Genomic DNA, 56563 nt, shown 5'->3' with positions numbered 1-56563 from the left:
TGACCATGAGCGCGAGCGTGGCCGCGAAACCGAGGCCGAGCACGATCGCCCGGATGCGCTCCGTCACGAGCACCATGGCAAAGGAGGCGAGGCCCGCCGCGGCGAGGGGCGCCATGGCCCCACGGATGGCCGCACTCGTCTCCTCCTCGGCCGGCACCTGCACGACGGCAAGGATCGCAAGGCCGGCCACGAGCCCGCCGATCACGAGCAGGAGCGACTTCGAAGTCCCGACCAGGAGGTGGATGACGAAGAGCACGATGAAGAGTGGAATGACCGCGATCAGCAGGTCAGGCTCGAGCACGCCGGGCACCATGAAGCAGGCGAAGGCCACGAGGGTTGAAGTAGCCCCGAGCATCCGAGCCGATCGCTGCAGCAGGCGATCGCGTTCTCGGGCAAGGGCGTCCACGAAAGCCATCGTCACACAGGACGACCCCCTTTAGGGGCGCAACACTCCCGGCGGGCGTGGCGGAACCGCCCTACTCGGGGCCGATCCAGCCCTCGCGCACGGCGTGCCGACGCAGGAGGGCCTTGGTGCCGAGGTCCACCCCGATGGCCCGATACTTGCGTCGCGCCCGCTTGAGGTACGACTTGACGGTCTCCTCGGTCGTCTCCATCGCCTCGGCGACCTCGCGCACGGGACGTCCCGTCGCAAAGAGCATGAGCGCCCGGAGCTCCTGCCGTCCGAGACCCGGCGTCGTGCGGTTCAGCGAATCGACGTCGAGGCTCGCCATGGAGTTCGCGCGGTAGGGCACGCCTGCGGCGGCGGCGCGAATCGCCTGCACGAGCCCTGTCGCGCCTTCCGCCTTGGGGACGAAGCCGTAGGCGCCCGCCTGGAGGGCCGACTGCACCGAGATCGCGTCGGCGTGCCGGCTCATGACGACCGTGCGGGTGCCGGCGGTCGCGAGGGTGCGGATCTTGGTCTCGACGGGGATGTCGTCGCCGAGCCCCAGGTCGAGCACGGCGACGTCGACCGGAAAGTCCGGATGCTGCAACAGGCCGACCCAGGTCGTCTCGGCCGCGACCACCTGCAGGTCAGGGTGGCTGAAGCGCAGGTGCGCACTCACGCCATCAAGCACGAGGCGGTGGTCATCCACGATGCCGACACGGATGCTCGCCACGGGAGTTACCCCCATGTCTCCGCCTCCGCGCGCTTGGCTCATGACGCGAGCAGCCTCCGCAGGTGCGGCCCGACGAGGTCGTCCTCGATCAGGAAGCCGTCGTGCCCGAAGCTCGACGAGATCACGATGGCGTCGTCGCCATCGATGTTGCCCGCAAGGCCGCGGGCGATCTCCTGCTGGTCGGGCACGGGGAAGAGGCGATCGGTGTCGATGCCCAGCACGAGGGCCTTCGCCGTCGCCTTCGCGAGCGCGGCCTCGACGCCGCCACGGTCGCGGCCGATGTCGTGCGAGTTCATGGCCTCGACGAGCGTGATGTAGGAGTTGGCGTCGAAGCGGCGCGTGAACTTGTTGCCGTGGAAGTCGAGGTAGCTCTCGACGGCGAAGCGGCCCTGGTCGCCGAGGGGGCTGATATTGCTCTGCCAACTGCGCTGGAAGCGGGCGTTGAGCTCGTCAGGCGAGCGGTAATTGAGGAGCGCCATCCGTCGGGCGAGCGCGAGGCCGCGATAGGGCCCGTCTCCGTCTGCGGCGTCGTAGTAGTCGCCACCGCAGAAGGCGGGGTCCATCCGGATCGCCTCGATCTGCACCGAGTTGAGCGCGATCTGGTCGGCGCTGCTGAGCGCCGGCGCGGCGAGCACGGCGACCCGCTCGAGCCGCTCGGGATGCCCGACGGCCCATTCGATCGCGTGCATTCCTCCCATGGAGCCGCCGACGACGGCAGCCCAGCGGTCGATGCCGAGCGAGTCGCTGAAGGCCACTTGGGCGGCGACCTGGTCGCGGATCGTCAGGTAGGGGAACCGCGGGCCCCACTCGATGCCCTCGGTCGTGTGCGAGGCAGGTCCGGTCGTTCCCTGGCAGCCGCCAAGCATGTTGGGCGCGACGATGAACCAGCGCTCAGTGTCGAGGTAGCGCCCTGGCCCGACGATGCCAGACCACCACCCGGTCGTCGGATGCCCGAGGGTGGGCGGGCCGACGACGTGGCTGTCTCCCGTCAGGGCGTGCAGCACGAGGATCGCGTTCGAGGCGTCGTCGTTGAGCTCGCCCCACGTCTCGAACGCCATCCGCACGTTCGGGATGTGGCCGCCGCGCTCGAGGCGAAGGGGCCCGAGATTCGCAAAACGACGGTGCCCGGCGGGGTCGCCCTCGCGCCATGCGCCGCTTGCGGGCGGCTTGCCGATCAGCGCCCGATTGTTGGCCTCGGTGATGAAGCTCGACGGAACGCTGTCTTCCGGTGTCTGCCAGTCCATGTCACGCCCAAGTATCCCCGAAACGCGAGGGGGCCCGCGTCCTGTTACGCGGGCCCCCTTGCGATGTCGACGGCTCAGCTGTTGCGGGCAGCCTCCGCGACCGTGCGGGCGGCGTCGAGGCCGGCCGTGAGGTCGGTCTTGATGTCCTCGATGCTCTCGAGTCCGACCGAGAGGCGCACGAGGCCGGGCGTGACGCCCGCCGTGAGCTGCTGCTCGGGCGTCAGTTGCGAGTGCGTCGTCGATGCGGGGTGGATGACGAGGCTGCGCACGTCACCGATGTTGGCGACGTGGCTGAAGAGCGAGAGCCCGTTGACGAAGGCGCGGCCGGCATCCACACCGCCCTTGAGCTCGAAGGAGAGCACGGCGCCGACGCCCTTCGGGGCGTACCTGTTGGCGGTCGCGTACCACGGGCTCGTCGGCAGGCCCGCGTAGTAGACCGTGTCGACATCCGGGTGGTTGTCGAGCCACTCGGCGACCTCCTGTGCGTTCTGCACGTGGCGCTCGATGCGCAGGCTGAGGGTCTCGATGCCCTGGATGAGGCCCCACGCGTTGTCGGGGGAGATGGCCGGGCCGAGGTCGCGCAGCAGCTGCACGCGCGCCTTGATGACGAAGGCGATCTCGTCGCCCACTGCGGTCGTGTAGCTCGCGCCGTGGTAGCTCGGGTCGGGCTCCGTGAGGCCCGGGAACTTCTCGACGTTCTGCGACCACTTGAAGCGTCCGCCGTCGACGATGACGCCACCGAGGGCCGTGCCGTGACCGCCGAGGAACTTGGTCGCGGAGTGCACGACGATGTCGGCACCGTGCTCGAGCGGACGGATGAGGTACGGCGTCGCGATCGTGTTGTCCACGATGAGCGGCAGGCCGTTGTCGTGCGCGACCTGGGCGACGGCGGCGATATCGAGGATGTTGATCTTGGGGTTGCCGATCGTCTCGCCGAAGAGGAGCTTGGTGTTGGGGCGGATGGCCGCGGCCCACTCGTTCGGGTCATCCTGGTTCTCGACGAAGGTCGTCTCGATGCCGAGCTTGCGCAGGGTGTATTCGAACAGGTTGTAGGTGCCGCCGTAGATCGACGACGACGAGACGATGTGGTCACCAGCCTGCGCGATGTTGAGGATCGCGAGCGAGGTCGCCGACTGGCCGGAGGCGAGCGCGAGCGCCGCGGTGCCGCCCTCGAGCGCGGCGACGCGCTGCTCGACGACGTCCTGCGTCGGGTTCTGGATGCGCGTGTAGATGTTGCCGAACTCCGCGAGCGCGAAGAGGTTCTTGGCGTGGTCGGCGTCGTTGAAGACGTAGGCCGTCGTGCGGTAGAGCGGGGTCGCCCTGGCGTTGGTGACAGGATCGGGCGCCGCACCGGCGTGGATCTGCTTGGTCTCGAACTTCCAGTCGTCGCTCACTGTCGTGCTCCTCGATTCGCGGCCCCGCACCTCGGCGCCCCGGGGTCGAGCATAGGAACTGCGGGGGATGGGGTCAAAGGGGGCGACACACTCGGTAACGCGCCGCGGCATCCGCTCGTCACCGCTTCGGGGTCGGAGGGTGCCGATTCTCACGGGGGATGACCCGCAGCGAACCCGTCGGGTCGACCTTGGACGGCCCGGGCGGGCGTTCCTCGCCCTTCGCGAAGAGCCAACGGGGCTTCGGCTCGATCAGCGGGCGGAAGATGCGGCGGACGGGGCGGGAGGCGAGGGCGATGCTGATGAGCACGCCCACGACGATCATGGCGAGGAGCCACGGCACGCTCGCATGCTCGCGGAGGAAGGTGGTCTGGCGGATCGGGTAGAGCACAAAGCTGTGGAGCAGGTAGATATACATGGTCGCCTGCCCGAACGAGGTGAACCACGTGTTGGAGCGGGGCACCAGCACGAAGAAGGCCGCCGAGAGGATGACGGCAACGATGATGATCGCGAGGCGCACGAGGCCGGCCCACCAGAAGGTGCCGCCGAGCTGCGCGTAGGCATCGTCGTAGAAGAACCAGTTCTTGAGGTTCATCTCGCGCCAGCCGTCGATGTTGGCCCACAGCACGCTCGCCGAGATCGCGAAGGTCACGATCGCGCCGCAGCGGAACCACCACAGTGCCGAACCGGCGACGCGCCAGCGCTCGATGATGTTCCACTCGTGCAGCTTCCAGCCCAGTACGAAGAAGGGCAGGATGCCGATCGCGCGCGAGAGCGAGAAGGTGCTGTCGACGTTCGTGAGATAGCCGACGCCGATCGAGAGCAGGAGCGCCCACGCGAGGGGCCAGCGCAGGAGCGCGAGGTAGGGGAGGATCAGCCGGAAGAAACCGAGGGCGAGCAGGAACCACAGCGTCCACGACGGCTGCGAGGGATTGGGGTCGAAGCCGTCTGGCCAGTTCGCGAGGCCCTTCACGACCGTCCAGATCGTCTCCATGATCAGGTACGGCAGAAGGATGTCGGTGATGACCTTCTGCATCTGCCGCGCATTCGGCGGCCCCGGCTTGGAGAAATAGCCGCTGATGATCGCGAATGCCGGCATGTGGAAGGCGTAGATGAAGAGGTAGACCGTCAGCGCGACGTCGTCCTCAAGCGCCAGCCTCTGGATCGCGTGCCCCACGACCACGAGCGTCACGGCGATGAAGCGCGCGTTGTCCCACAGCGGCACGCGCACGCGTACTCGCTGGCGTGACGGCGACGCAGATCCCTCCATAGTCCACAGCATATGAACGGGGCGATACCGTGGACCTGTGAATGCGAGACGAGCGGTTGTCACGGGAGCAAGTTCGGGTATAGGCGCGGCGACGGTACGCGCCCTGGTCGCTCGCGGCTGGGATGTCGTGGGCGTCGCTCGTCGCGCCGAGCGGCTCGAGGCGCTCGCCGCGGAGACGGGCGCGCGGATCTTCGTCGCCGACCTCACGGTGCAGTCCGAGGTCGATGCCCTGCGCGAATGGCTCGAGGCCGACGGCCCGCTGCACGCGCTCATCAACAACGCGGGCGGGGCCTTCGGTGTTGCGACGGTCGAGGAGAGCTCGGCCGATGACTGGGCGCGCATGTTTGACGTCAACGTGCTCGCGGTCAAGCGGGTCACCGAGGCGCTCCTGCCGCTCCTGCGACGGGGAGCGACGGATGCCACGGGCGAGGCCGACATCCCGCACGCCGACATCCTCACGCTCACCTCGACGGCCGGTCTCGTCGCCTACGAGGGCGGCGGGGGCTACAACGCCGCCAAGTTCGGCGCCCACGCGCTCGTCGGCGCGCTCAGGCTCGAACTCGCGGGCGAGCCGATCCGCGTGCTGGAGGTCGCGCCCGGCATGGTGCGCACGGAGGAGTTCACCCTCAAGCGGCTCGGGGGTGACAGGGAGGCGGCTGACCGCCTCTATGAGGGGGTGGAGCATCCGCTCACGGCGGAGGATGTCGCCCGGGTCATCACCGACATGCTGAGCCTGCCGGGGCACGTCAATATCGACCTCGCGGTCGTGCGTCCCGTCGCGCAGGCGGCCCAGCACAAGCTCGTGCGCGGGCCCCTGGAGCCGAAGGCCTGACGCTACTGCGCGGCCGTCACTGCCGCGACCGTCTCGGCGTCGGCATCCGTCTCGCCTGCATTTGCCTCGTCAGAGAACGCGAGCTTCGGCACCGCGAAGAGCAGCAGCGTGGCGATGAGCGCGCCGCCCCCGCACAGTGACCACACGACCATGTAGCCGAAGAGGCTGCTCGCGGTCGAGCCGGCGACCTGCACGGCACCGATCGTCAGCACGATCGCGAACACCGATGAGGCGAAGGATCCACCGATCGTCTTGGTGGTGTTCGTGAGGGCGGATGCCACACCCGTCTGCCCTCGAGGTGCTGCCGCGGCTGCGGCGGCCGGCATGGCGCCCATGAGCACGCCGGAGCCGATGCCCGCGATCGCCATGTTGGTGAACACCTGCCACACCTCCGAGTGGAAGGGCAGGAACAGCAGGTAGCCGATCGCCACGAGCATCGCCGCGCCGATGAGGGCGGTGCGCGGGGAGGTGAGGCGCGAGGCGACGGGGAACAGGAGCGCCCCCACGATCATCGACAGCAGGTAGACACCGATCAGGAGCGAGATGCTGCTGGAAGCGAGGCCGAGGCCGAAACCCACCTCGCCGGGGTCGGTGCCCGCGAAGGTCGAGAGGGGCGCCTGCGCGCCCAGGATCGAGATGCCGATGAGGAACGCCGTCAACTGCACGGGCCACATGTTGGGCTGCGCGAGCACCCGGAGGTCGATCGCGGGGTCGGGCTGCCTGAGCTCGAAGCGGGTGAAGGGCACGAAGGTGAGCACCCCGAGCGCGATGACGGCCCAGACCCACCAGGTCTCGGGCCCGTTGAACTTGAGGAAGGTGAGCCCCGAGGTGATCAGCAGGAGGCCCGCCGTGAGCATCGAGAAGCCGGCCCAGTCGAGGCTCCTCCCCGGCAGTGGCTCCGACTCGGGAACCCCGAAGAGGATCACGAAGAACACGAGCGTCACGGCGATCGCGGGCACCATGAGGGTCGGCACCATCGAGGTGAAGAGTTCCTCCTCGCCGCCGAACGCGCCGAACACGGCACTGCCGCCGAGTGCGCCCGCGATCGCGCCGGCCTCGAGGCCGACGATGAGCAAGGCGGCCGCCTTGCGCGTGGCCGAGGCGGCGTGGCCCGTGCGGCGCCCCTTGTCGAAGATGAGGGCGACCTCGAGCGGCAGCCATACGACGTAGAAGCCCTGCAGGGTCCACGCGATGAGAAAGCTCGTGAAATCGCCCGCGAAGGCGAGCCACCAGGTCGCCGCCGCCGTCAGCACGGTCGAGATGAGCAGGATGCGCTTGTGGCCGTACATGTCGCCGAGCTTCGCAAGTACGGGCACGACGAGGGCGGAGAGCAGCAACTGGGCGCCCTCGAAGACGTTGAAGTCGGCGTCGATGATGCCGAGGTAGTCGACGAGGTCGGGAATGAGGGGCACGTAGAAGCCCTGCAGGATGCCGCTGACGAACTCGACGAAGAAGAGATAGCCGATGAGGCCCGCGGTGACGGCGCCCGACCGTCCCGCCAAGAGTGTGCGCATGGGGGGAGCGTAGCGGCCAGAATGGCTGTGCCGTATTCCCCTCTTCGAGTGATGGGCCACATGACCGAGAACGTCGCCGCATGACCCCGCAGCGCCTGCACGAGCTGGTCGACGAGGGCTGGGCGCAGGCGCTCGAGCCCGTGGCATCCGATATCGCCACGCTGGGCGAGCGACTGCGACAGGAGGTGGCGGAGGGGGCCCACTACCTGCCGGCGGGCGAGAACGTGCTGCGCGCCTTCCGCACGCCGCTCGACGCCGTGCGCGTCGTGATCGTGGGGCAGGACCCCTACCCGACGCCGGGCCACTCCATCGGCCTCGCCTTCGCGGTCGAGCGCCACGTGCGGCCGCTGCCGCGCAGTCTCGTCAACATCTACCGTGAGCTGGACGATGACCTCGGCATTCCGCCCGCCTCCCACGGCGACCTCTCGGCATGGGCCGACCGCGGCGTGCTGTTGCTCAACCGGGTGCTCACGGTGCGGCCGGGCGAGTCCGGCTCGCACAAGGGCTGGGGCTGGGAGCGGGTCACGGATGCCGCGCTTCGGACGCTTGCGCAGCGAGGCGGGCCACTCGTGGCCATCCTGTGGGGGAAGCAGGCCGAAGCGGCCGCTCCGCTCCTGGCGGGCGTCCCCATGATCACCTCGGCGCATCCGAGCCCCCTTTCGGCATCGCGCGGCTTTTTTGGCTCGCGGCCGTTCAGCCGGACGAATATGCTCTTGGAGCAGCAGGGTTCCGAGGGGATCGACTGGCGCCTCGAATGAGACGAACCGAGCGAGCGAAGCCCTAGCGGCGTGATGGGAGACGAGGCCTGGTGGCGAACGACGCGCGTGAGGGGCACACGATCGAGTTCTCTGGACTCACCAAGCGGTTCGGCCCGGTCGAGGCCGTCTCAAACCTGAGCTTCACGGTGCCCTCCGGCGCCGTCACCGGGTTCCTCGGCCCCAATGGGGCGGGCAAGACGACGACGCTCCGCATGCTCCTCGGGCTCGTGCAGCCAAGCTCGGGCACCGCGACGATCGGCGGAAAGCGCTACCGCGACCTGCCGCGCGCCATGGCGACGGTCGGCACTGCGCTCGAAGCGGCCAGCTTCCACCCCGGTCGCACGGCACGCAACCACCTTCGAGTCCTCGCCGCCGCCGGTGGCATCGACCGCTCGCGCGTCGACACGGTGCTCGGACTCGTCGGCCTGGGTGACTACGGCGACCGACGCGTTGGCGGCTACTCGCTGGGAATGCGGCAGCGGCTCGGCCTTGCGGGGGCACTGCTTGGCGACCCGAGCGTGCTCGTGCTCGACGAACCTGTCAACGGGCTCGACCCGGAGGGCATTCGTTGGATCCGCACCTTCCTGCGCGACCTCGCAGCGGAGGGGCGCACGGTGCTCGTCTCGTCGCACCTCCTGAGCGAGGTGCAGCAGAGCGTCGACCGGGTCGTGATCATCTCGGGCGGCAAGCTCGTCTACGAGGGCTCACTCGAGGGGCTCGAAACGGGCGGCGCCGTCATGGCGGATGCGCCGGACCGCGCGGCGCTCGCCGCAGCCGTCCTGGCGGCGGGAGGCACCGCTGAGGTGGCCGACGGCGGCCTCGCGATCACGGGCATCGACGCCGCCGCGGTCGGAATCGCCGCGCTCTCGGCGGGCATCCCCCTCTCGTTGCTTGCACCGCGTCACGGCGGACTCGAGCAGTCATTCCTCGACATCGTGGGCGAAGGAGGCTCCAAGTGAGGTTCACGGGAGCGTTGCGCTCAGAGTTCACGAAGCTCACGACGACCCGCATGTGGTGGGTGCTCGCACTCATCCTCGCCGTCTACGTGGCGTTCACGGCGGGAGCGCTGGGGGCGGCCTTCGGCGGGCTCTTCCCTGGCGCCCAGGATGCGGGCGGACTGGACGGCCTGCACGAGCTCGTCTACAGCGTCGCCGTCACGGTCGGCTACGTGTTCCCGGTCATCCTGGGCACGCTCTCGGTCACGGGCGAGGTGCGGCACCAGACCCTCACGCCCACCTTCCTCGCGACGCCGCGCCGCGGAACCGTGCTCGCCGCCAAGCTCGTGACACTGTTCTGCTTCGGCATCTTCTATGGCGTCGTTGCCCTCGCGGCATCCGTCGCCGTCGGAGCGCCCCTCCTCGCCGCGGGCGACATGGTGACAGGGCTGGACGACTCGCAGACCTGGCTCATGTTCGGCCGCGCCGTGCTTGCGATGGGCATCTGGGCGATCATCGGGGTGGGGCTCGGCACACTGATCCCCAACCAGATCGCCGCGATCGTCGTCTTGCTCGCCTTCACCCAGTTCGTCGAACCGATCCTGCGCACGGTCGGGATGCTCGTGGAGGGCTTCGCCGAGATCGGTCGCTTCCTCCCGGGAGCCGCGGGCGATGCGCTCGTGGGGTCGAGCGTCTTCGCGGTCATGTCGGGTCCGTCGTCGGGCGCCTTGCTCGAATGGTGGCAGGGTGGTCTCGTTCTCCTCGCGTTCGCAGCCGTCGCCGCGACGATCGGCGCAGTCACGACCTGGCGGAGGGATGTCACCTGATGCTTGAAGAGGAATACCTCGAGCGACGCACGCTTCCCGCTCACCTTCGACCGCCGGCCCCCGAGCGGGAGGTCTTCTCCTACACGGTCCGGGAGGGGACCGTGGAAGACCTGCCCACCGTGCGGGAGATCTACAACCACTACGTCGCCAACACGACGGTGACGTTCGACGAGTCACCCATGACGCTGCGCTCGCTTCGCTCGAAGTTCGGGCACATGCAGAAGCTGGGCTTCCCATTCCTCGTCGCCGTGAGCCCAACGGGCGAGATCCTGGGCTTCGCCTACGTGTACCCGTGGAAGGAGAAGGCGGCCTACCGCTACACGGTCGAGAACTCCATCTACCTCGGCCCGGCCGCGACCGGCAAGGGCCTCGGGCGCGCCCTCATGGCCGAGCTGGTCGAGCGTTCCCGTGCGGCCGGTATCAAGGAGATCGTTGCCGTCATCGCCGACCGTGGTGCGGAGGGCTCGATCCGCCTCCACGAGCAGTTCGGCTTCAAGGAGATCGGGCGCATGGGCCGTGTCGGCTTCAAGTTCGACCGCTGGCTCGGCACCATCTTGATGCAGAAGTCGCTCAAGTAGGCGACAGCGCTCCATGACCGAGGCATCCCGCCGGCGGCCTGAGCCGCACCGTGTGCTTCTCACGCTGCACGGTCATCTTCGCGCGCGCCCGCACGAGGTCTTCGACGCGATCGCCCGGCGCAATGACCCTGGCGAGCGCGCTCGCAGCCGCTTCCTCGCCGACTCTCGCGCCCACCTCGTCGTCAGCGAGGGCGGTCGCTGGTATCGCGGCGAGTACCGCGTCGTCGCTGATGACGATGGTTCGCAGGTCACGCACGTGATCCTCGACGTCTCCAGAGGCCAGCGCCCGCTCGGACGGTTCTCGGGGAGAGCCGTCGTCGAGCGGGCGCCGGGGGAGTTCGATCGGATGCTGCGGCAGCTTCGTCTCGAACTGGAGGGCTAGCGCTTTAGTTCCTTGGCGTGGCCCTCCGCAGGAGCCGGAAGCCGGCCAGCGCGGAGAGCACCGTCGGCACGAGCAGCCAGAGCGCCACACCGAATGGGCCGTTCGACACGAACCATTCGCCGACCGCGCCCCAGCTCTCGGTGAGCGTGATGGCCGCGGCGGCGCCGATGAGGGCGAAGCTGAGCACGATGAAGAACACGATCATCCCGTAGCTCTTCCACCGCACGTACACCGAAGCGGTCGCGGCGCCGATGAAGAAGAAGAACAGGAATACGAGGAAGAACTGCAGGAACTGGGTGAGCAGGTTCTCGGTCGAGAAGTACACGACGTCGAACATGCGCCCACCCAGGCCCCAGCCGTTGGTTGACCTCTCGACCCAGTTCAGGAACGTCAGCCCGGCCGCGAAGTACGCGCTCAGGGCGACGAACACGAGACTGGACCCGAGGTAGAAGTCACGCCGCGTCACGCCGAAGCCGAGGGCGAACGGGAAGGTCGCGTTCACCGCCTGCACTGCCACGACCATCATGTAGACGAAGATGAAGGTCGAGGCGCCTGAGAACTGCATACCGTCGCCCGCCTCAGACATCGCCTCGTCGCCGGCGGCGGTGCGGATGAGCAGCCAGATCGCGAGGTTGGCGACGAAGATCATCGCCAGGATCAGCCACGGCAGCACCAGCAGGGCGAACCGGGCGGTGAGGTGCAGCTTCGCAACGTTGACGATGCGCTGCAGTTCGTCGCCACCGCTGCTGCGCTTGGGGAGTGAGATTGTCGTGGTCATGCGCTCTGCTCGAACTCTCGTGTCGTGGTGCCCGTCTTGCGGATGATGAGCTGCTGCAGGGAGACGGGCGTGAGCTCAAGCCCTGCGGCGTTTGCGGCGGCCCGCTCGCTGTTGTCGAGGCCGCCGATCGTGACGGATGCGAGGCCGCCGACGCCGTCGCGGTGCAGGATCTCGCGACCCGCGACGAATGCATCGACGGCGCTGCGCGTGCCGACCACGGTTGTTGCCGTGTTGCGGAGGGTTTCGGCGTCTTCGTCGATGACGATGTGGCCGTCGTCGATGAGCAGCACGTGCTCCAGCAGCATGCTGACCTCGTCGATGAGGTGCGTCGACAGCACGACGGTGCGCGGATGCTCGGAGTAGTCCTCGAGGAGGCGGTCGTAGAAGACCTGTCGCGCGACGGCGTCGAGGCCCAGGTACGGCTCATCGAAGAACGTGAGGGGAGCGCGCGAGGCGAGCCCGACGATGATGCCGACCGCGGAGAGCTGCCCGCGGGAGAGCTTCTTGATGCGCCGGTCGGTCGGCAGGCGGAACTCGTCCACGAGCTGCTCGGCGAACTCCGGGTCCCAGTTCTCGAAGAACCAGGGGGCGCTCTTGAAGACGTGCTTGACGTAGAAGTCCTCCGGGTAGCGCTGGCTCTCCTTGATGAAGCAGATGTTCCGCAGCACGCTCGCGTTCTCGACGGGTGAGGCGCCGAAGACCTTGATCTCGCCGCGAGTAGCGAACTCCTGCCCTGTGAGCAGATTCATGAGCGTGCTCTTGCCTGCACCGTTGCGGCCGAGCAGGCCGGTGATCTTGTTCTGCTCGAGGCTGAAGCTCACATCGTCGACAGCGCGGACGCTGCCGAAATGCTTGCTCAGGCCCGAGACCTGTACGACGGGGTTCATGACGTGCTCCCTTCCATGGTGGTTGTCTTGATGAGTGCGGCGACGTCGTCGTGCGTGAGGCCGAGCTTGGTCGCTTCGAGAAGAAGCGGCTGCACATAGTCGACCTCGAAGCGCTCTCGACGCTGGCGCACGATGCGGTCGCGGGATCCGGTGGCGACAAACATTCCGATGCCTCGCTTCTTGTAGAGGATGCCGGCGTCGACGAGCAGGTTGACCCCTTTGCCGGCGGTGGCGGGGTTGATCCGGTGGAACGCGGCGAACTCGTTGGTAGAAGGCACCTGGCTCTCTTCGGGCAGTGCGCCGCTCAGGATGTCGTTCTCGATCTGTTCGGCGAGTTGCACGAAGATCGGTCGTCCTTCTTCCATGGCTCCTCCGCTTCGTCGGTTGGTTACTCGACTAATGAACCATCTAACCTGGGGTCTTGTCAAGCCCTAGGCTTCAGCTATGTTCGAACTCCACCACCTCACCGCTCAGGAGCAGTGGGACTGGCTCCATCGGGGCGAGATCACGGCCCTCGAACTCGTCTCCCACTACCTCGACCGCATCGAGCGCCTCGACGGGCAACTCGGGGCATTCGTCACCGTCACGCCCGAGGCGGCGCGGGAGCGAGCGGCCTCGCTCGAGCAGGAGCATCCGCGGAGCGCCGCTCTTTGGGGGCTTCCCTTCGCGGACAAGGACCTGAATCGCAGGGCCGGCGTCCCCGCCAAGTTCGGGTCTCGGCTCATGGCGGACTTCGTCCCCGATGAGAGCGACGAGCTGCCGCGGGTGCTCGACGCCGCGGGAGCGATCAGCCTCGGCAAGACGAACACCCCGGAGTTCGGGCTCCCGGCCTACACGGAATCCCTCGTCGCGCCGCCCGCACGCACACCGTGGAACACCGAACTCGGCGCAGGCGGCTCCAGCGGGGGAGCGGCGGTCGCGGTCGCCGCCGGCCTGCTTCCCTTCGCGCCCGGCTCCGACGGCGGCGGCTCCGTGCGGATCCCCGCGGCGGCGACCGGGCTCGTGGGGCTCAAGCCCTCGCGCGGGCTCGTGCCCGCCGGGTCGGGCATCGGCTCGCTCGCCGGGCTCGGCGTCGCCGGCCCCATCGCCCGCACGGTCGCGGATGCCGCGATGCTGCTCGACGCCATGATCGGCGAGGACGGTTTTCCATTCACGCTTCGGGCGCCGCGTTCACAGGAGGGCGCGCTGCTCGGGAGCGCCGTACGAGGAGAGGGACGCTTCGAGCTCGGCGTCATGACGACGAGCCCCTGGGACGACGCCTACGACATCCGCGTCTCGCCAGAGGCACAGGCCGCCCTTGACCGCGGTGTCGCAGAACTCGCCGCCATCGGGCACGGCCTGCAGGACATCGCGCTTGAGCCCTCGCCTGACTACGCGCAGCACTTCCGCACCATCTGGCAGGTCGGCGCCGCCTCGATCCCGGCCGAGGGCGAGGCAATGCAACTGCTCGAACCGCTCACCCAGTGGCTCGTGCGTCGCGGACGGGAGATCAGCGCACGCCAGCTGGCGGAGGCGCTCGCGTGGCTCACGGCATTCGAGAGGTCTGTCATCGCGCAGTTCGCCCACGTCGATGCCGTCGTGACCCCAAGCCTCGCCATGACGCCCCGGCCCGTTGGCTGGTACGACAGCGAAGACGGCGAGCACAACTTCGAGCAACAGGTGCAGTACACGCCGTTCACCTCCTTCGTGAACGTGTGCGGCCTGCCGGCCATCACGCTTCCCGTGCATGAGACAGACGACGGGCTTCCCATGGGCATCCAGTTGATCGGCCGGCCCGGCGGCGAGGACACCCTTCTTGCGATCGGCGCCCAGCTGGAGCGTCGGCTGCAGTGGCAGAAACGCCACCCCGCGCAGTGGTGAGCGCGGGGACCCCCAGCTAACGGCGGGTGCCGATGACCGTGCGGATCTCCGAGACGCCCTCCGCGTGGTTCGAGTGGTACCAGGCGCCCGGTTCGAAGAGGTACGTGTCTTGGTGGCCGAGAAGGTTCGCCTCCGGATCGACCGTGTAGGTCACGTCGGTGCCGGATTCCGCGCGCACGTAGCCCTCCGCCGCCAGAAGTGCCTGGGCCTCGGTCGCCTGCGTCTCGGTGATCTCGGAGTACGCGGCCGTGAACCATCCGTCGCTGTTTGGCAGGTACCAGAAGCACGCGAGCCCGCCGTAGTCGAAGAAGAGCGCCTCGATGCGACTCTCCGACCGCAACTGCGACTCGAAGTCCACCTCGTGCACGTACCCCGCGGCCTCGAAGCCGTCGAGTGTTTGCTGCGTGATGATCGTGTTGCACGAGAGCGGCTCAGGCCCGGCCGGCTCGGTCGGTGGCGTGGGGGACGCGGACGGCCGCGGTGCCGCACTGGGGGACTTCGTGGTATCGACGGGCTCTGGTTCGCTCCCCGCGTCGGCGCAGCCCGCGAGAGCCAATGCCAGCAGGGAGACCCCAGCGAGGGCGACACGAAGCTTCATGATCCTCCAGTCAGCCCGCAGCAGCGGGCAAAGCCGAGAATACTGCAGGGTGGCGGGGCTCGCCCGCGAACAGGGCACCGTTATGAGAGCGTGACGCCCCTAGCGATAGCCGCCCTGCTGCAGTCCGGCCTCGATCTCGAAGCGGTTGCCGCGCGCGTTGAGTCCCGCCGCGAAGTACAGCGGGATGAAGGCGAGGCCGTAGCGCCGCCACTGTGCCCTGTGGACCGCCTCATGCGCGAGCACGCCCGCACCCAGCTGGTCATGGGTGAGGTACACGGCCCCGATCGTCGTGCCGCCGCGTCCGAACGCCCACCGCGGGCATCCGCTCGCGACGATGACGCCGCCCCGCCTGCGGATGCGGCCACGCGACAGCACGGCACCCCAGAGCAGGCCGGCCGCCGTCGCGAGCCAGTAGCCGGGTCGCGCGACGAGCGGGCTCAGGGCTGCTCGCCGCAGGGGCGGGATCCTGCGTCCGAAGCCGACGACCCGGCGGCACGCCCGCTCAAGGCGGGTGCCCGGCGTGCCGCGTGTCATGAGCCATTTGTAGCAGGGGCGTCGGATGTCTCGCCGGATACAGTGAGAACATGACGGGCACGGTGGGGAGGGTCGCACTCGTCGCGATGCACACGCCGCCCGCTCAGCAGGCGGGCACGGGTGACTCGGGCGGGCTCAACGTCTCGCTGCTCGCGACCGCCCACGAGCTCGCGAAACGCGGCGTCGAGGTTGAACTGCTGACCCGCGCATCCGGTCCACCCTCCGTCACCCTCCTGGAACCGGGAGTGAGCATCCACGCCCTGCCTGCCGGGCCGCCGGCACCCGTCGACAAGTCTCGACTCCGCGCGCTGACGGACGAGTTCGGCGAATCGGTCGCGCGCCTCGCGGGCCGTATCGCCCCTCGTTACGACGTCATCCACGCCCACTACTGGCTCAGCGGCATCGCGACCCTGCCGGTCTCGCTCGAACTTGGCGTTCCCTTCGTGCAGAGCTTTCACACGCTCGCTGCGATGAAGAACCGGCACCTCGCGACAGGCCAAGACCCGGAACCAGAACTGCGGCTGCGCTCAGAGGGATACCTTGCGAGCCAGGCGAGCGCCGTCGTGGCGGGTTCCGTCGCCGAGGTCGGATGCCTCATCGATGAGCTGCACGCACCGGCCGAGCGTGTCTGGGTCATCCCGCCCGGGGTCGACGTGTCGCTGTTCACGCCCGACCGTGCCGCTGCCGGGAAGGTGCGGCGGGAGTACTCGATCGAGGAGGGCCGACCCGTGCTCGCGGTCGTCGGCCGGGTGCAGCCGCTCAAGGACCAGGAGCTCGCCGTTCGCACGCTGGCAGCCCTCCGTCGCAGGCGCGGGTGGACGCCCGTGCTCGTCATCGCAGGGGAGTCTACTCCCGGCGATGAGCCGTACCTCGAATCCCTGCGCTCCCTCGCGACCCGTCTCGGGGTCGAGGACGACGTGCGTTTCGTGGGCGCACTCGAACGCCAGCCGCTCGCTGACCTCCTCGCTGTCGCGACCGTCACGCTCGTGCCCTCGCATTCGGAGACCTTCGGGCTCGTCGCACTCGAATCGGCGGCAAGCGGAACGCCCGTCGTCGGCTACCGCAGCACGGGCCTCATGGAGTCGATCGCAGAGGGGGAGTCGGGCGTGCTGCTCGACTCTCGTGACCCCGAAGACTGGGCCGCCGCCGTCGGGTCACTCCTCGACGACCAGGCTGCCCGCGAGCGGCTCTCGCGGCGCGCCCGTGAGCACGCGCTCGGATTCACGTGGGGCACCAACGCGACCGCGCTCCTGGCGCTCTACGCTGCCCTCGCCGGGCCAGGCGCCGCCTAGGGCAGCACTTCAGCGGGTCAACGCGCCGATCATCCGAAGGATCGTGCCGAGATCATCCCCGGCATCGGCGGGAGACGACGGCATGAAGCCGCTGATGCCCGCCCCTGCCAAGGGGAAGCGGGAGAGGACGGCTCGGATCGCCGACGTGACCTGCTCGACCTGCATCCCGAAGGGCACCGGGTTGCCCAGTCCGCGCACGGCCGCGGGGTCGAGCACATCCAGGTCGATGTGCACGTAGACCGACCTCGCTCCTGTCGCGGCCACCGCCTCGACGACCTCGTCGCTTGTGCTCTCGCTCCCCAGCACGGGGATGCCCGCCGCCTCGATGTACTGCGCCTCGCTCTCGTCGATGTCGCGGGCGCCCACCAGCACCAGCTGCGACGGTGAGAGCGGATGTGCCGGCACGAGCATGGGCTCGCCCTCGCCGAGCAGCGTGCGCAGCACCATGCCTGTGAAGGCACCCGACGGCGACGACTCAGGGGTATTGAGGTCTGGGTGGGCGTCGAACCACAGCACCGCGACATCCGCTCGCAGCGCATGTGGCACCGCCGCCAGCGCGACGCCGCAGTCGCCACCAATCGTGATGGCCGGTGCACTCGCCGTCGAGAGCGCCGTCGCGAGGCTGTTGCGCACCGCGATGACCGAGGAGGCGCGGTGCACGCGGGTGCCGAGGGCATCGCCGGCGCCCGCGGGCACGTCCACGACCGTCGTCGAGGAGCTGGGAAGGTCATGACTGATCGCGTGGGCCCCGTCGGCGAGCCGCATCGCGCGGGTCGATGGGGAGCCCTGCCACTGCGGGACGACGAAGAAGGAGGCTGCCACGGCGTCAGTCTTTCACGCCGTGGCAGCCTCCCGACATGCTCACTCTCCCGAGGTCACTGCCTTCGGGGTGCCGCCCGATTTGAGCGCGGCCAGGCGGGCCTCGAGCTCGATCGCCTCATCCGTCATCTCAAGCTGCTCGAACTGCGCGTCGAGGCTTGAGGATGCGAGTTCTTGCTGGCCGAGCACGCGTGCCTCCTCGCGACGCACCTTCTCCTCGAAGCGGCTGATCTCGCTCGTGGGATCGAGCAGGTCGATGCTCTTCATGGCATCCATGACCTGAGACTGCGCCTCTGCCGTCTTCGAGCGGGCGATCAGCTGGTCGCGCTTGGAGGAGAGCTCGCGCAGCTTGCCCTCCATCGCCTCGATGCCCGTCTTGAGCTGCGAGACGACGGCGGTCTGGCTCGCGATGATGGGCTCCGCGTCGCGTGCCTCCTTCTCGGCGGACATCTGCCGGCCGAGGGCCACCTTTGCGAGGTTGTCGAACTTGTCCGCGTCCACGGTGTTGCCCGCAGCACGCAGCTCGTCGCCCTTGCGGCTGGCCGCGATGGCCTTGCGGCCCCAGTCCTCGGCGTTCGCGACGTCCTCGGCGTGGTCCTGCTCGAGCATGCGCAGGTTCCCGATGGTGTCGGCGGTCGCGGCGCGAGCCTCCTCGATGCTGTTCTTGTAGTCGCGGACCATCTGGTCGAGCATCTTCGCGGGGTCCTCCGCCGCGTCGAGAAGCGCGTTGATGTTGGCCTTCGCCAGCTGCGCGATGCGACCGAAGATGGATTGCTTGGCCATAGAGGTGTCCTTTCGTCACGGGCAGCGGGCGCCCTCCCTGCGACTGTATCGGACGCGACTCAGCGTCGACAGGGAGCGCCGCGCGTCAGAACCGGCCGCCTCCCGTGCGACCTCGCGAGCCACCGAAGCTGCGTCCGCTGCTCCTGCCGAGACTGCGGCTGCGTGAGCGGCTCGAGCTGGAGCTGCCGCGTCGGCCCGATGATCCGCTCCACCCGCCGAGCGAGCCGCCCCACGTCGTGCCGCGACTCGCTGAGCCGCCGAAGATGAAGTCCCCGAGCAGGGCACCGAGCACGGCGCTGTCGTTGCTGTCGCTCGAGCCGTAAGCGCTGGCCGCGCGCACGTCAGACTGGGCGCGGGAGAGGGCAGCATCGGCCGCGTCGGCGGCGCGCAGGGCGGTGTTGACCGCGCCGACCGGGTCGTGCTGCGCGGCGACGGCGGTGGCGAGCAGTCGCTCGGCCTCGGCGAGTCGAGTGCGCGCGTGCTCCCTCACGGCTCCGCGGCGCGTCGTGATGAATGATGAGGCCTGCGCCACGGAGCTTTCGGCCCGCTTGATCGTGTCGGGCAGCTGGCGGATGGCGCGAGCGGTGCGCTCCTGTTCCTCGCGTGCGGCCGCGAGGAGGCGGTCGAGCTCTGCGTCGGCCGTCGTGAGGGCGGTCAGGCTCAGGAGCGGATCCCGCTGCCCCTCGGGCGACGACGCCCGTTCGACCGCCGCGGATGCCTTCCCCGTCGCGCGCGTGAGTTCCTGCGTCGAGGCGTGCATCCTCGGGTCATCAGCGAGCGCTCGTGCGGCTGCAAGGTCGTCCTGCGTGTCGCGCACGGCCTCGGCGAGGCGGGCGGATGCATCAGCAAGCTCGGTCGCGAGCGCGTCCACGGCATCGATGAGTTGGGTGATGCGCCCCGCGGTCCCCTGCGCCGCGCGCACCTGCACGGCGGCATCCCCCGACTGTCCCGCCGCGATCGACTTCTCGGCAGCATTCCGGGACTCGGCGGCGAACCTGAGGAGCTCCCGCGCCTGCGCGGGGTTGTCGGCCACGGCTGAGAGGGCCGACACATCGTAGTGCCCGGCCATGTCCGAGAGTGCCCGCTCGGATGCTGCGACCCTGCCCTCGAGTTCGCCCGCCGTGCGTTCAGCCTCGGCGAGTGCCTGCGGTGCGTTCTTCTCCAACTCCCGCAGCTCGGCGAAGGCGGCCGCCTGCGCGTCAAGGGTGGCGTCGCCCTCCGCCGTCAGCGCGATGATCTGCTCGGCCATCGCGGCCCGCTCCGCATCCGGCTCCTCCTCCGTGTCGTCGAGCCTCTGCTTGATCGCGAAGGCCTCCATCGACTTGGCGCGCGCCTCGGCGACCGCGTCGCGGAATGGCTTCGTCGCCTGCTCCCCGAATTGGGCCGCAGCGAAGCCGAGCTCCTCGCTGCTGGTCATGAGTTCGTCGTCGAGCGCGACGAGGGCGACGGATGCCCGCTGTTCCAGCTCCTCGAGGCGAGCAGCATTCGCTCGTGTCTGCGCGTTCGCGGCCCTGCGCCGACGGAACGCACTGAAGCCCCAGGCGCCCAGCCCGACTACGGCAGCGCCCGCGAGGATGGGCAGCCAGTTGATGCCCTGGCTGGCGCGCGCGTAGCCTTCGGCTGCGGCGATGGCCGCGCCCGACCAGTCGTCTGCTCGGAGCCGGGGCTCGATGTCGTCCTGCTCGACCGATCGCGTCTTGCCCTCGCTCAGTTCGAAGTCGTCGGGGTACCAGGTGACGTAGTTGCGATCCTCGATCGCCACCGCGAGGAGCATGTCGTTCGTGCCGAGCCCGTTGCGCTCCGCGGTGCGCTCCGCCCAGGCGGCGGGCGTCATCCCGTCGAAGGTGTCGACGTACGCGACGAGCAGCTGGATGCTTGCCTCGGCATAGAGCTCGTCGAGCGCGTCTTCCACGGCAGCCGTCTCGCCGCCGAGTACGCCAGCGGCGTCGACGACGTCTGATCCGCCGAAACGCACGGGTTCCTCTGCAGACGCCGCCGCGGGCACTGTGCACACGGCAGCGATGGCCAGGAGGAGGGCCGCGAACGCCCGCTCGGTGCCACGGCGGAGGAATGGTCGGATGCGTCGAGGTGCTGCGAGGGTCGTCACGCCTCGACTGTATCGGCGGGCGCCACGCCCTGCCATGGCGGCTATCGCAGGGTGACCTCCTGCGCCGGGCCCGTGACAAGTTCACCTGATCCGTCGTCCAGCGTCAGCGGGATGACGGCTCGCAGTTGGTAGGCGCCGGGTTCGAGGGGCGGCAGGTCGTCGCGCAGGCCCTCGCGCGTCTCGTCCTCCTGCTCGCAGCGCACGGGCAGGTAGCTCGCCTCAAGGCGCATCGATTCGCCCGGTTCGAGGTCCACGACGGTGCTGGGCAGCTCGCCCGTTTCGCTGCTGTGCCACACGGTCACGCCGTCCTCGGCGAGCGTGACGAGCGATTCCTGCGGCGCTGTGCCCCGCACTCTGTCGGTGCCCGTGTTACTCAGGGTCACCGTGCCGTGCTTGACCGTGCCATCCGCGGCGGCGAGCTCCGCAAACTCGGGCGTCGCTACAAGCCCGGTCATGCTCGGCGCGACCTCCGACACGGGAACAGCGCAGGGATGCACCTTGCTGGCGGGTGCCAGGTGCATGCTCGAATCGGATGCCCCGCCCTCTGCGCCGAAGAGCGTCGCCTCCTCACTGGATCCCGCGTCGGCCACTGAGGTGCGCGGAAGGATGTCGCCGAGCCCGCCGATCGCGGCGGCACCGATGCCCACGACGGCAAGCGCCGAGGCGGCCGTCGTCATGACGGCACCGGCCCGACGTCGTGAGCGGCTGCGCCGGATGACGGAGTCGGTGTCGAGCGTGCCGGGTGAGGCACCATCGGCGAGGAGCTGGCGCAGCCGTCGCTCCTCCTGTGTCTCGTGGCCTGGACGATCATCTGTCATGGGATGCTCCTGACTTGGATGCTCTCGTTCCTCTCTTGCACGCCGCCGTCTTGCAGTGCGGCGGAGAGCTTGGCCAGGCCATCGCTCAGGTACCGCTTGACGGCACCCGAGCTGATGCCGAGGCTCGCCGCGATGTCGTCGACCTTGAGGTCCTCGTAGTAGCGGAGCACGAGGCAGGCCCGTTCGCGCGGGGCGAGCCGCCGCAGTTGCTCAGCCAGGTCGAGTCGCACCTCGGTCGCCGGGGCGGGGGACTCCTGCTCATCGACCATTGCCGCGAGGTGCCGGATGCGGCGCCACCGGGTGACGCGACGACCGCGATCGACCGCCGCGTTGACGATGGCCCTGCGCACGTACGCCTCTGCGCTCTGCACGCTCAGGCCGTTCCTGAGCCGTCCGAAGGTCTTGACGAGGGCATCCTGCACGAGGTCGGCCGCGTCGTCCGGACTGCCGGAGACGAGTGAGGCATAGCGCACGAGTGCCTCACCGCGGTGCGTAACGAGGTCGCGCACGACCTGTTCCCACCCCGCCTCGCTCACGTGGCCCTTCCCCCTGCATCGAGTGTCATCTGCCCAGCGTGCACCGCTGGCGCGCCCTTCATCTCCCAAGACGCGCGCCGTTGCCGAAACGTTGGGGTGAGATGCAGGAAGGGGCGTCACTCCGTGTGGAGTGACGCCCCTTCAGGCTCCTGCGCTACTTCGTCTCGCTCAGGCGCTTGCGCAGTTCGCTGAGCTGCTCGCTGAGCTGTGCGGGCAGCTTCTCGCCGAACTGGGAGAAGAACTGCTCGGTGTCATCGATCTCAGCGAGCCATGACTCCGGGTCGATCGCGAAGAGCTCCTGCATCTGCTCGTCGCTCAGGTCGAGGCCGTCGATGTTGAGGGCGCCCTCGGAGGGTGCGTAGCCGAGTGCGGTCTCGCGAGCCGTTGCGCGGCCGTCGACACGGTCGAGGATCCACTCGAGCACGCGGGCGTTCTCGGCGAAGCCGGGCCAGATGAACTTGCCGTCGCTGTCTTTGCGGAACCAGTTGACCTGGAAGATGCGAGGCATGTTGCCTGCGGAGCGAAGGTTCTCGCCCACCGAGAGCCAGTGCGACCAGTGGTCGGCCATGTTGTAACCGCAGAACGGCATCATGGCGAAGGGGTCGCGGCGAAGCTCGCCGACGGCACCTTCCGCAGCGGCCGTGCGCTCGGAGGAGACGGTCGCGCCGATGTAGACGCCGTGCTCCCAGTCGCGGGCCTCGACGACGAGCGGCACGTTGGTGGCGCGGCGACCGCCGAAGATGATCGCGTCAATGACGACGCCCTGGGGATCGTCCCACGAGTCCGCGATCGACGGCGCCTGGTGTGCGGCGACCGTGAAGCGGGAGTTGGGGTGCGCTGCCGGCGTTCCCGATTCGGGCGACCAGGGATTGCCCTGCCAGTCGGTCAGGTTCGCAGGGGCCTTGTCGGTCAGGCCCTCCCACCACACGTCGCCGTCCTCGCGAAGCGCGACGTTCGTGAAGATGGTGTTGCCCCAGAGGGTCTCGATCGCGGTCGCGTTCGTCTTGGGGCTCGTGCCGGGGGCGACACCGAAGAAGCCGGCCTCGGGGTTGATCGCGCGGAGGCGACCGTCCGGTCCGGGGCGGAGCCATGCGATGTCGTCACCGATGGTCTCGACCTTCCAGCCCGGGATGCTCGGGCGGAGCATCGCGAGGTTGGTCTTGCCGCAGGCCGAGGGGAACGCTGCGGCGACGTGGAAGACGCGGCCGCGAGGGTTGGTGACCTTGAGGAGCAGCATGTGCTCGGCGAGCCAGCCCTCGTCACGCGCGAGCACGGAGGCGATGCGGAGGGCGAAGGACTTCTTCGCGAGGATTGCGTTGCCGCCGTAGGAGGAGCCGTACGACCAGATTTCCCGGGTCTCGGGGAAGTGGCTGATGTACTTCGTGTCGTTGCACGGCCACGCGACATCCTGCTGTCCAGGCCCGAGGGGCGCGCCGACGCTGTGCACCGCGGCGACCCACTCGGTGTCGTCAGTGATCAGTTCGAGGGCTGCCGTGCCCATGCGGGTCATGACGGCCATGCTCGCGACGACGTAGGGGGAGTCGGTGACCTGCACGCCGAGCTTCGCGAGCGGGCTGCCGATGGGGCCCATCGAGAAGGGCATGACGTACATCGTGCGGCCGCGCATCGAGCCGTCGAAGATCTCGTCGAAGGTCTTGCGCATCTCGGCCGGGGCGATCCAGTTGTTGGTGGGCCCCGCATCCTCTTCCTTCTCGGAGCAGATGTAGGTTCGCGACTCGACGCGGGCGACATCGCTCGGGTTGCTGCGGGCGAGGAAGCTGTAGGGGCGGTGCTCGGGGTTCAGCTTGATGAGCGTGCCCGCGGTGACCATCTCGCGCGTGAGACGGTCCCACTCCTGGGGCGATCCGTCGCACCAGACGACACGGTCGGGCTTCGTGAGCTCCGCAATGGAGTCGACCCATGCGACAACCTTGGGGTTGGCCCCCTTCGGCACGCCTGCATAGGCCTCGGACGTCGTCTCTGTCGAGCTGGGCCTCGGTGTCGTCAGTGTCATGGGGCTTTCCGTCCGTTCGTGCGCGGCAGCGCAAAAAATGCGTGGTGATTACAGTATGAGTCCACCTGTGAGCGTTATCTGGCGGTATATGCGTGTAAGAAACGCCATTCTTTCGCTAGGATAAAGTCGTGACCGATCTTGCAACACTGGGCCAGCGCATCCGCCATTTCCGCACCCGCGCCGGCCTCACGCTCGACCAACTGGGAGCCAGCGTCGGCATCGCGGGCAGCCAGCTCTCACTCATGGAGAACGGTCGGCGCGAACCACGGCTCTCGCTCCTGCAGTCGATTGCCGACAGTCTCAGCATCGAGGTCGCCGAACTCCTGAACTCCGAACCCCCCACCAGGCGGGCCGCGCTCGAGATCGAGCTCGAACGGATGCAACAGGGCGCCCTGTATAGAGGGCTCGGGCTCCCGGGCATCCGTGTCACCCGCTCGATGGCTGATGAGACGCTTGAGGCGCTCGTTGGGCTGCACAGGGAACTCGCGAGGCGTGCCAGGGAGGCCATCGCGACCCCCGAGGAGGCCCGCCGCGCCAACACGGAGCTGCGGCATCACATGCGGGAGAAGAACAACTACCTGCCCGAGCTCGAGACGCTCGCGGAGGACCTGCTGCGGGGCGTCGGCCACACGACGGGTGCGCTCACGCACCGCTCCGTCGCGCTCATGGCCAAGAAGCTCGGCTTCGACCTCATCCACGTCGACGACCTGCCGCACTCGACCCGTTCCGTGACCGACCTCGAGAACGGGCGCATCTACCTGCCGCCCGCCTCGATTCCGGGTGGTCACGGGCTGAGGTCGATGGCGCTGCAGGCGATGGCCCATCGCCTGCTCGACCACCGTGAGCCCGAGAGCTACGCGCAGTTCCTGCTGCAGCGGCTCGAGATCAACTACTTCGCGGCCGCGTGCCTCATGCCGCTCGGCCCCTCGGTCGACTTCCTCACGAAGGCCAAGAGCGACCGCAACCTCGCGATCGAGGACTTCCGCGATGCCTTCGGTGTCACGCACGAGGCGGCGGCGCTGCGATTCACGAATCTCGCGACATCCCACCTCGACATGACGGTGCACTTCCTGCGCGTCGGCGACGACGGTGCGCTCTACAAGGGCTACGAGAACGACGGGCTGCTGCTGCCGACGGATGTCACGGGGTCGACCGAGGGCCAGCTCGTGTGTCGCCACTGGAGCGCCCGGCTCGCCTTCACACGCACGAACCGCACGACCGAGTTCTACCAGTACGTCGACACCCCGACGGGCACCTTCTGGAACTCGACGCAGACCGGCACGGGCACGCAGGAGGAGTTCTCGATCACCTTCGGGGTGCCCTTCAACGACGCCAAGTGGTTCCGCGGCCGCGACACGCGCAACCGTGAGACGTCACGGTGCCCCGACGTGAACTGCTGCCGGCGGCCCTCCGGGGAGAAGGCGGAGCGCTGGTCGGGCAGGGCGTGGGCGAGTGCCAAGCTGCACGCGCACATCCTCTCGCCGCTGCCATCCGGCACTTTTCCCGGGGTCGACGACAGTGAGCTCTACGACTTCCTCGAGGCGCACTCGGGCAACACCGACTGAGTCATTCGTGGCGTTCGCGCTCAGGGTGGCGCGCGCTCTCGACCATCTCCGGCAGCTCATCGACGGGCACGATCAGGATGTCGTGCACGCGCCAGTCGAGCGCGATGCATCCCTGGCGTGCCTTATCGAGTCGGCGCAGCGATGGCGTGCGGCCGAACTTCGGCACGACGAAGGCATCGACCTGGAAGACGTGGCCTTCGTCGCGCACCCGCACTCCCGCATCCCGCACCCAGCGCAGGCCCCGCAGGTAGTCCTGGAGCTGACCGGCGACGGGATGCGGCCGGCGGTCATCGAAGGTCATCGCGCGCTCGTCCATGAGGTCGAGCACGGCGGCCTTCATGTTGCGCAGGCCGTCCCAGAGGATGCTCCCCGAGATGAAGAGCGCGGCCGCAGAGTCGAACCACCACAGGCCGATTCCGACCCCGGCGACGCCGACCGCAGAGCCGACCGCCGTCATCCAGTCGGCCTTGTTCATGTCGGCATCGGCGTAGAGGATCTTGTCGTGAAGGTCTTCCGCGAGCTTCATCTTCTTGCGGCCGATGATGACGGGTGGCACCGCGATGAGCAGCATGACGCCGATCATGAGCCAGCCGAGCCAGACGACGTTGCCGAAGAGCACGACCGTGCCGATCGAGGGATGATCGCCCGTGACGAGGCCTGACCCCGAGTCGATGATGAGGAAGGTGCCCATGGTCGTGAGGGCGACGGCCGAGACGAGGTGCCCGACACCAACCGCGCGATGGTAGCCGTAGGGATGCCGGATGGTCGCCTTGCGACGCGTGATGCGCAGGGCGATCAGGAACGCGATGGGCGGGATGAACGACAGCATGTCCTCGATCCACGCGGCCTTCATCGCCTGCGAGTTGCCGAGGACGAGGAAGACGAGCGTGACGGTCACGGCGAGGAACGCGATTGTGATCCACTCCAGGCGCACCGCCTGCTTGAGCGTCGCCTCCTTCTCCTCGCTCAGTTCGCGAAGCTCGTACTTGCCCATCACTGCTCGTCCCTGTTCTCGTGTTCCGTCAGGAAGGTCTCGAGTTCCGTGAGGAAGGCGTTCTCGCCTATGGGGGCCAGCATGACGAGCTTGAGCGTTGTGCCGTCAGGTTCCGTGACTTCGAGGTAGGGGCGGGTCACCGCGGCCTTGTTCGACCACGGTGTCGTGTCAGTGATGCCGCCGATTACGAGGTCGATCCGGCCGGTCTCGAGGTCGCGCACGAGCGATTCCTCCGAGCCGACCACCCACTCGATCTCGGCGCCAAGGCTGTCGGCGAAGTCCTCGACCAGCTCGACATCGTTGCCGGATGGCTCGCCGTCCTCGTCGATCGTGACGCGGTCGTCGTTCGGGGTTGCCCCGACTCGCAGCACCCCGTTGGTGATGCCCTTGAGGGTGCCGTCGGGATCCGTGGGTACCGTCATGTCACAGCCCGTGAGTCCTAGCAGGGCGGCAATGACGACAGCCCACGCGAGCCTCGGGGCGTTCAGCTTGCTCATGCGAGGAACGCTAGTCCGCGGCATCCGAACCACAAGGCAGCCAACCCTCAGCCCGCTGTGTCACTGGGGACACATCACCGGGAGGCATTACTCTGCGGGCGCGGCCTTCGGCAGGCGACGCACCTTCGCACGCCTCCTGCGGCTCGGGATCATGGAGCGCATCTCCTCGGTCTTGCCGAAGCACAGCAGGCGGTCCTCGGCCTGCAGCAGCTGGCGCGAACGTGGGTTCGGGATGACGGATGTGCCGCGGTTGAGCGTCAGCACGGTGATGTCCCGCTCCAGCAGGCCCGATTCGCCGAGCGTCTTGCCGACGAGGTCGGCGCCCGCGTGCACGACCAGCTCGGCGACGCCGTACCCGGTCGATACCGCGAGGCGCTGGCGCACGTCGATGTCGGGGAACGCGACCTCGTTGGAGATGTAGTCGATGATCGCGCCGGCGACGTCGAGTTTCGTCGCCGTTTCGATTCCCTGCAGGCCTGGCGAGGAGTTGACCTCCATGACCAGCGGGCCATCCGCACCCTCCAGCATGTCGACGCCGGCGACCTTGAGGCCCATGATCTGGGCGGAACGCACGGCGGTGCGCTCGAACTCAGGGCTGAGCTCTACCGGTTCGACGTTGCCGCCGCGGTGCACGTTGGAGCGGAACTCGTCGCCGACCGCGCTGCGGCGCATGGCAGCCACCACGCGGTCGCCCACGACGAGGGCACGGATGTCGCGGCCCCTGCTCTCCTTGATGAAGCGCTGGATCAGCACGTTCTGGTTGGTGGAGTGCAGTGTCTCGATGATGGCCTCGGCAACCTTGGCATCCGGGGCGAGGATGACGCCGATGCCCTGCGTGCCCTCGAGGAGCTTGATGACGACGGGGGCGCCGCCAACCTGCTCGATCGCGGGCCGCACGTCGGCGCGGTTGCGCACGAAGGCGGTCGCGGGCATGGCGATGTTGTGGCGGGAGAGGATCTGTGTCGCCCGCAGCTTGTCGCGCGCGTTCGTGATGCCGTTGGCCGTGTTGGGCGTGTAGACATCCATCTGCTCGAACTGCCGCACGACGGCCGTGCCGAAGTAGGTGATGGAGTTGCCGATGCGCGGCAGGATCGCGTCGTAGGTCGAGAGCGGGCGTCCGCGGAAGTGCAGGTCTGGCTCGTCGCCCGAAAGGTCGATTGCGAAGCGCAGGGTGTTGAGCACCTTGACCTCGTGGCCGCGCTGCAGGGCGGCTGATCGCAGCCGCTGGGTGGAGTACGACTGGCGGGCGCGGGAAAGAATTGCGAGTTTCATTGTGCTTGCCCTGACAAGATGGGGGGATGGGACAGGATCCTCATTCAATCACCACTGTCGGGTGGCGTGAATGGGTGAGCATTCCGAATTCCGGGGTCCCCTGGATCAAGGCCAAACTCGACACCGGCGCGCGCACCTCGAGCCTGCACGCCTTCGACATCGAGTTGATTCCCGGCGAGCGGGAGCGCGTGCGGTTCTCCGTGCATCCGTGGCAGCGCTCGGCTCGTGACGCTGTCGAGATCGAATGCGATGTGCACGACCACAGGTCGGTGCGCAGCTCCTCGGGGCACACGACGGAGCGCATCGTTGTGCTGATGGACATCTCGATCCATGGCCGGGTCGTGACGGCGGAGGTCACGCTCGCCAACCGCGACTCGATGGGGTTCAGGATGCTCATCGGCCGGGAGGCGCTGCGGCAGGGGTTCCTCGTGGATTCGGCGCGGTCGTTCCTCGGGGGCAAGGCGCCGCGTGAGGTGCGGCGCGCGAATCGCGGTCGGTGAACCGCTCGCCGGGTGACTGACGCCGGTCACTGCGCTGGTTACGCTGGGTGACAGGTTCTGACGAGAGTGGAGTCATGTCATGCGCAGCATCGTGGTCGATGAGCCAGGTGGTCCCGAGAAGCTGGTCCTGATGGAGCGGCCGATGCCGGATCCGGGGCCGGGCGAGGTGCTCGTGCGCACCCACGCGGCGGGCGTCAACTTCTACGACACCTATGTGCGCTCGGGCGTGTACAAGGCGAAGCTTCCGTTCACGCCCGGGGTCGAGGCATCCGGCACCGTCGAGTCGCTCGGCGAGGGCGTGACCTCACTCGAGGTCGGCGACAGGGTCGCGACCGTGGATGCCGCCGGCACGTACTGCGAGTACTTCACGGTGCGGGCCGACCTGGCCATGCGCGTGCCCGAGGGCGTCGACCTGGATGTCGCGGCGGCCGCGCCCCTGCAGGGACTCACGGCGCACTTCCTGTCGACATCGATCACCCCGCCGGTCGAGGGTGACACGGTCATCGTGCACGCGGGCGCCGGCGGTGTCGGGCTGCTGCTGACGCAGTGGCTTGTCTCGCGGGGCGTGCGGGTGTTCACGACCGTGTCGACCGCCGAGAAGGCCGAGCTGAGCAGGGCTGCTGGGGCCACGGATGTCTTCTCCTACGACGATTTCGCGGAGCGCAGTCGCGAGGTGACCGACGGCGAGGGTGTCGCGGTCGTCTACGACGGCGTCGGGCGTTCGACCTTCGACGGCTCCCTTGCGTCGCTGCGTACCCGCGGCACGCTCATCCTCTTCGGTGGGGCGAGTGGGCAGGTGGAACCCTTCGACCTGCAGCGGCTCAACTCGGGCGGATCGCTCCTGGTCACGCGCCCGAGCCTGTGGCATTTCCTTCGCGATGAGGCGGAGCGGCAGTGGCGCTGGGGCGACCTCTTCGCCGCGATCGCGGAGGGCACGCTCTCGGTGCGCATCGGCGAGGCGTTCGCGCTCGAGGATGCCCGCCGCGCGCATGAGGCGCTCGAGTCGCGGAACACGACGGGCAAGGTCATACTGCGAGCCTGATCACGCGCCCATCCGGCGTCGCTATCCTGTGGCCATGGCCATCCTCTTTCGTGCCCAGTTGCGTCCCAGCAAGCTCGAACTGATCGTCCCCTGGCTCGTCGAACAGCCATGGGCCTATCCCTCCGAGGAGGAGTGGCGCAGCGTCGCGACCTACCGATTCGATGACCCGGCAGGCGAGGTCGGCATCGAGACCTTCATCCTGAGCGCCGGGCAGGGCGAGGAACTCCACGTGCCGGTCAGCTACCGCGGCGCTCCGCTGGAGGGGGCGGATGCCGCGCTCATTGGCACCATGGACCACTCGGTGCTCGGCAAACGCTGGGCCTACGACGCGACTGGTGACCCCGTGTATGCGCAGGTACTCGCCTCCACGATCGTGAATGGCGGCACGGAAGCCGAGCTCTACGTCGAGAAGGACGGCCAGCGCGAACTCATGGCCGGCACGGCGCAGGTGCGGGGAAGCGGCTCGGAGTCGCGCGAGGTTCCCGTGCCATCCGAGTTGCACGTCGACACCTCCGGCACGGTCACGACCATCACGACCGAGGATGCCGTGCTCAGCGTCATCCGTCGCGTCGGTGACGCGCTGCCCGGCGACGTGGCAGCGAGTCTCACCGGCGTGTGGGAGAGCAGCCCCGGGCCGACGCCGCTCGCCGGCTACACGCCGCGCGACTAGTCGGTTCGGAACCGTTGTCAGCTCAGCCGATTCATCCTCGACGCCGTCGGGTGGTCCACACCAAGTAGCTGGCCAGCCCGGTGACGACGGTAACACCTGCGCCCATCAAACCGCCTTCCCAGGAGCGCCACCGTTTTTCGCTGACGACGATCTCGCCGACGCCGTTGATCAGGGCAGCGGTGATCAGGCCAGCGACCAGGCGGTTGCCGATGCGCTCCGTCCGAGTGACGAGTGGTTCGAGTTCCGCCGCACGGAGGTGTACCTCGATCCCGCCCCGATCAACAGTTTCGAGGATCCGCCGGAGGCGAGAGGGCAGTTCCAGCAGTAAGGCACCCGTGTCGGCGGATGCCTCTGCGACGCGTCGAGCAATCGCTGCGGCTGAGAGTCGTTGCTTGATCAGCCGGCGCACGAACGGGGTCAACACACCGATCAGGTCGAAGTCCGGGTCGAGCTGCGTGCCTATGCCTTCGACCGTGATGAGCACCTTGAATACAAGCGCGATCTCCCGCGGAAGCTGCAAGCGTTGTTGACGCACTATCGCGAGCAGTTCCTGGAGCAGGTGAGTGAACTTGATTTCGCTCAGTGGCAATCCTGCATACGTGGACACGAATGACGCCATCGCGTCTCGGAGTTCGTGCAGGTCTGCGTGGCCCTTGGTGACGGAGAGATCGAGGAGTGCCGCCGTGAGCGCCTCCGGATTCCGCCGAGTGAATGCGATCAGGAACTGGATGAGGTCATTGTGGAGTTCCTCACTCATCTCGCCGACCATGCCGAAGTCGATGAGCGCGACGCTCCCGTCCGCGTGCACGAAGAGATTTCCCGGGTGGAGATCGGCGTGGAAGAAGCTGTCCTCGAAGATCATCTGAAGAATGATGCCGGCACCGGCCTCCGCGAGAGCTTTTCGGTCGATACCGGCAGCGTCGAGGGCGGTGATGTCGCTGATCTTGATGCCCGTCATGCGTTCGAGGGTGAGAACACGGGTCGTTGTCGTCTCCCAGAAGACGCGCGGTATGTGCACGTTCGCCTGTTGTGCGAAGTTGGCAGCGAACCGTTCGGCGTTGCGTCCTTCTCGCAGGTAGTCCAGCTCTGCGCGGAGAGTCTGAGCGAACTCCTGGACGATGCCGCGGAGATTGTAGGTGCGCGCGGGCTCCCAGACGCGACTTGCCGTCTCCGCCAGGTTCTCCAGAATCTCCAGATCTTCGTGTACCTGTCTGAGCGCATCTGGCCGTCGCACCTTGACGACGACCGGGGTGCCGTCGCGCAGGGTGGCGGCATGGGCTTGACCGATAGAGGCGGAGGCCAGCGGCGTGCGGTCGAAGCGGGCGAAGACTTCCTCTGGTTCATCGCCAAGCTCGTGACGCAGGATATCCAGGATGGCCTCCTCGGGCACTACTTCACCGGCATCCTGCAGCTTTGACAGCTCGACGATGAAACTTTGCGGCAGCAGGTCGGGACGCGCAGACAGGAGTTGGCCGAGTTTCACGAACGTCGGTCCGAGGTCTTCCAGGGCGAGGCGGACCCGTTCCGGAACGGTGTGGGACTGCCAGCGAGCTGCGCCTGCCGAGCGCCTGACCGCAGGGGGCGCCCACCGCTTGAGGCCTACAGCATCCGCGAGAAACCCCAAACCGTGACGAGCGAGCGTATCTGCGATCTCCTGGTACCTGCTCAAGCGCATGGCCGCGGCGAACGCTTCCTTGATCGGGTCACGGGCATCCACCCAGCCCGGATTCGGCAGGTCAGTTCCATAGGGCCGAACCTAGAGGACACCAGCCGGCACTGATGGAGCACAACGTCCCATCCCCTTGACCCTCTCGTGACGCCGGCCGCCTGAGCAATGGAGCTGTGCGTATGAACCTAGCGGCGGGACCTTTAGCTCTGTTGGGGACGGTCCCTCGCTGGGATGCTCGTCGCATCCAGCATGAGAGGCGCGGAAATGAGCGTTCGGTCTAACACGCGTCGGTTCGTCACCGTGGTACTGGCAGCGGGCGTTCTGGTTCTCGCCACCGGCGCTGGCGCAGCGGTCGCCCTGAAGGAAACGAAGGCATCGTCCGCTTCGGCGGCTGCTCAGGGCGAGGGGCCGCAGTTCTACAGTGGCGTGACTGTCGACGTCGCGGGCGACATTCAAGGCGACGTGTATGCGTCGGGCCAGCACATTACGGTCAGCGGAGATGTGACGGGGGACATCATCGCCGCAGCGCAGACCATCGTCATCACCGGCACGGTCGATGGCAACGTGCGCATCGCGGCACAGGACGTCACCGTCGACGGCGATGTCACGCGCAGCGGAACGATCTTTGCGGCGACTCTCAATGTCACCGATGCTGGTTCGTTCGGCGGTGACCTCGTGGGCGGCGCAGGCGACATTGCAATCGCGGGGGAGGTCGGACGAGACGTGGTCGTGGGAGTCGGCACGCTCACGATCGACGGATCGGTCGGCGGAGACGTCACATATGACAGCGACGTCGAAGCGAACATCGCCGAAGGCGCTGTCGAGGGCAGCGTGGAGCAAATCGTCACGCCGCAACGAGAGGAAGTCGAAGCGTCGCCGTTGGCCCTGTTTGCAGGATGGCTCCTTGGGCTGCTCTACGCGCTGGTCGCGTTCAGTCTCATCACTGCGCTGACGGCACTGCTCCTTCCGCGTCTCTTGCGCCAGGTGACGGAACAGCTGGTTCCATCACCGTGGAAGGCACTGCTCGTAGGCTTCGTGGCATCCATCACCGTCCCGGTCGTTCTGCTGTTCCTCCTGGTGACGGTGATCGGCGCGCCTCTCGCCCTCGCTGTCCTCCTCGTGTGGATTGCGTTCACGCTTGCGACGTTTGTCTTCGGTGCCTACTACATCGGACGCCTCCTGTTTCGCGGCACCCAACATCCCGTCGTCCCGGCGCTGGTCGGCGGGGCCATTCTCATCGTCGGTCTGCAGATCCCCTGGCTGAACATCGCGGTGTGGCTTGCGATGGTGCTCTTCGGCCTCGGCGCAGAGCTCCTCGCGATCTACGCGCATCGGCCTTGGCGCCGCACCCCGCCCGACTCAGCGGCAGCACCGCGGCCCGCAGCGGCGACTCCAACAGTCGGCTAAGGCTCGCCATCGGTGCGTGGCTGCCGGGAATGCAGTTCGCACAGGCGCGCGGTGCTCGCTCAGCTCGCATCCGGGCTGTGGATGATCAGCACGGGGCAATGGGCGTGGGCGGCGCAGGCTGCGCTGACCGACCCCAACAGCAGCCCGGCGAACCCACCATGGCCGCGACTGCCCACGACGAGCATGGAGGCCTTTGCGCTCTGCTCGATCAGCCGACGGGCTGCCGAACCCTGCAACACGAGCTGCGTCAACCCGCGCGGGGGGCTTCCTTCGAACGCTTCGGCGACAGCCTCGCTGAGGATCGTCTCTGCGTCTGCTTCCGGCGACCAGTTCGCCGAGTAGGCCGGGTCGATCATGAGCGGGTAATCCCAGACCGCGATCGCCTCAAGCGGCGCGTCCAGCGCGTCTGCTAGCCGCGCTCCATGTCGCAAGGCCGCAATCGACTCTTCCGAACCATCGACGCCCACGACAATGCGCGCCGAATCCGTGTCTCTCGTCATGTATTGAGGATTGTCGCCGCAGCACACGCACGCTACGGCCATTGGTCCCATACGGGAGTGCTCTTGCCAGGTCGGTCTCTCGGCGCTGTTGCCATCGAGGCCGCCAGTGGCAGCATCAGTTCGAAGGGAGCCAGTTTCGAGTTCGAAGCCATCATGACCACACACGCCGCGTCCGCGGCCTAACAAGGAGAGTCACCAAGACCCTCAGCAGTCCCGACTTCACCCACGTCACCCTCACCACAGGGCAGGACATCGAGGTGATCGGCTGGCTCGATGACCACTCCCGCTACCTGCTCGGAATCGGACGCCCCCACGCCCGCACCGACATCATCGCCCTCATCCACAACAACAACGCCACCGTCATCACCCACGACGGCACAGTCCTCGCCGAATTCACCCTCAACCCCAACAAGGGATACCAAGCAAAAAACGGCTGAACCCCCGAAACCGGGGGTTCAGCCGTTCACGATGTCCTGGGACATCACAGAGTGCCCTCGGAGGGATTCGAACCCCCGACCTTCGGTACCGGAAACCGGCGCTCTATCCCCTGAGCTACGAGGGCGGATGCTCCCCGGGCGTGGAGGCCCGGAGTGCGTGACTAGGTTAGCAGTCCGCCAAGGGGCGGCCTGTCACTCCTAAGGGAGATGCGAGACGGCGGTCGTGGTCAGCTGGGCCGCGTCGGCGGGGGCCGTGAAGATGTCGGATGACACGGTCACGAGGTGCTCGCCCGCGATGACGGTCGCGGTGCCGCCCCCGAACCATCCCTCGCCACCGAGCCCGTCGGCAGGCGTCGCGCTTGCCGAGAGTTCGGCGCGCGCCTGGGTGAGCGCGGTCGGCCCCGGCGTGGACGCGGACACGACGATTGTCTCGTTGCTCGTGAGGTTGCGGTAGACGCAGGCCACGCCCTTCGCAGCAACGGCCCGTGCGCCGGGGGTGCCGGCCGCGGGCGCCTCGCCGTCGATGTGCGCCAGGTTGGGGTTGTAGGCGTAGAGGTCGTCGGGGGTGATGAGCTGCTGGCAGGTGACGCCGACGGGGGTCGCCTCGTCGGCGGGCGGGGCGGGCGCCTCGCCCGGCTCGGCGCTCGCGGAGGGACTCGTCGAGGGACTCGCCGAGGGGGAGGGTGAACCGGAGGCGCCCGGAGTGGGCGTGGGCTCGGTCGTTGCGCAGCCGCTGAGCGCGAGGAGCCCCGCAAGGGCGACACCGACGGCGGCGAGACGACGTCGACGCGCGATGCCAGCGGGGGCCTGGACGGGGGAGGGCTTCTCGAGGTTCACCCCACCATCATGCCCGGGACGGCCGCCGACCCCCGGATGACCCACCCGATAGAATTCGAATCGTGACCCCCGCTGAACTCTCCGCCGCCCTGCTCGATATCGTCAACGCCACGATCGCGGCCCGCGGGAGTGACGCATCCGTCACCATCGACGACGTGCGGCTCGACCGGCCTCGCAACCGGGACCACGGTGACTGGGCGTCGAGCGTCGCCATGAAGCTCGCGAAGAAGCTGGGCGCCAACCCGCGCGAGCTCGCCACGGAGATCGCCTCGGCCCTGAAGGACGTCGAGGGCGTCGCCGCGGTGGATGTCGCTGGCCCCGGCTTCATCAACGTGACCCTCGATGCCGCGGCCGCCGGGGCGCTGGCCAAGTCGATCGTGGAGCAGGGCGACGCCTACGGTCGCAGCGATGCGCTCGCGGGCCAGACGATCAACCTCGAGTTCGTGTCCGCCAACCCGACCGGCCCCCTCCACATCGGGCACACCCGCTGGGCGGCGCTGGGTGATGCGCTTAGCCGCGTGCTGCGCGCCGCCGGCGCGGAGGTCGCCAACGAGTTCTACATCAACGACGCCGGCAACCAGATGGACAACTTTGGCGCGAGCGTGCTTGCCGCGGCGAAGGGGGAGCCGACGCCCGAGAACGGCTACCCAGGGCAGTATGTCGCCGACCTCGCGAAGGCCGTGCTCGAGCGTGAGCCCGGGCTGCTCGAGCTGCCCGACGCGGAGGCGCTCGCGACGGCCCGCGAACTCGGCTACGAGTTGCAGTTGCAGGAGATCAAGGACTCCCTCGCCCGCTTCAACGTGCACTTCGACGTCTGGTTCTCGGAACGGCAGCTGCACGAGGGCGCGCCCAGCAAGATCGACACGGCCGTCGAACGCCTCCGCGAACAGGGACACGTCTATGACGAAGACGACGCGATCTGGGTGCGCACGACGACCTTCGGCGACGACAAGGATCGTGTCATCAAGCGCGGCAACGGCATCTACACCTACTTCGCCGCCGACGCCGCCTACTACCTGAGCAAGACCGACCGCGGCTTCGGCCACAAGATCTACCTGCTCGGCGCCGACCACCACGGCTACGTGCACCGCATCAAGGCGATCGCGGGGGCATCCGGCGACGACCCCGAGAAGGACGTCGAGGTGCTCATCGGCCAGCTCGTCTCGATCAACGGCGCCAAGCTGTCGAAGCGCGCCGGCAACATCATCGAACTCAACGACCTGCAGGCCTGGCTGGGAACGGATGCCCTGCGCTACTCCCTCGCGCGCTATCCGGCCGACTCGCCCCTCACCCTCGATCCCGAGATCCTGCAGCGCCGCACCAACGACAACCCCGTCTTCTACGTGCAGTACGCGCACGCCCGCACCAACCAGGTGACCCGCAACGCCGCCGCATCCGGGGTCACCCGCGAGGGCTTCGACGCGTCGACGCTCGAGCACGAGACCGAGAGCGTGCTGCTGGGGGCGCTCGCCGAGTTCCCGCGCGTCGTCGCGCACGCCGCCGAACTCCGTGAGCCACACCGCGTGGCCCGCTACGCGGAGCAGCTCGCGGGCTCCTACCACCGTTGGTACGACAACTGCCGGGTCACGCCGCTGGGCGATGAGCCCGTGACATCCGTGCATTCGTCGCGCCTCTGGCTCAACGACGCCACCGGCCAGGTGCTCCGCACCGCGCTCGGCCTGCTCGGCGTCTCAGCTCCCGAGAGGATGTAGCCATGGCTCGCCGGCCCGTCGATCCGCGCAACCCGAAGCCAAGCGTCGGCCGACGCATCCTGAAGGCGATCATCGGCCTCACGGTCGCCGCGGCAATGCTGGCTGGCGCCTTCGTGCTGATCGACATGGGCCTGCGCGACTTCGCCGAAACGAGGGCCGAGGCCGAGATCAAGCGGCGCGTGCCGGGCAAGTCGGTGGGGGCGGATGTCACCATCAACGGCTTCTCGATGCTGATGCAGGTCGCGCGGGGTGAACTCGATGACGTCGACGTGACCTTCACGCTCGGTTCGGAGGGCCTCGACCGGCTCGCTGAGAACGCGGGGTACACGGGCGACGTGACCATCGCCGACGGTGCGATTGCCGTGGGCAGCGAGATCGAGGTGCTCGGCACGGTCATCCCGTTCTCGGTCGCGCTCGAGCCGACGCTCGACGAGACGGGCCACCTCGTGCTGACGGCGGTCGGCGTTACAGCGGGTGACGCGGTCGACATCGACCTCAGCCAGTTCGTCGACCTCGCCACCGCTGGAGTGAAGGTCTGCTCGGCGTCACTCCTGCCCGAGTCGATCCGGCTCACGGGCGTCACGGTCAGCGACGGTGCGCTCGAGTTCACGGCCCACGGCAGCGGAGTGCCCACGGATCTCGACGCCCTCTCCACGCGTGGGGAGTGCGTCACGGAAGACGCCGCGGAGGGCGAAGCGCCCGCCGAGTAATAGGATTTGTGGAGGCGTGCCCGGCGCGCACCTCGACGACCGCCCGACCCCTCTCGACCGTAAGGCCCCTGTGACCTCCAACCCGCTCGCCCCCGACTGGCTTGCCGTGCCCGCTGACGCCAACGAGCTCGACCCGGCGATCTGGGCCCGCAGCGTCTCCCGCGGGGCAGAGGGCGTCATCGAGATCGGCGGGGTTCCCGCGACACAGCTGGCCGCCGAGTACGGCACGCCCCTCTACGTCATGGACGAAACCGACGTGCGCCACCGTGCTCGCGAGGCCCGCACCTCGTTCGACCGGGAGTTTGCCGCCGTCGGCAGCTCGGCCAAGGTCTACTACGCGGGCAAGGCCTTCCTCTCCGCCGAGGTCGCACGCTGGGTGACCGAAGAGGGCCTGTACATCGACGTCGCGAGCGAAGGCGAACTGGCGGTCGCGCTCGCGGCTGGCGTCGACCCGGCTCGGCTCGGCCACCACGGCAACAACAAGTCGCTCCGCGAGATCGACCGCTCCGTGGCATCCGGTGTCGGGGTCATCGTCATCGACAGCGCCGAAGAGGTCGAGCGCGTCGCTGACGCGGCCACCCGCCACGGAGTGCGCCAGAGGGTGCGCCTGCGCGTCAACAGCGGCGTGCACGCGAGCACGCACGAATACCTCGCCACCGCTCGCGAAGACCAGAAGTTCGGCATCGCCCTTGCGGATGCCGCGGCGCTCGTCGCCAGCATCCGATCGCACGACTCGCTCGAGTTCACCGGGCTGCACGCACACATCGGTTCCCAGATCTTCGAGTCGGTCGGCTTCGGTGAATCCGCCCGCCGGCTCATGAACCTGCAGGCAGAACTGCTCAAGGACGGCCCTGTTCCCGAGCTCAACCTCGGCGGGGGCTTCGGCATTGCCTACACGAGCGTCGACGAGGCCATCTCCCTCCCCGAGATCGCACGCTCCCTCGCCCAGATCGTCGCGGCGGAATCGGCGCGGCTCGGCATCCCCGTGCCCGTCGTGGCGGTCGAACCGGGTCGCGCCATCGTGGGCCCCTCGACGTTCACGCTCTATGAGGTCGGCACGGTCAAAGACGTGCTCGTGGCCATGGGCGGCACGACCGACGCCGAATCCGCCGTGCGCAAGTACGTGAGTGTCGATGGGGGAATGGGCGACAACATCCGGCCGGCCCTCTACGAAGCCGACTACACCGTGCGCATCGCGAGCCGCGCATCCGACGCCGACCCGGCGCTCGTGCGCATCGCGGGCAAGCACTGCGAGAGCGGCGATGTCGTCGTGCGAGCCGACTACCTGCCCTCCGACGTGCGCCCCGGCGACCTCGTCGCCGTGCCGGCGACGGGCGCCTACTGCTGGTCACTCTCCAGCAACTACAACTATCTCGCGCGGCCCGCGGTCGTCGCGGTTCGCGACGGGCAGGCCCGCGTGATCGTGCGCGGCGAGACTGAAGAAGACCTGCTGTCGCGGGATGCGGGACTCGTCCCGGCGAGAAGGAACGGATAGCCATGATCGAGTACCGAAACTTGCGCGTCGCCCTCCTGGGTGCGGGCTCCGTCGGCGCCCAGGTGGTGGCGCAGCTGCAGAAGCACGGAGACGAGCTCGCGCTTCGCGCCGGCGCCGGCTTCGAACTGATCGGTGTCGCGGTTCGCGATGTCGACGCCCCGCGCACCGCCGACATCCCGCGTGAGCTCCTCACGACGGATGCGGAATCGCTCATCGTGGGCGCCGACATCGTCATCGAGCTGATCGGCGGCATCGAGCCCGCGCGCAGCTACATCCTGCAGGCCCTCAACGCAGGCGCGGACGTCGTCACAGCCAACAAGGCGCTCATCGCGACCCACGGCCCCGAGCTCTTCGCCGCGGCCGAGCAGGTCGGCGCGCAGCTCTACTACGAGGCGGCCGTCGCCGGCGCGATCCCCATCATCCGTCCGCTGCGCGACAGCCTCGCGGGTGACCACGTCAACCGCATCCTGGGCATCGTCAACGGCACGACCAACTACATCCTCGACCGCATGGACACGGATGGCCAGAGCCTCGAGGAGGCCCTCGCCGCCGCGACCGAACTTGGCTACGCGGAGGCCGACCCCACGGCAGACATCGAGGGCTACGACGCCGCGCAGAAGGCGGCGATCCTCGCGAGCCTCGCCTTCCACACTGCCGTGCCCATCGAGGCCGTTTACCGCCAGGGCATCACCTCGGTCACGGGCGAGCAGGTCGAGGCCGCGCGTCGCGCCGGCTACGTCATCAAGCTCCTCGCGATCTGCGAGCGGCTCATCGACGCCGACGGTGACGCCGGGGTGAGCGCGCGGGTCTATCCGGCGCTCGTGCCCCGCACGCACCCGCTCGCCGCAGTGCATGGCGCCAAGAACGCGGTCTTCGTTGAGGCCGAGGCCGCCGGCGACCTCATGTTCTACGGTGCAGGCGCCGGCGGGCTCGAGACCGCCTCGGCCGTGCTGGGTGACGTCGTCTCGGCGGCAAGGCGCCACGTCATCGGCGGCCCGGGCCTCGCGGAGTCGACGCACGCCGACCTGCCCCTGCTGCCGATCGAGAGCGTCAGCACCCGTTACCAGATCAGCCTCCTCGTCAACGACCGGCCCGGTGTGCTCGCTTCCGTCGCCGCCGTGTTCAGCGAGCACGGCGTCTCGGTCGAGACCGTGCACCAGTCGGTCAGCTCGCCCGGCGACGACGGCGCCGCGGCCACCGCTACCCTTGTGATCGGCACGCACGAGGCATCCGAGGCGTCCCTCGCCGATACAGTCGAGGCCCTCGCGGCGCACAGCGACACCGTGAGGTCGGTCACCTCCGTGCTGCGCGTAGAGGGCACCGACTAGCCGCCCACCACGGCGATCCCGAAGCACCACCGATAGAAGGCTCCGAGTAGAAGGTTCATCATGGCCCACCAATGGCGCGGAGTTATCCGCGAGTACGCTGACCGGCTCGACGTGACGGATGCCACCCCCGTCGTGACCCTCGGCGAAGGCGGCACCCCGCTCCTCCCCGCCCCGGCACTCTCGGCGCGCACAGGCGCGAAGGTGTGGGTCAAGTACGAGGGCATGAACCCGACGGGCTCCTTCAAGGACCGCGGCATGACGATGGCCGTCACGAAGGCCGTCGAGCGCGGCGCCAAGGCCGTCATCTGCGCCTCGACCGGCAACACCTCGGCGTCGGCGGCCGCCTACGCGACACACGCGGGCATCACCGCGGCGGTGCTCGTGCCGGAGGGCAAGATCGCGATGGGCAAGCTCGCGCAGGCGATCGCGCACAATGCGCAGCTCCTCCAGGTGCAGGGCAACTTCGACGACTGCCTCGACATCGCGCGTGACCTCGCCGAGAACTACCCCGTGCACCTCGTGAACTCGGTCAACAACGACCGCATCGAGGGCCAGAAGACGGCCGCGTTCGAGGTCGTCGAGGTGCTCGAGGATGCCCCGGACTTCCACTTCATTCCGGTCGGCAACGCGGGCAACTACACGGCCTACTTCCGGGGCTACAGCGAGGAGCTGGAGCGGGGGGTGTCGACTCGACTGCCCCGGATGTTCGGTTTCCAGGCCGCAGGAAGCGCGCCCATCGTCGACGGCCACGTCGTCAAGAACCCCGACACGATCGCAAGCGCGATCCGCATCGGCAACCCGGCATCGTGGGAGCTCGCCCTCGCGGCGCGCGAGACGAGCGACGGCTACTTCGGCGCCATCAGCGATGACAAGATCCTCGAGGCGCACCGCATCCTCTCCGCCGAGGTCGGCATCTTCGTCGAGCCCGCATCCGCCATCAGCGTCGCCGGCCTGCTCGAGCGCGCGGAAGCTGGCATCGTTCCCGCCGGGTCGACCGTCGTGCTGACCGTCACCGGCCACGGCCTGAAGGACCCGCAGTGGGCACTGCGCGGTGCCGACGGCGCGGATGTGCAGCCGACGGTCGTTCCCGTCGACACGGCACAGGTCGCCGGCGTGCTCGGACTGGAGAAAGCGACGGCATGACCACACTGGAGGCCCCGCCGATCGGGAGGTCGGTGACGGTCAAGGTTCCCGCGACCTCCGCGAACCTGGGCCCGGGATTCGACACGCTCGGCCTTGCGCTCGCGCTGTATGACGACCTCGAGGTCACGGTGCGGGAGCAGCCCGGCGCGACCGTCGAGGTGCATGGCATCGGTGAGGGAGAGGTGCCCACGGACGAGTCGAACCTCGTCGTGCGGTCGATCCGCTTCACGCTCGAGCGCTACGGCGTGCCGGTGCCGGGCCTCGACCTCGTCGCGCACAACAGCATCCCGCACGGGCGAGGGCTTGGCTCCTCCGGTGCCGCGATCGTCTCCGGAATCATGGCGGCGAAGGGCCTCCTCGAGGGCATCGTCGACCTCGACTCCAACGCGCTCCTCTCTATTGCATCCGAACTCGAGGGCCACCCCGACAACGTCGCGCCGGCGCTCTTCGGCGGCCTGACGATCGCTTGGACGGGTGAGCACGGCCCCCAGCACAAGAAGCTCATCGTGCACCGCGGTGTCTCGCCGCTCGTGTGCGTGCCCGAGCACACGCTCTCGACCGAGCTGGCCCGCAGCCTCCGCCCTGCCTCTGTGCCGCACGAAGACGCCATCTTCAACGTCTCCCGCTCAGCGCTCCTCATCGCGGCGCTCATCCAGAGCCCCGAACTACTCCACGATGCGACGGAGGACCGCCTGCACCAGAGCTACCGGGCGAGCGCCATGCCCGACACCGTCGCGCTCGTTGAGGAGCTGCGTGCCCACGGCCATGCTGCCGTCGTCTCTGGGGCAGGGCCATCCGTGCTCGTCCTGTGCAGCGACCCCGCTGAACGCCTTGTCGCGGCCGAGCTCGTGGCCGCGCACCAGGGTGTCGCGTGGCAGTCGCTCATGCTCGCCGTTGACTTCAAAGGTGCTACAGTGAACCTGCACCCGGCAAGGCCTTCGGCTTAGCCAGGCACGGACACGATCTCGCGCCACGGGTTGCACCATCACCAGCATCGCTTCGTCGCTCTCCTTCTCCCCGCTTCGCCTTAGAGGCCAGTGGTCGAGGCCGAGGTCGACGCGCGACTAGCTCTCCGTCAGGTTCTGCCACATCCTCTTCAGATTCGGCGCCTGGCTGGGAAAGGAAACCTCTTAGTGACTGATCCCACAGTCCGCGCCGCACGGCCGGACTCGAACGCAGATCTGGCATCGATGCGCGTCCCCGAGCTTCAGGCTCTTGCGGCGTCCCTCGGCATCAGTGGCGCGACCAAACTTCGCAAAGGAGCCCTCGTGGACGCAATCAACGAGACCCAGAACACGCAGTCGTCGGCCGACGCGGAGCAGAGCTCCGCACCCCAGGCTGACGCTGCACCCCAGGCCGAGACGGCTTCGCAGCCCGCGCCGAGCCAGAATGAATCCTCTGAGCGCCAGCAGGCCGTAGCGGCCGCGACGACGTCGCCGCGCAAGCGTGCGCCGCGACGGGCGACGGCAGCCGACGGCGTCATCACGACGACGAGCGCGGCAGCTGAGACCGAGGCAGCACCGGCTGAGGCGCCCGCGGGCGAGCCCGTCGCCGAGAAGCCGGCGCGCAAGGCGCCCGCGCGCAAGCGCACCTCGCCCAAGTCGGCGACCGACCACGCCAACGGTGGCGAGTCCGGCGTCGACACGCCCGCTGCCGAAGCTGGCGCAGGCCAGCAGTCGGATGCCAGTGACGCGAGCGCCGACGCTGCGGCTCCGGCGCAGAAGACGCAGGGCCGCCGCGGCAAGGGTCGCGGCGAGTCCGAGAAGACCGGTGCTTCGAAGGCCGCCGAGAGCGGCGACCAGCGCGAGCAGCAGGAGGCCTCGCACCAGGAGCGCCAGGCCCAGGATGCCGCCGAGCGCAACGGGCGCGAGCAGAACGGTGACCAGAACGGTGCCGACAAGAACGGCGGCGCCGCCGACCGCGACGGCGACGACTCGGGCGACGACTCGGGCGACCGTCCCCAGCGCAGCCGCAACCGCAACCGCAACCGCAAGGGCAGCGACCGCGGCAACGACCAGCAGCAGAAAGACGAGCAGCAGGGCGACCAGAACGACCGTGGTCGTGGGCGCCAGCAGCAGGGAGACGACACCGAGCGCGGGGGACGAGGCCGTTACCGCGACCGCAAGCGTCGCGGCGGCGGCGACGACTTCGAGCCGGAAATCAGCGAGGATGACGTGCTCATCCCCGTCGCCGGCATCCTCGATGTGCTCGACAACTACGCCTTCGTGCGCACGACGGGCTACCTTCCCGGCAACAACGACGTCTACGTCTCCCTCGGCCAGGTCAAGAAGTACCACCTGCGCAAGGGCGACGCGATCGTCGGCGCCATCCGCCAGCCGCGCGACGGCGATAACCAGGGCGGCCGCCAGAAGTACAACGCGATCGTCAAGATCGACTCGATCAACGGGCTCCCCATCGAGCAGGCCGGCGAGCGGGTGCACTTCGGTGACCTGACGCCGCTCTACCCCTCGGAGCGCCTGCGCCTCGAGACCGAGCAGCAGAAGCTGACCACCCGCATCATCGACCTCGTGTCGCCGATCGGCAAGGGCCAGCGCGGCCTCATCGTCTCGCCGCCCAAGGCAGGCAAGACCCTCGTGCTGCAGGCCATCGCGAACTCGATCGCCAAGAACAACCCCGAGGTCCACCTCATGGTCGTCCTGGTCGACGAGCGGCCCGAAGAGGTCACCGACATGCAGCGCACCGTCAAGGGTGAGGTCATCGCCTCCACCTTCGACCGGCCGGCTGAGGACCACACCACGGTCGCCGAGCTCGCGATCGAGCGCGCCAAGCGTCTCGTCGAGCTCGGACACGACGTCGTCGTGCTCCTCGACTCGATCACCCGCCTTGGGCGCGCCTACAACCTGGCGGCTCCCGCCTCCGGTCGCATCCTCTCGGGTGGCGTCGACTCCTCGGCGCTCTACCCGCCGAAGCGCTTCTTCGGTGCCGCGCGCAACATCGAGGACGGCGGCTCGCTGACGATCCTCGCGACGGCGCTCGTCGAGACCGGGTCCAAGATGGACGAGGTCATCTTCGAAGAGTTCAAGGGCACCGGCAACATGGAGCTCCGCCTCTCGCGCCAGCTGGCCGACAAGCGCATCTTCCCTGCCGTCGACGTCAACGCATCCGGAACCCGCCGCGAGGAGATGCTCATGGGCGTCGACGAGGTCAAGGTCACCTGGAAGCTGCGTCGTGCCCTCGCGGGCCTCGACACGCAGCAGGCGCTCGAGATCGTGCTCGGCAAGCTGCGTGAGACGCAGTCGAACGTCGAGTTCCTCATGCAGATCCAGAAGTCCCTCCCGGGCGCCTCGGCGAACAAGGAGGACTGAGCGTGTTCGAGTCAGTAGCCGTGCTGCTGGCCGAGCACGAGGACCTGCAGACGCAGCTATCCGACCCGGCCCTGCACGCCGACGCGGCGCGAGCCAAGAAGGTCAACCGCCGCTACGCCGAGCTCAGCCAGATCAAGTCGGCACACGAGCACTGGGTGCAGGCCCAGCAGGATCTCGCCGCGGCGAAGGAACTCGCCAAGGAAGATTCCGCCTTCGCGGAGGAGATCCCGGCGCTCGAAGAGGCCGTGGCGACGACGCAGGAGAAGCTTCGGCGCCTGCTGATCCCGCGCGACCCCGACGACGGTCGTGACGTGATCATGGAGATCAAGGGCGGTGAGGGCGGCGCCGAGAGCGCACTCTTCGCGGCCGACCTCCTGCGCATGTACCTCCAGTACGCGGCGAGCATGGGGTGGAAGACCGAGATGCTCGAGAGCGACGAGAGCGACCTCGGCGGCTACAAGAACGTGCAGGTGGCCATCAAGTCCAACGCGAGCGACCCGTCGCAGGGCGTGTGGGCCCACCTCAAGTACGAGGGTGGCGTGCACCGCGTGCAGCGTGTCCCCGTGACGGAGACACAGGGTCGAATCCACACCTCCACGACGGGCGTGCTCGTCTTTCCCGAGGTGGATGCGCCTGAAGAGGTGCAGATCAACCAGAACGACCTCAAGATCGACGTCTACCGTTCGAGCGGCCCAGGCGGCCAGTCGGTCAACACGACCGACTCCGCCGTGCGCATCACGCACCTCCCGACCGGCATCGTCGTGTCGATGCAGAACGAGAAGAGCCAGCTGCAGAACCGCGAGGCCGGCATGCGCGTCCTCCGTGCCCGCATCCTCGCGCGCCAGCAGGAGGAGATCGCGGCGGCTGCCTCCGACGCCCGCAAGAGCCAGATCCGCACGATGGACCGCTCGGAGCGCATCCGCACCTACAACTTCCCCGAGAACCGCATCGCCGATCACCGCACGGGCTACAAGGCCTACAACCTTGACAGCGTCATGAACGGTGCGCTCGGACCGGTCATCGAGTCATGCATCCAGTTCGACGAGGAGGCCAGGCTCGCCGACCTCGGCGACCAGTCCTGACGTGTCGTCCGTCGCTGAGCTGCGGACTGCCGCGGTCGAGTCGCTTGCCGCGGCAGGAGTGCCGACGCCGCAGGTCGACGCCGAACTCCTGCTCGGGCACGTGCTCGGGCTCAGCCGGGGCGAGGTGCAGGCCCGTGCCGTGACGGGCACAGAGGTCTCGGAGACGGATGCCGCAGCCTTCACGGCCCTCGTGCGCCGCCGTGCGTCGCGCGAACCGCTACAGCACATCACCGGCAGGGCGCCCTTCCGTTCGCTCGAGCTCGCGGTTGGGCCCGGCGTCTTCGTGCCTCGCCCCGAGACGGAGCAGGTCGTGCAGCTCGCGATCGACGCCCTTCAGGCAGTCGCATCGCCGGAGCCGCTTGCGGTCGATCTCGGTTCAGGTTCGGGCGCGATCGCGCTCGCGATGGCGACCGAGGTTCCCCGCGCACGCGTGTACGCGGCTGAGAACTCTCCCGATGCCTTCCCCTGGACGAAGCGCAACTTCGACGAGAGCGGCGCGAGCAACGCCGTGCTCGAGTTCGTCGACCTCGGCGAGGCCTTCGCCGAACTCGAGGGCACGGTCGACGTCGTCATCTCGAACCCGCCCTACATCCCCGCCGACGCGATTCCTCGTGATCCCGAAGTGCAGCTCTTCGACCCGCCTCACGCCCTCTACGGCGGCGCCGACGGCCTCGATGTCGTGCGTGTCGTCTCCCAGCGCGGCCTCGCGCTGCTCCACTCCGGCGGACTGCTCGTCATGGAACATGGCGAGGAGCAGGCATCGACCATCAGCGAGTTGCTCCGCACGGACGGTTGGCTCGCGATCGCGTCCCACCGCGATCTGCTCGGCCGCGACCGCGCGACGACGGCGATCCGGCCATGAACACGGCCCATACAGCGGCCCGCCGATAGGATTACCCCCGACATGGCGACCATTCACGACTGCTCAGACCCGGGCGAACTCCTCAATGGCATGCGCCTCGCGAGGACTGCTATCGGCCGCGGGGAGCTCGTCGTCATGCCGACAGACACCGTCTACGGTGTCGCGGCCGACGCCTTCAAGCCGAAGGCCGTGCAGCGCCTCCTTGATGCCAAGGGCCGCGGTCGCCAGTCGCCTCCGCCCGTGCTGATCCCGAACCTCGCGACCCTCGACGCCCTCGCCGCCGAGGTGCCCGACGAGGTGCGCGCATTGGTCGACGAGTTCTGGCCGGGTGGCCTGACGGTGATCCTGCCCGCCCGCGAGTCGCTCGACTGGGACCTGGGCGAGACGGCGGGCACCGTCGCGCTCCGCATGCCCGCGAGTCCTATCGCGCTTGCGCTGCTCGCAGAGACCGGACCGCTTGCGGTGTCATCCGCGAACCTGACTGGCCAGCCCGCCGCGACGACGGTGCAGGAGGCTGAGCGGATGCTCGGCGACAGCGTCGCGGTCTACCTCGATGGCGGGGAGGGCGGCACCCAGGGCTCGACCATCATCGATGCCTCCCGCGTCGCTTCGCACGGCCTCACGATCGTGCGCCATGGAGCGGTGACGGATGCCGCGATCGCCGCCGTGCTCGAGCGGTCGACGGGTGGCGGCTCTCCCGCATGAGGATCATCTTCTATGTGCTCATCGGCGGACTCTCCGCCGTTGTGACGTTCGTGCTCTCCTTCGTGATCCTGAAGCTCAGCCTGCGGTTCCGTCTCTATCCCAAGATCCGGGAACGCGATGTGCACACGCGCCCCACGCCGCGCCTTGGCGGTGTCGCGATGTTCATTGGCGTGCTTGTTGCCTTTGGAGTGGCGTCGCAGCTCGACCGCTTCCATCTCGTCTTCGTCGACCCCGGCCCCGTGCTGGGTCTCCTGGCTGGCGCCCTCCTGATCGTGCTCATCGGCGTCGCCGACGACATCTGGGACCTCGACTGGCTCACGAAGCTGACGGGGCAGATGATCGCGGCCGGCATCCTCGTCTGGCAGGGCATCCAGCTCACGACACTCCCGATCGGGGGAGTCACGATCGTGCCGCCAGTGACGGGTCTCGTCCTCACCGTCATTGCGGTCGTGCTCGTCATGAATGCGGTCAATTTCATTGACGGACTGGACGGGCTTGTCGCTGGCGTCGCGATCATCGCGAATGGCGTCTTCTTCGTCTACACCTACATCCTCTCCAACGGCGTGGGGGAGTCTGAGTACTTCAACCTTGCCTCCCTCATCACGGTGGCCCTCGCGGGCGCGTGCCTCGGCTTCCTGCCCCTCAATTGGCACCCGGCGCGCCTGTTCATGGGGGATGCGGGTGCCCTCCTGGTGGGCCTGCTGATGGCTGCCTCCGCGATCTCCGTGACGGGGCAGGTCGATCCCGCCGCGCTGGAATCGGGTCGTCAGCTCCTGCCAGCCTTCATCCCGATCCTGCTGCCCTTCGCGATACTGATCGTTCCGCTCCTCGATTTTGCGCTCGCCGTGGTCCGTCGGCTCCGCGCCGGAAAGTCGCCGTTCTCGGCCGACCGGCAGCACCTGCACCACCGCCTGCTCGACATGGGCCATTCCCACTTCCATGCCGTGTTGATCTTCTACGCGTGGACGGCGGTCGTCGCGGTGGGCACACTCCTCTTCATGTTCGTGCCCTTCTGGTGGGCCCTCGCCTTCGTCGTCGCAGGCTTCACGCTGAGCGCCTGGTTCACACTCGCGCCCCTCACCAAACGCAAGGTGCTGGAGGCCGCCGTGCAAAATGCACGCCCCGGCTCAGACGTCCCTTTCGACCCGAGCTTCGACCCTCTTGATGCCGCTGCAGCCGAGGCAGAGCGCGCCCAGATTCCAACAGAAAGCGAACGTCCATGAGCAATACGAGCAACCCGGCGCCGGCCATCCTGCGCAAGACAATCATCTACACGTCCCTGGTGGCGGTCGTGATCGCGGTCGTGGGTGGGCTTGCAGGCTATGCCGTCGCGGGCATGGACGGCCTGCTCAGCGCTCTCGTCGGCACTGCGCTTGCCGTGATCTTCGCGATCATCACCGCCGTCAGCATCATGATTGCCATCAAGCAGCCGGTCACGACCTTCTTCGGCATCGTGCTCGGCTCCTGGCTGCTCAAGATCATCGTCTTTATCGCACTGCTGGCGCTCATCACCAGCCTCGACTTCGTGCAGCCGATGGTGTTGTTCCTCAGCATGGTCGCCGCAATCGTTGGCACCCTGGCCGTCGATGTGGTCGTTGTCATGACAGCGCGGCAGTCCTACGTCGACGATTCGGTCCTTCCCGACGCGGATGCCGGCAATTCCGACCGCCCCTCGATTTCCTGAGCGGGCCATCAGATTGATAGAGTTCTCAAGGCGTGATTCGCAGCCCATAGCGATCACTGCCTGGCAGCCGATGTCCGACTGCGTCGCCGCACTTGCGGGCGCCCCCATCACCACAGGAGACAGCGCGTGAACTTGCTGCACGCAGCGATGTTAATCCCCACGGCTTCCGAGGGTGACGGGTTCCACCCCCCGACGCTTGACGAGTTCTTCCCGCCCGCATTCCTCTTCGAGGGCACGCCGTTCGAGATGAACCGCATCATGCTCATCCGTCTCCTGATGACGGCGGTGCTGATCCTTCTCTTCTGGCTCGCACTCCGGCGTGCTCGCGTCGTCCCGGGCCGCGGGCAGAGCATCGTCGAGATGGCGATGGGGTTCGTCCGCACGAACATTGCGGAGGACATCCTCGGCCGCGACCTCGGCCGTCGTTTCTTCCCGCTCCTCGCAGCGATCTTCTTCGGCATCTTCTTCATCAACATCGCCGGAATCATCCCGGGATTGAACATCGCGGGAACCTCGGTGATCGGCCTGCCGCTCCTGATCGGCCTGGTCTCCTACGTTGCCTTCATCTATGCGGGCATCAAAGAGGTTGGAGCTGGCAAGTTCTTCAAGAACGCGCTCGTGCCGGCCGGGGTGCCGTGGCCGCTCTACATCCTGCTGACACCCATCGAGTTCATCAACATCTTCCTCGTGAGGCCGCTCTCGCTGGCCCTCCGACTGCTGTTGAACTTCATGGTCGGCCACATCCTCCTGGTGCTGTGTTTCTCAGCGACCCACTTCTTCTTCTTCACCGCTGACGGATGGTTCCCGCTCATCGGGGTCGGCACGCTTGCGGCAGGGTTCATCATGACCCTCATCGAGCTGGCTGTCTCGGTGCTGCAGGCCTATGTCTTCACTCTTCTGACGACCGTCTACATCCAGCAGGCGGTTGCGGAGGAGCACTAGCACCACTCTTGTCGAGCGGTCACCTACGGGCGCTCGTAAGGACCATAAGAACGAACATTGAGGCGAATCGTCCGATTCGCCCGACCGGAAGGAAAACACAGTGGACGTCAACGTTCTCGCGGAGATCAGCGGAAACATCAACACGGTCGGCTACGGCCTCGCTGCCATCGGCCCCGGTATCGGTGTCGGTATTGTCGCGGGCAAGACCGTCGAGGCCATGGCTCGCCAGCCCGAGCTCGCTGGCCGCCTCCAGGTCACGATGTTCCTCGGCATCGCATTCGCTGAGCTCCTGGCCTTCATCGGCCTCGCCGCCGGCTTCATCTTCAGCTAGGAATCGGGATGACTTTCGAATTGGCTGCGGCTGGGGGAGGGGCCCCCGAGGGGATCGAGCTCTTCATTCCCCCGGTCTACGACATCGTTTGGTCTGCGGTCGTATTCTTTGTCATCCTGTTCTTCTTCTGGAAGTTCGCGGTACCGAAGTTCTCCAAGGTCTTGGACGAGCGTTCGGCCGCGATCGAGGGGAACATCGAGAAGGCTGAGAGTGCACAGGCAGAAGCCGCCGCGCAGCTCGAGAAGTACAACGAGCTTCTCGCAGAGGCGCGGAGCGAGGCCGGCCGGATCCGTGAGCAGGCTCGTCTTGACGGCATCACGATCCTCAATGAGCTGAAGGAGCAGGCCGCGGCCGAGGCCGCCCGACTCACCGCGAACGCGGCAACGCAGATCGAGGCTGAGCGCCAGGCCGCTCTTGCATCGCTCCGCTCTGAGGTTGGCGTGCTCGCACTCGACCTCGCGTCAAGCGTGATCGGCTCGCAGCTCAGCGACGACAAGAAGGCAGCCGCCCTGGTGGACTCCTTCCTCGCCGACCTCGAGTCCTCAGAATCAAGCGCAGGGAAGTAGCAATGGCATCGGCCACGAGGAAGGCACAGGCGGCGGCTCGCGCCGCGTTGCAGACGTTGGAGGGCACCTCCGATATCTCACTCGCAGAGGAACTGTTCTCTGCCGGGCGGGCGATCGGCTCCTCCCTCCAGCTGAGGACGCTTCTCGCCGAGCCTGCTGGCGACGCGGAAGTGAAGGCGGCGGCTGTTCGCGCAGTCTTCGGCTCCTCGCTGAGCGCGAACGCGCTCTCGCTCCTCGTGAGCATTGTCAGCGAGCGGTGGTCGCGTGCCGACGACCTGCTCGCGAGCATCGAGGACGTCGCCATTCGCTGCGCGGCGGACTCCACCGACGCCGATGTGGCCAGCGAGCTCTTCGCGATCGAGCAGATGGTCACCAGCTCCCCGGAGCTCGAACTCTCACTCGGGTCGAAGCTCGCATCCGCATCCGGCAAGGCAGAGCTGGTGTCGGCGCTGCTTGGTGAGCGCGTCTCGGCCGCGACCCTCGCGATCGTGCGGCACCTGGTGCAGCAGCCGCGAGGGCGTCGGCTGTCGCGTCTGGTCACTGACGCCGCGAGGATCGTCGCGGAGCAGGAGAACAGCGTGCTGGCGACCGTGTCGACGGCATCGCCCCTCGATGACTCCTCGCGTGACCGTCTTCGCAGCGCACTCTCCGGCCGGTACGGCAATGTCAGATTCAATGAACTGGTGGATCCCTCGCTCGTCGGGGGAGTCCGCATCGTGATCGGTGACGAGGTAATCGACGGAAGCGTCGCTGCCCGCCTCGCCGAGCTACGGCAGCAACTCGCCGGCTGACCCGGCACCCCCCACGCCTCGGTGCCAGCTGGTACCGCTAAGACAAGGAAACCCACATGGCAGACGTAACGATCAGCCCGGACGAGATCCGCAATGCTCTCAAGGACTTCGTCCAGTCCTACGACCCGTCGAAGGCCACGACCACCGAGATCGGTCACGTCGTAGACGCTGCGGACGGCATCGCCCACGTCGAGGGACTCCCCGGCGTGATGGCGAACGAGCTCATCCGCTTCGCCGACGGCACGCTCGGCCTCGCCCTCAACCTCGACGAGAGCGAGGTGGGTGTCGTCGTGCTCGGTGAGTTCAGCGGCATCGAGGCCGGCCAGGAGGTGACCCGCACGGGCGAGGTCCTTTCCGTGCCCGTGGGCGACGCCTACCTGGGCCGCGTTGTCGACCCGCTCGGCACCCCCATCGACGGCCTGGGTGAGATCGCAGCCGAAGGCCGCCGCGCCCTTGAGCTCCAGGCTCCCGGCGTCATGGCGCGCAAGTCGGTGCACGAGCCGATGCAGACCGGAATCAAGGCCATCGACGCCATGATCCCGATCGGCCGCGGCCAGCGCCAGCTGATCATCGGTGACCGCCAGACCGGTAAGACCGCCATCGCGATCGACACGATCATCAACCAGAAGGCCAACTGGGAGTCGGGCGACGTCAACAAGCAGGTTCGCTGCATCTACGTCGCGATCGGCCAGAAGGGCTCGACGATCGCCGCGGTCAAGGGCGCTCTCGAAGAGGCCGGCGCGATGGAGTACACGACGATCGTCGCCTCTCCCGCATCCGACCCTGCCGGCTTCAAGTACCTCGCTCCTTACACCGGCTCGGCGATCGGCCAGCACTGGATGTACGGCGGCAAGCACGTGCTCATCGTCTTCGATGACCTGTCGAAGCAGGCTGAGGCATACCGCGCCGTATCGCTCCTCCTCCGTCGCCCGCCGGGACGTGAGGCGTACCCCGGTGACGTCTTCTACCTACACTCCCGCCTGCTGGAGCGTTGTGCCAAGCTCTCCGACGAGCTCGGCGCGGGTTCGATGACGGGGCTCCCGCTCATCGAGACCAAGGCCAACGACGTCTCGGCGTACATTCCGACCAACGTGATCTCGATCACCGACGGCCAGATCTTCCTCCAGTCCGACCTCTTCAACGCCAACCAGCGTCCCGCGGTCGACGTGGGCATCTCGGTGTCGCGAGTCGGTGGTGACGCTCAGGTCAAGTCGATCAAGAAGGTCTCCGGAACCCTGAAGCTCGAGCTCGCCCAGTACCGCTCGCTGCAGGCATTCGCGCTCTTCGCATCGGACCTCGATGCAGCGAGCCGCCGCCAGCTGGCCCGTGGCGAACGCCTCACCGAGCTGCTGCGCCAGCCGCAGTACTCGCCGTACCCCGTCGAGGACCAGGTCGTCTCGATCTGGGCTGGCACGAACGGCAAGCTCGACGAGGTCCCGGTGGAGGACATCCTCCGCTTCGAGCGCGAGCTGCTCGACTACCTGCGTCGCAACACCAAGGTGCTCGACACCCTGCGCGAGACCAACGTGCTCGACGACAACACGGTCGACGAGCTCTCCGCGGCAGTGGAGAAGTTCAAGCTCGAGTTCCAGACGGGCGAGGGCAAGCCGCTCATCTCGGCCGGCAACGAGCAGTTCGAAGAGCTCGAAGCCGACGAGGTCCACCAGGAGAAGATCGTCAAGCAGAAGCGCTGACGACGATCAGACGCCACCGCATCGAACCACTGACTGAGGACTGAGAGAAACATGGGAGCGCAACTTCGGGTCTACCGGCAGAAAATTCGTTCTGCCCAGACGACCAAGAAGATCACCCGTGCCATGGAGCTGATCGCGGCATCGCGCATCGCCAAGGCGCAGGCCCGCATGGCGGCATCGACTCCGTACTCGCGTGCCATCACCCGTGCGGTGTCGGCCGTGGCCACGTTCTCGAATGTCGACCACATCCTGACCACGGAGCCGGAGAGGGTCGACCGCGCAGCGGTCGTCATCTTCACCTCCGACCGCGGACTCGCGGGAGCGTTCAACTCGAACGTTCTCCGCGAGGCCGAAGAGCTTGCCACGCTGCTGCGCAGCGAGGGCAAGGAGGTTGTGTACTACCTCGTCGGGCGCAAGGCCGTTGGCTACTTCGCATTCCGCAAGCGTGACTTTGTCGAGAGCTGGGTGGGCGAGACCGACAACCCGGTGTTCGACACGGCGCAGGAGATCGGGCAAAACCTCGTCGACGCATTCGTGCGTCCGGCAGAGGAGGGCGGCGTTGACGAGATCCACATCGTCTACAACCGCTTCGTGAGCATGTTGACGCAGACTCCCGAGGTTGTTCGTCTCCTGCCCCTTGAGGTTGTCGAGGGTGTCGAGGCGCCGGACTCATCCGAGCTCTACCCGCTGTATGAGTTCGAGCCCGAGGTCGGCGATGTGCTCGACGGCCTGCTTCCTGTCTACATCGAGAGTCGCATCTTCAACGCGATGCTGCAGTCGGCCACGGCGAAGCACGCAGCGACCCAGAAGGCGATGAAGTCTGCGAGCGACAACGCTGACAACCTCATCCTTGACTACACGCGTCTGGCCAACAACGCCCGCCAGGCCGAGATCACCCAACAGATTTCCGAGATCGTGGGCGGCGCTGACGCCCTGTCGAGCTCGAAATAACGTGAAGCTAGAGAGAACAGGGAAGCAATGACCAACACAGCCCCCGCTTCGAAGAAGCCCGCGGCGCGCAAGCCAGCCGCGTCAAAGAAGGCCACCGCCACCGTGCCTCCCGTCGCTGAGACCGGCGTCGGCCGCGTCGCGCGCGTCACGGGGCCCGTCGTCGACATCGAGTTCCCGCACGACTCGATCCCCGGCATCTACAACGCGCTCAAGACCACCGTGACGATGGCGGGCAGCTCGCACGAGATCACGCTCGAGGTTGCGCAGCACCTCGGAGACGACCTCGTTCGCGCGATCGCGCTCAACCCGACTGACGGTCTTGTTCGCGGCCAGGAGGTGCGCGACACGGGGGCTGCGATCTCGGTGCCCGTCGGTGACATCACCAAGGGCAAGGTCTTCAACGTCATCGGTGAGGTGCTCAACGCCGGCCCCGACGAGAAGATCGAGATCACCGAGCGTTGGCCCATCCACCGCAAGCCCCCGGCATTCGACCAGCTCGAGTCGAAGACGGAGCTCTTTGAGACCGGCATCAAGGTCATCGACCTTCTCACCCCCTACGTGCAGGGTGGAAAGATCGGTCTCTTCGGTGGTGCCGGTGTCGGTAAGACCGTCCTGATCCAGGAGATGATCCAGCGCGTCGCGCAGGACCACGGTGGTGTGTCGGTGTTCGCCGGTGTCGGTGAGCGCACCCGTGAGGGCAACGACCTCATCCACGAGATGGAAGAGGCCGGCGTCTTCGACAAGACCGCTCTTGTCTTCGGCCAGATGGACGAGCCGCCGGGAACGCGTCTCCGCGTCGCCCTCTCCGCGCTCACGATGGCGGAGTACTTCCGCGACGTGCAGAAGCAGGACGTGCTGCTCTTCATCGACAACATCTTCCGCTTCACGCAGGCTGGCTCCGAGGTCTCGACCCTTCTCGGTCGTATGCCTTCCGCCGTGGGGTACCAGCCCAACCTTGCCGATGAGATGGGTATCCTCCAGGAGCGCATCACGTCGACCCGTGGCCACTCGATCACGTCGCTCCAGGCCATCTACGTGCCTGCTGACGACTACACCGACCCGGCCCCGGCGACGACCTTCGCGCACCTCGATGCCACGACCGAGCTCAGCCGTGAGATCGCATCGAAGGGTCTCTACCCGGCTGTCGACCCGCTGACCTCGACCTCGCGCATCCTCGACCCCCGGTACTTGGGCGAGGACCACTACCGCGTGGCCACGACGGTCAAGCAGATCCTCCAGAAGAACAAGGAACTGCAGGAGATCATCGCCATCCTCGGTGTCGACGAACTCTCTGAAGAGGACAAGATCACGGTGTCGCGTGCGCGCCGCATCCAGCAGTTCCTCTCGCAGAACACCTACATGGCCAAGAAGTTCACGGGTGTCGAGGGTTCGACCGTGCCGCTCAAGGACACGATCGAGTCGTTCGACGCGATCGCTCGCGGTGACTTCGACCACGTCGCCGAGCAGGCCTTCTTCAACGTGGGTGCGATCACCGACGTCGAGGAGAAGTGGGCACAGATCCAGAAGGAGAACGGCTAGTCATGGCCTCGCTCAAGGTGAGCATCGTCTCAGCCGACAGCGAAGTGTGGACCGGCACGGCTCGCATGGTTGTGGCACGCACGACGGAGGGTGAGATCGGTATCCTCCCCGGCCACGAGCCCATGCTTGCGATCCTTGGTGCAGGCGCTGTGCGGGTGACGCTCGAGGATGGTGGCAACATCGCCGCAGACGCGGCAGATGGCTTCCTCTCCGTCGAGAACGACAGCATCACGATCGTGGCGCGCCACGCGGCGCTCACGAACGCCTGATCCGACTCAGTCACACGCCCCAGCGTCGATGCTGCTGATCCTTCCCCCCTCGGAGTCCAAGTACCCCGGAGGAGACGAGAGATCAGCACTCGACCTGGGGCGTTTGTCGTTTCCCGAACTGCAGGTGCCGCGCGAGACCGTGCTCGATGCCCTCGGCGAGCTCGCGCG

Annotated in this window: 58 protein-coding genes and 1 tRNA gene (2 of these 59 cut by a window edge); 35 read left to right on the top strand and 24 right to left on the bottom strand. The window is 67.7% G+C overall.

Translation table 11 applies throughout. The features are described 5' to 3' along the window. The 5 genes from FVA74_RS09590 to FVA74_RS09570 all read right to left on the bottom strand — a co-directional run. Window positions 1-415: the beginning of a sensor histidine kinase gene (locus tag FVA74_RS09590; RefSeq protein ID WP_240792197.1), read on the bottom strand. 761 nt of this gene lie to the left of the window's left edge; 415 of the gene's 1176 nt are visible here — the first part of the coding sequence; it begins with the start codon at window positions 413-415; its stop codon lies off the left edge, out of view. 61 nt (window positions 416-476) lie between these two features. Continuing rightward, window positions 477-1133, bottom strand: a complete 657-nt coding sequence (locus FVA74_RS09585; RefSeq protein WP_147721927.1) for a response regulator — start codon at window positions 1131-1133, stop codon at window positions 477-479. Between the two features lie 23 nt (window positions 1134-1156). Beyond that, window positions 1157-2362: a homoserine O-acetyltransferase gene (locus FVA74_RS09580; protein ID WP_147721925.1), complete on the bottom strand. Its 1206-nt coding sequence runs from the start codon at window positions 2360-2362 to the stop codon at window positions 1157-1159. Between the two features lie 74 nt (window positions 2363-2436). After that, window positions 2437-3756, bottom strand: coding sequence for a bifunctional o-acetylhomoserine/o-acetylserine sulfhydrylase (locus FVA74_RS09575; RefSeq protein WP_240792196.1), 1320 nt, complete (start codon window positions 3754-3756; stop codon window positions 2437-2439). Between the two features lie 118 nt (window positions 3757-3874). Continuing rightward, complete coding sequence (locus tag FVA74_RS09570; protein WP_147721923.1) at window positions 3875-5023, bottom strand: acyltransferase family protein; 1149 nt, start codon at window positions 5021-5023, stop codon at window positions 3875-3877. A gap of 37 nt (window positions 5024-5060) precedes the next feature. On the opposite strand from FVA74_RS09570, the gene FVA74_RS09565 reads away from it, so the two are divergent. After that, the gene (locus FVA74_RS09565) at window positions 5061-5855 is read left to right on the top strand and encodes an SDR family oxidoreductase (RefSeq protein ID WP_147721921.1); all 795 of its coding nucleotides are present in this window, start codon (window positions 5061-5063) and stop codon (window positions 5853-5855) included. A 2-nt stretch (window positions 5856-5857) separates the two neighbouring features. Here FVA74_RS09565 and FVA74_RS09560 read toward each other — a convergent pair whose 3' ends face one another. Next, window positions 5858-7369 carry an MFS transporter gene (locus FVA74_RS09560; protein ID WP_147721919.1) on the bottom strand — a complete coding sequence of 504 codons (1512 nt, stop codon included), beginning with the start codon at window positions 7367-7369 and terminating at the stop codon, window positions 5858-5860. An 80-nt stretch (window positions 7370-7449) separates the two neighbouring features. Here FVA74_RS09560 and FVA74_RS09555 point away from each other — a divergent pair, with 80 nt between their 5' ends. From FVA74_RS09555 to FVA74_RS09535, 5 genes are read left to right on the top strand one after another with little or no spacing between them, the layout of a single operon-like run. Continuing rightward, on the top strand, window positions 7450-8127 hold the full coding sequence (locus FVA74_RS09555; RefSeq protein ID WP_147721917.1) for a uracil-DNA glycosylase: 678 nt from the start codon (window positions 7450-7452) through the stop codon (window positions 8125-8127). Between the two features lie 50 nt (window positions 8128-8177). Next, a complete protein-coding gene (locus tag FVA74_RS09550; protein ID WP_147721915.1) occupies window positions 8178-9086 on the top strand; it encodes an ABC transporter ATP-binding protein in 909 nt (302 codons plus the stop codon). Then, on the top strand, window positions 9083-9889 hold the full coding sequence (locus tag FVA74_RS09545) for an ABC transporter permease (RefSeq protein ID WP_147721913.1): 807 nt from the start codon (window positions 9083-9085) through the stop codon (window positions 9887-9889). The genes FVA74_RS09550 and FVA74_RS09545 overlap by 4 nt, the downstream gene beginning before the upstream one ends. Then, window positions 9889-10467: a GNAT family N-acetyltransferase gene (locus FVA74_RS09540; protein ID WP_147721912.1), complete on the top strand. Its 579-nt coding sequence runs from the start codon at window positions 9889-9891 to the stop codon at window positions 10465-10467. The genes FVA74_RS09545 and FVA74_RS09540 overlap by 1 nt, the downstream gene beginning before the upstream one ends. A gap of 13 nt (window positions 10468-10480) precedes the next feature. Next, window positions 10481-10849, top strand: coding sequence for a hypothetical protein (locus FVA74_RS09535; RefSeq protein ID WP_147721910.1), 369 nt, complete (start codon window positions 10481-10483; stop codon window positions 10847-10849). 4 nt (window positions 10850-10853) lie between these two features. Here FVA74_RS09535 and FVA74_RS09530 read toward each other — a convergent pair whose 3' ends face one another. Genes FVA74_RS09530 through FVA74_RS09520 form a run of 3 tightly spaced genes read right to left on the bottom strand, consistent with a single transcriptional unit; the run spans window position 10854 to window position 12879 of the window. After that, window positions 10854-11627, bottom strand: coding sequence for an ABC transporter permease (locus FVA74_RS09530; protein WP_147721908.1), 774 nt, complete (start codon window positions 11625-11627; stop codon window positions 10854-10856). Next, a complete protein-coding gene (locus tag FVA74_RS09525) occupies window positions 11624-12514 on the bottom strand; it encodes an ABC transporter ATP-binding protein (RefSeq protein ID WP_147721906.1) in 891 nt (296 codons plus the stop codon). The genes FVA74_RS09530 and FVA74_RS09525 overlap by 4 nt, the downstream gene beginning before the upstream one ends. Continuing rightward, entirely contained in the window at window positions 12511-12879 is a 369-nt protein-coding gene (locus FVA74_RS09520) for a GntR family transcriptional regulator (RefSeq protein ID WP_147721904.1), read from the bottom strand. The genes FVA74_RS09525 and FVA74_RS09520 overlap by 4 nt, the downstream gene beginning before the upstream one ends. 79 nt (window positions 12880-12958) lie before the next feature. Here FVA74_RS09520 and FVA74_RS09515 point away from each other — a divergent pair, with 79 nt between their 5' ends. Then, the gene (locus tag FVA74_RS09515) at window positions 12959-14374 is read left to right on the top strand and encodes an amidase (protein ID WP_147721902.1); all 1416 of its coding nucleotides are present in this window, start codon (window positions 12959-12961) and stop codon (window positions 14372-14374) included. A 16-nt stretch (window positions 14375-14390) separates the two neighbouring features. On the opposite strand, the gene FVA74_RS09510 is transcribed toward FVA74_RS09515, so the two are convergent. Together FVA74_RS09510 and FVA74_RS09505 are read right to left on the bottom strand one after the other, a co-directional pair. Further along, window positions 14391-14972, bottom strand: a complete 582-nt coding sequence (locus tag FVA74_RS09510) for a hypothetical protein (RefSeq protein ID WP_147721900.1) — start codon at window positions 14970-14972, stop codon at window positions 14391-14393. A gap of 99 nt (window positions 14973-15071) precedes the next feature. After that, window positions 15072-15506 carry a hypothetical protein gene (locus tag FVA74_RS09505; protein WP_240792195.1) on the bottom strand — a complete coding sequence of 145 codons (435 nt, stop codon included), beginning with the start codon at window positions 15504-15506 and terminating at the stop codon, window positions 15072-15074. Between the two features lie 50 nt (window positions 15507-15556). On the opposite strand from FVA74_RS09505, the gene FVA74_RS09500 reads away from it, so the two are divergent. Next, complete coding sequence (locus tag FVA74_RS09500; protein WP_147721898.1) at window positions 15557-16798, top strand: glycosyltransferase; 1242 nt, start codon at window positions 15557-15559, stop codon at window positions 16796-16798. Between the two features lie 9 nt (window positions 16799-16807). Here FVA74_RS09500 and FVA74_RS09495 read toward each other — a convergent pair whose 3' ends face one another. The 6 genes from FVA74_RS09495 to FVA74_RS09470 all read right to left on the bottom strand — a co-directional run bounded on the left by FVA74_RS09495 (window position 16808) and on the right by FVA74_RS09470 (window position 23875). Further along, window positions 16808-17620: an arginase family protein gene (locus FVA74_RS09495; RefSeq protein WP_240792194.1), complete on the bottom strand. Its 813-nt coding sequence runs from the start codon at window positions 17618-17620 to the stop codon at window positions 16808-16810. Window positions 17621-17659: 39 nt separating this feature from the next. Further along, a complete protein-coding gene (locus FVA74_RS09490) occupies window positions 17660-18400 on the bottom strand; it encodes a PspA/IM30 family protein (protein ID WP_147721896.1) in 741 nt (246 codons plus the stop codon). An 85-nt stretch (window positions 18401-18485) separates the two neighbouring features. Continuing rightward, window positions 18486-20507: a TPM domain-containing protein gene (locus tag FVA74_RS09485; RefSeq protein WP_168220102.1), complete on the bottom strand. Its 2022-nt coding sequence runs from the start codon at window positions 20505-20507 to the stop codon at window positions 18486-18488. A 41-nt stretch (window positions 20508-20548) separates the two neighbouring features. Next, on the bottom strand, window positions 20549-21325 hold the full coding sequence (locus tag FVA74_RS09480) for a hypothetical protein (RefSeq protein ID WP_147721893.1): 777 nt from the start codon (window positions 21323-21325) through the stop codon (window positions 20549-20551). Further along, window positions 21322-21861, bottom strand: coding sequence for a sigma-70 family RNA polymerase sigma factor (locus tag FVA74_RS09475; protein ID WP_147721891.1), 540 nt, complete (start codon window positions 21859-21861; stop codon window positions 21322-21324). Before FVA74_RS09475 ends, FVA74_RS09480 begins: the two co-directional genes overlap by 4 nt. 154 nt (window positions 21862-22015) lie before the next feature. Beyond that, window positions 22016-23875, bottom strand: a complete 1860-nt coding sequence (locus FVA74_RS09470) for a phosphoenolpyruvate carboxykinase (GTP) (RefSeq protein WP_147721889.1) — start codon at window positions 23873-23875, stop codon at window positions 22016-22018. Window positions 23876-24003: 128 nt separating this feature from the next. Here FVA74_RS09470 and FVA74_RS09465 point away from each other — a divergent pair, with 128 nt between their 5' ends. Continuing rightward, window positions 24004-25440, top strand: a complete 1437-nt coding sequence (locus FVA74_RS09465; RefSeq protein ID WP_147721887.1) for an XRE family transcriptional regulator — start codon at window positions 24004-24006, stop codon at window positions 25438-25440. A gap of 1 nt (window position 25441) precedes the next feature. Here the strand turns inward: FVA74_RS09465 and FVA74_RS09460 are convergent, their stop codons facing one another. From FVA74_RS09460 to FVA74_RS09450, 3 genes are all read right to left on the bottom strand, one after another. Further along, on the bottom strand, window positions 25442-26434 hold the full coding sequence (locus FVA74_RS09460; RefSeq protein ID WP_147721885.1) for a cation diffusion facilitator family transporter: 993 nt from the start codon (window positions 26432-26434) through the stop codon (window positions 25442-25444). Continuing rightward, the gene (locus FVA74_RS09455; protein ID WP_147721883.1) at window positions 26434-26931 is read right to left on the bottom strand and encodes a transporter substrate-binding domain-containing protein; all 498 of its coding nucleotides are present in this window, start codon (window positions 26929-26931) and stop codon (window positions 26434-26436) included. The genes FVA74_RS09460 and FVA74_RS09455 overlap by 1 nt, the downstream gene beginning before the upstream one ends. Window positions 26932-27018: 87 nt before the next feature. After that, window positions 27019-28203: a RimK family alpha-L-glutamate ligase gene (locus FVA74_RS09450; RefSeq protein WP_147721881.1), complete on the bottom strand. Its 1185-nt coding sequence runs from the start codon at window positions 28201-28203 to the stop codon at window positions 27019-27021. Window positions 28204-28229: 26 nt separating this feature from the next. Here FVA74_RS09450 and FVA74_RS09445 point away from each other — a divergent pair, with 26 nt between their 5' ends. From FVA74_RS09445 to FVA74_RS09435, 3 genes are all read left to right on the top strand, one after another. After that, the gene (locus FVA74_RS09445) at window positions 28230-28703 is read left to right on the top strand and encodes a RimK/LysX family protein (RefSeq protein ID WP_147721879.1); all 474 of its coding nucleotides are present in this window, start codon (window positions 28230-28232) and stop codon (window positions 28701-28703) included. Between the two features lie 79 nt (window positions 28704-28782). After that, window positions 28783-29745, top strand: a complete 963-nt coding sequence (locus tag FVA74_RS09440; RefSeq protein ID WP_147721877.1) for a quinone oxidoreductase — start codon at window positions 28783-28785, stop codon at window positions 29743-29745. 34 nt (window positions 29746-29779) lie between these two features. Then, entirely contained in the window at window positions 29780-30415 is a 636-nt protein-coding gene (locus tag FVA74_RS09435) for a hypothetical protein (protein WP_147721875.1), read from the top strand. 31 nt (window positions 30416-30446) lie between these two features. Here FVA74_RS09435 and FVA74_RS09430 read toward each other — a convergent pair whose 3' ends face one another. After that, on the bottom strand, window positions 30447-32132 hold the full coding sequence (locus FVA74_RS09430; protein WP_240792193.1) for an AarF/ABC1/UbiB kinase family protein: 1686 nt from the start codon (window positions 32130-32132) through the stop codon (window positions 30447-30449). A 216-nt stretch (window positions 32133-32348) separates the two neighbouring features. Between FVA74_RS09430 and FVA74_RS09425 the strand changes: the two genes are divergently transcribed. Then, a complete protein-coding gene (locus tag FVA74_RS09425; RefSeq protein WP_147721874.1) occupies window positions 32349-33491 on the top strand; it encodes a polymer-forming cytoskeletal protein in 1143 nt (380 codons plus the stop codon). A gap of 59 nt (window positions 33492-33550) precedes the next feature. Here the strand turns inward: FVA74_RS09425 and FVA74_RS09420 are convergent, their stop codons facing one another. Continuing rightward, a complete protein-coding gene (locus FVA74_RS09420) occupies window positions 33551-33991 on the bottom strand; it encodes a universal stress protein (RefSeq protein ID WP_147721871.1) in 441 nt (146 codons plus the stop codon). Window positions 33992-34248: 257 nt separating this feature from the next. Between FVA74_RS09420 and FVA74_RS09415 the strand changes: the two genes are divergently transcribed. Continuing rightward, on the top strand, window positions 34249-34428 hold the full coding sequence (locus FVA74_RS09415; protein ID WP_147721869.1) for a hypothetical protein: 180 nt from the start codon (window positions 34249-34251) through the stop codon (window positions 34426-34428). Window positions 34429-34480: 52 nt separating this feature from the next. Here the strand turns inward: FVA74_RS09415 and FVA74_RS09410 are convergent. Both FVA74_RS09410 and FVA74_RS09405 read right to left on the bottom strand, forming a co-directional pair. Beyond that, window positions 34481-34553: transfer RNA gene (locus FVA74_RS09410), tRNA-Arg, on the bottom strand. Between the two features lie 73 nt (window positions 34554-34626). Next, window positions 34627-35265 carry a hypothetical protein gene (locus FVA74_RS09405; protein WP_147721867.1) on the bottom strand — a complete coding sequence of 213 codons (639 nt, stop codon included), beginning with the start codon at window positions 35263-35265 and terminating at the stop codon, window positions 34627-34629. Between the two features lie 62 nt (window positions 35266-35327). Here FVA74_RS09405 and argS point away from each other — a divergent pair, with 62 nt between their 5' ends. The 21 genes from argS to FVA74_RS09300 form a co-directional block, all read left to right on the top strand. Next, window positions 35328-36977 (top strand): arginine--tRNA ligase, encoded by a 1650-nt coding sequence (gene argS, locus FVA74_RS09400; RefSeq protein WP_147721865.1) that lies wholly within the window; start codon window positions 35328-35330, stop codon window positions 36975-36977. Between the two features lie 2 nt (window positions 36978-36979). Continuing rightward, window positions 36980-37687: an LmeA family phospholipid-binding protein gene (locus FVA74_RS09395; RefSeq protein ID WP_147721863.1), complete on the top strand. Its 708-nt coding sequence runs from the start codon at window positions 36980-36982 to the stop codon at window positions 37685-37687. 70 nt (window positions 37688-37757) lie between these two features. Then, on the top strand, window positions 37758-39182 hold the full coding sequence (gene lysA / locus FVA74_RS09390; RefSeq protein WP_147723158.1) for a diaminopimelate decarboxylase: 1425 nt from the start codon (window positions 37758-37760) through the stop codon (window positions 39180-39182). 2 nt (window positions 39183-39184) lie between these two features. Then, a complete protein-coding gene (locus FVA74_RS09385; protein WP_147721861.1) occupies window positions 39185-40510 on the top strand; it encodes a homoserine dehydrogenase in 1326 nt (441 codons plus the stop codon). Window positions 40511-40570: 60 nt separating this feature from the next. Further along, entirely contained in the window at window positions 40571-41653 is a 1083-nt protein-coding gene (gene thrC / locus FVA74_RS09380) for a threonine synthase (RefSeq protein ID WP_147721859.1), read from the top strand. Further along, window positions 41650-42600 (top strand): homoserine kinase, encoded by a 951-nt coding sequence (gene thrB, locus FVA74_RS09375; RefSeq protein ID WP_147721857.1) that lies wholly within the window; start codon window positions 41650-41652, stop codon window positions 42598-42600. Before thrC ends, thrB begins: the two co-directional genes overlap by 4 nt. Window positions 42601-42786: 186 nt before the next feature. Beyond that, the gene (gene rho, locus FVA74_RS09370; protein WP_255471443.1) at window positions 42787-44979 is read left to right on the top strand and encodes a transcription termination factor Rho; all 2193 of its coding nucleotides are present in this window, start codon (window positions 42787-42789) and stop codon (window positions 44977-44979) included. A 2-nt stretch (window positions 44980-44981) separates the two neighbouring features. Then, a complete protein-coding gene (prfA, locus tag FVA74_RS09365; protein ID WP_147721855.1) occupies window positions 44982-46061 on the top strand; it encodes a peptide chain release factor 1 in 1080 nt (359 codons plus the stop codon). Window position 46062: 1 nt separating this feature from the next. Further along, window positions 46063-46923: a peptide chain release factor N(5)-glutamine methyltransferase gene (prmC, locus tag FVA74_RS09360; RefSeq protein ID WP_240792192.1), complete on the top strand. Its 861-nt coding sequence runs from the start codon at window positions 46063-46065 to the stop codon at window positions 46921-46923. A gap of 42 nt (window positions 46924-46965) precedes the next feature. Beyond that, entirely contained in the window at window positions 46966-47628 is a 663-nt protein-coding gene (locus tag FVA74_RS09355) for an L-threonylcarbamoyladenylate synthase (RefSeq protein WP_147721851.1), read from the top strand. Window positions 47629-47630: 2 nt separating this feature from the next. Further along, window positions 47631-48851 (top strand): MraY family glycosyltransferase, encoded by a 1221-nt coding sequence (locus tag FVA74_RS09350; RefSeq protein ID WP_370454502.1) that lies wholly within the window; start codon window positions 47631-47633, stop codon window positions 48849-48851. Beyond that, window positions 48848-49312: a hypothetical protein gene (locus tag FVA74_RS09345; RefSeq protein WP_147721847.1), complete on the top strand. Its 465-nt coding sequence runs from the start codon at window positions 48848-48850 to the stop codon at window positions 49310-49312. The genes FVA74_RS09350 and FVA74_RS09345 overlap by 4 nt, the downstream gene beginning before the upstream one ends. 147 nt (window positions 49313-49459) lie before the next feature. Next, on the top strand, window positions 49460-50254 hold the full coding sequence (gene atpB / locus FVA74_RS09340) for a F0F1 ATP synthase subunit A (protein WP_147723156.1): 795 nt from the start codon (window positions 49460-49462) through the stop codon (window positions 50252-50254). 100 nt (window positions 50255-50354) lie between these two features. Continuing rightward, window positions 50355-50585 carry an ATP synthase F0 subunit C gene (atpE, locus tag FVA74_RS09335; protein ID WP_147721845.1) on the top strand — a complete coding sequence of 77 codons (231 nt, stop codon included), beginning with the start codon at window positions 50355-50357 and terminating at the stop codon, window positions 50583-50585. An 8-nt stretch (window positions 50586-50593) separates the two neighbouring features. Further along, entirely contained in the window at window positions 50594-51151 is a 558-nt protein-coding gene (locus FVA74_RS09330) for a F0F1 ATP synthase subunit B (RefSeq protein ID WP_147721843.1), read from the top strand. A gap of 2 nt (window positions 51152-51153) precedes the next feature. Next, the gene (locus tag FVA74_RS09325) at window positions 51154-51942 is read left to right on the top strand and encodes a F0F1 ATP synthase subunit delta (RefSeq protein ID WP_147721841.1); all 789 of its coding nucleotides are present in this window, start codon (window positions 51154-51156) and stop codon (window positions 51940-51942) included. Window positions 51943-51998: 56 nt separating this feature from the next. Further along, window positions 51999-53636: a F0F1 ATP synthase subunit alpha gene (gene atpA / locus FVA74_RS09320; RefSeq protein ID WP_147721839.1), complete on the top strand. Its 1638-nt coding sequence runs from the start codon at window positions 51999-52001 to the stop codon at window positions 53634-53636. A 51-nt stretch (window positions 53637-53687) separates the two neighbouring features. Further along, window positions 53688-54587, top strand: a complete 900-nt coding sequence (locus tag FVA74_RS09315) for a F0F1 ATP synthase subunit gamma (protein WP_147721837.1) — start codon at window positions 53688-53690, stop codon at window positions 54585-54587. A 27-nt stretch (window positions 54588-54614) separates the two neighbouring features. After that, the gene (gene atpD, locus FVA74_RS09310; protein WP_240792191.1) at window positions 54615-56126 is read left to right on the top strand and encodes a F0F1 ATP synthase subunit beta; all 1512 of its coding nucleotides are present in this window, start codon (window positions 54615-54617) and stop codon (window positions 56124-56126) included. Between the two features lie 2 nt (window positions 56127-56128). After that, a complete protein-coding gene (locus FVA74_RS09305) occupies window positions 56129-56395 on the top strand; it encodes a F0F1 ATP synthase subunit epsilon (protein ID WP_147721835.1) in 267 nt (88 codons plus the stop codon). A 28-nt stretch (window positions 56396-56423) separates the two neighbouring features. Next, window positions 56424-56563: the 5' end (the start) of a YaaA family protein gene (locus FVA74_RS09300; protein ID WP_147721833.1), read on the top strand. It continues 628 nt past the right edge of the window; only the first 140 of its 768 coding nucleotides appear in the window; its start codon is at window positions 56424-56426; its stop codon lies off the right edge, out of view.

The organism is Salinibacterium sp. dk2585, from assembly GCF_008001035.1.
GTDB lineage: Bacteria > Actinomycetota > Actinomycetes > Actinomycetales > Microbacteriaceae > Homoserinimonas.
The sequence above is the reverse complement of the archived record's forward strand: the minus strand, read 5'-3'. Positions and strand labels throughout refer to the sequence as shown.

Coding starts and splice junctions, on each gene's coding strand:
- FVA74_RS09585 (WP_147721927.1), bottom strand. CDS start 1,133: ATGGGGGTAACTCCCGTGGCGAGCATCCGTGTCGGCATCGTGGATGAC.
- FVA74_RS09580 (WP_147721925.1), bottom strand. CDS start 2,362: ATGGACTGGCAGACACCGGAAGACAGCGTTCCGTCGAGCTTCATCACC.
- FVA74_RS09570 (WP_147721923.1), bottom strand. CDS start 5,023: ATGGAGGGATCTGCGTCGCCGTCACGCCAGCGAGTACGCGTGCGCGTG.
- FVA74_RS09560 (WP_147721919.1), bottom strand. CDS start 7,369: ATGCGCACACTCTTGGCGGGACGGTCGGGCGCCGTCACCGCGGGCCTC.
- FVA74_RS09555 (WP_147721917.1), top strand. CDS start 7,450: ATGACCCCGCAGCGCCTGCACGAGCTGGTCGACGAGGGCTGGGCGCAG.
- FVA74_RS09540 (WP_147721912.1), top strand. CDS start 9,889: ATGCTTGAAGAGGAATACCTCGAGCGACGCACGCTTCCCGCTCACCTT.
- FVA74_RS09535 (WP_147721910.1), top strand. CDS start 10,481: ATGACCGAGGCATCCCGCCGGCGGCCTGAGCCGCACCGTGTGCTTCTC.
- FVA74_RS09530 (WP_147721908.1), bottom strand. CDS start 11,627: ATGACCACGACAATCTCACTCCCCAAGCGCAGCAGCGGTGGCGACGAA.
- FVA74_RS09525 (WP_147721906.1), bottom strand. CDS start 12,514: ATGAACCCCGTCGTACAGGTCTCGGGCCTGAGCAAGCATTTCGGCAGC.
- FVA74_RS09520 (WP_147721904.1), bottom strand. CDS start 12,879: ATGGAAGAAGGACGACCGATCTTCGTGCAACTCGCCGAACAGATCGAG.
- FVA74_RS09515 (WP_147721902.1), top strand. CDS start 12,959: ATGTTCGAACTCCACCACCTCACCGCTCAGGAGCAGTGGGACTGGCTC.
- FVA74_RS09510 (WP_147721900.1), bottom strand. CDS start 14,972: ATGAAGCTTCGTGTCGCCCTCGCTGGGGTCTCCCTGCTGGCATTGGCT.
- FVA74_RS09505 (WP_240792195.1), bottom strand. CDS start 15,506: ATGACACGCGGCACGCCGGGCACCCGCCTTGAGCGGGCGTGCCGCCGG.
- FVA74_RS09500 (WP_147721898.1), top strand. CDS start 15,557: ATGACGGGCACGGTGGGGAGGGTCGCACTCGTCGCGATGCACACGCCG.
- FVA74_RS09490 (WP_147721896.1), bottom strand. CDS start 18,400: ATGGCCAAGCAATCCATCTTCGGTCGCATCGCGCAGCTGGCGAAGGCC.
- FVA74_RS09480 (WP_147721893.1), bottom strand. CDS start 21,325: ATGACAGATGATCGTCCAGGCCACGAGACACAGGAGGAGCGACGGCTG.
- FVA74_RS09470 (WP_147721889.1), bottom strand. CDS start 23,875: ATGACACTGACGACACCGAGGCCCAGCTCGACAGAGACGACGTCCGAG.
- FVA74_RS09460 (WP_147721885.1), bottom strand. CDS start 26,434: ATGGGCAAGTACGAGCTTCGCGAACTGAGCGAGGAGAAGGAGGCGACG.
- FVA74_RS09455 (WP_147721883.1), bottom strand. CDS start 26,931: ATGAGCAAGCTGAACGCCCCGAGGCTCGCGTGGGCTGTCGTCATTGCC.
- FVA74_RS09450 (WP_147721881.1), bottom strand. CDS start 28,203: ATGAAACTCGCAATTCTTTCCCGCGCCCGCCAGTCGTACTCCACCCAG.
- FVA74_RS09445 (WP_147721879.1), top strand. CDS start 28,230: ATGGGACAGGATCCTCATTCAATCACCACTGTCGGGTGGCGTGAATGG.
- FVA74_RS09440 (WP_147721877.1), top strand. CDS start 28,783: ATGCGCAGCATCGTGGTCGATGAGCCAGGTGGTCCCGAGAAGCTGGTC.
- FVA74_RS09435 (WP_147721875.1), top strand. CDS start 29,780: ATGGCCATCCTCTTTCGTGCCCAGTTGCGTCCCAGCAAGCTCGAACTG.
- FVA74_RS09425 (WP_147721874.1), top strand. CDS start 32,349: ATGAGCGTTCGGTCTAACACGCGTCGGTTCGTCACCGTGGTACTGGCA.
- FVA74_RS09420 (WP_147721871.1), bottom strand. CDS start 33,991: ATGACGAGAGACACGGATTCGGCGCGCATTGTCGTGGGCGTCGATGGT.
- FVA74_RS09395 (WP_147721863.1), top strand. CDS start 36,980: ATGGCTCGCCGGCCCGTCGATCCGCGCAACCCGAAGCCAAGCGTCGGC.
- FVA74_RS09385 (WP_147721861.1), top strand. CDS start 39,185: ATGATCGAGTACCGAAACTTGCGCGTCGCCCTCCTGGGTGCGGGCTCC.
- thrC (WP_147721859.1), top strand. CDS start 40,571: ATGGCCCACCAATGGCGCGGAGTTATCCGCGAGTACGCTGACCGGCTC.
- thrB (WP_147721857.1), top strand. CDS start 41,650: ATGACCACACTGGAGGCCCCGCCGATCGGGAGGTCGGTGACGGTCAAG.
- FVA74_RS09355 (WP_147721851.1), top strand. CDS start 46,966: ATGGCGACCATTCACGACTGCTCAGACCCGGGCGAACTCCTCAATGGC.
- FVA74_RS09345 (WP_147721847.1), top strand. CDS start 48,848: ATGAGCAATACGAGCAACCCGGCGCCGGCCATCCTGCGCAAGACAATC.
- atpB (WP_147723156.1), top strand. CDS start 49,460: ATGTTAATCCCCACGGCTTCCGAGGGTGACGGGTTCCACCCCCCGACG.
- FVA74_RS09330 (WP_147721843.1), top strand. CDS start 50,594: ATGACTTTCGAATTGGCTGCGGCTGGGGGAGGGGCCCCCGAGGGGATC.
- FVA74_RS09325 (WP_147721841.1), top strand. CDS start 51,154: ATGGCATCGGCCACGAGGAAGGCACAGGCGGCGGCTCGCGCCGCGTTG.
- atpA (WP_147721839.1), top strand. CDS start 51,999: ATGGCAGACGTAACGATCAGCCCGGACGAGATCCGCAATGCTCTCAAG.
- FVA74_RS09315 (WP_147721837.1), top strand. CDS start 53,688: ATGGGAGCGCAACTTCGGGTCTACCGGCAGAAAATTCGTTCTGCCCAG.
- atpD (WP_240792191.1), top strand. CDS start 54,615: ATGACCAACACAGCCCCCGCTTCGAAGAAGCCCGCGGCGCGCAAGCCA.
- FVA74_RS09305 (WP_147721835.1), top strand. CDS start 56,129: ATGGCCTCGCTCAAGGTGAGCATCGTCTCAGCCGACAGCGAAGTGTGG.